The 55,891-nt window shown below is 70.6% G+C and carries 53 protein-coding genes and 2 pseudogenes; 31 read left to right on the top strand and 24 right to left on the bottom strand.

The features are described 5' to 3' along the window. Positions 1-205: 205 nt before the first annotated feature. From ACIPC1_RS27710 to serC, 6 genes are all read left to right on the top strand, one after another. Entirely contained in the window at positions 206-1,936 is a 1,731-nt protein-coding gene (locus ACIPC1_RS27710; protein ID WP_402521566.1) for an ATP-binding protein, read from the top strand. Further along, positions 1,933-2,340 carry a roadblock/LC7 domain-containing protein gene (locus ACIPC1_RS27705; RefSeq protein WP_402521563.1) on the top strand — a complete coding sequence of 136 codons (408 nt, stop codon included), beginning with the start codon at positions 1,933-1,935 and terminating at the stop codon, positions 2,338-2,340. Before ACIPC1_RS27710 ends, ACIPC1_RS27705 begins: the two co-directional genes overlap by 4 nt. After that, positions 2,337-2,684, top strand: a complete 348-nt coding sequence (locus ACIPC1_RS27700) for a DUF742 domain-containing protein (protein ID WP_402521560.1) — start codon at positions 2,337-2,339, stop codon at positions 2,682-2,684. Before ACIPC1_RS27705 ends, ACIPC1_RS27700 begins: the two co-directional genes overlap by 4 nt. Continuing rightward, positions 2,665-2,913 carry a hypothetical protein gene (locus ACIPC1_RS27695; RefSeq protein ID WP_402521558.1) on the top strand — a complete coding sequence of 83 codons (249 nt, stop codon included), beginning with the start codon at positions 2,665-2,667 and terminating at the stop codon, positions 2,911-2,913. The genes ACIPC1_RS27700 and ACIPC1_RS27695 overlap by 20 nt, the downstream gene beginning before the upstream one ends. Further along, positions 2,910-4,178, top strand: a complete 1,269-nt coding sequence (locus ACIPC1_RS27690) for a cytochrome P450 (protein ID WP_402521556.1) — start codon at positions 2,910-2,912, stop codon at positions 4,176-4,178. The genes ACIPC1_RS27695 and ACIPC1_RS27690 overlap by 4 nt, the downstream gene beginning before the upstream one ends. A gap of 143 nt (positions 4,179-4,321) precedes the next feature. Beyond that, the gene (gene serC, locus ACIPC1_RS27685; RefSeq protein WP_402521554.1) at positions 4,322-5,440 is read left to right on the top strand and encodes a phosphoserine transaminase; all 1,119 of its coding nucleotides are present in this window, start codon (positions 4,322-4,324) and stop codon (positions 5,438-5,440) included. 69 nt (positions 5,441-5,509) lie between these two features. Here serC and ACIPC1_RS27680 read toward each other — a convergent pair whose 3' ends face one another. Both ACIPC1_RS27680 and ACIPC1_RS27675 read right to left on the bottom strand, forming a co-directional pair. Next, on the bottom strand, positions 5,510-6,331 hold the full coding sequence (locus ACIPC1_RS27680; protein WP_384390425.1) for an ABC transporter permease: 822 nt from the start codon (positions 6,329-6,331) through the stop codon (positions 5,510-5,512). Next, positions 6,328-7,302: an ATP-binding cassette domain-containing protein gene (locus tag ACIPC1_RS27675; RefSeq protein ID WP_402521550.1), complete on the bottom strand. Its 975-nt coding sequence runs from the start codon at positions 7,300-7,302 to the stop codon at positions 6,328-6,330. Before ACIPC1_RS27675 ends, ACIPC1_RS27680 begins: the two co-directional genes overlap by 4 nt. 97 nt (positions 7,303-7,399) lie before the next feature. On the opposite strand from ACIPC1_RS27675, the gene ACIPC1_RS27670 reads away from it, so the two are divergent. Further along, positions 7,400-8,158 carry a TetR/AcrR family transcriptional regulator gene (locus tag ACIPC1_RS27670; RefSeq protein WP_402521547.1) on the top strand — a complete coding sequence of 253 codons (759 nt, stop codon included), beginning with the start codon at positions 7,400-7,402 and terminating at the stop codon, positions 8,156-8,158. 3 nt (positions 8,159-8,161) lie between these two features. Here the strand turns inward: ACIPC1_RS27670 and ACIPC1_RS27665 are convergent, their stop codons facing one another. Beyond that, positions 8,162-9,136: a WD40 repeat domain-containing protein gene (locus ACIPC1_RS27665; protein ID WP_402521545.1), complete on the bottom strand. Its 975-nt coding sequence runs from the start codon at positions 9,134-9,136 to the stop codon at positions 8,162-8,164. A 175-nt stretch (positions 9,137-9,311) separates the two neighbouring features. Between ACIPC1_RS27665 and ACIPC1_RS27660 the strand changes: the two genes are divergently transcribed. The 3 genes and pseudogenes from ACIPC1_RS27660 to ACIPC1_RS27650 all read left to right on the top strand — a co-directional run bounded on the left by ACIPC1_RS27660 (position 9,312) and on the right by ACIPC1_RS27650 (position 11,454). Next, complete coding sequence (locus tag ACIPC1_RS27660) at positions 9,312-9,986, top strand: SGNH/GDSL hydrolase family protein (protein WP_402521543.1); 675 nt, start codon at positions 9,312-9,314, stop codon at positions 9,984-9,986. A 90-nt stretch (positions 9,987-10,076) separates the two neighbouring features. After that, positions 10,077-10,403, top strand: a pseudogene (locus ACIPC1_RS27655) (Uma2 family endonuclease); the annotation flags it as partial. A gap of 58 nt (positions 10,404-10,461) precedes the next feature. After that, positions 10,462-11,454, top strand: a complete 993-nt coding sequence (locus ACIPC1_RS27650; RefSeq protein ID WP_402521540.1) for an aldo/keto reductase — start codon at positions 10,462-10,464, stop codon at positions 11,452-11,454. Between the two features lie 182 nt (positions 11,455-11,636). Here the strand turns inward: ACIPC1_RS27650 and thpR are convergent, their stop codons facing one another. The 3 genes from thpR to ACIPC1_RS27635 all read right to left on the bottom strand — a co-directional run bounded on the left by thpR (position 11,637) and on the right by ACIPC1_RS27635 (position 14,189). After that, a complete protein-coding gene (thpR, locus tag ACIPC1_RS27645; protein WP_402521538.1) occupies positions 11,637-12,206 on the bottom strand; it encodes an RNA 2',3'-cyclic phosphodiesterase in 570 nt (189 codons plus the stop codon). A 75-nt stretch (positions 12,207-12,281) separates the two neighbouring features. Then, positions 12,282-13,559: an MFS transporter gene (locus ACIPC1_RS27640; RefSeq protein ID WP_402521536.1), complete on the bottom strand. Its 1,278-nt coding sequence runs from the start codon at positions 13,557-13,559 to the stop codon at positions 12,282-12,284. 192 nt (positions 13,560-13,751) lie between these two features. Continuing rightward, on the bottom strand, positions 13,752-14,189 hold the full coding sequence (locus ACIPC1_RS27635) for a MarR family transcriptional regulator (RefSeq protein WP_365432505.1): 438 nt from the start codon (positions 14,187-14,189) through the stop codon (positions 13,752-13,754). A gap of 144 nt (positions 14,190-14,333) precedes the next feature. Between ACIPC1_RS27635 and ACIPC1_RS27630 the strand changes: the two genes are divergently transcribed. Then, positions 14,334-14,516, top strand: coding sequence for a ribbon-helix-helix protein, CopG family (locus ACIPC1_RS27630; RefSeq protein WP_365432508.1), 183 nt, complete (start codon positions 14,334-14,336; stop codon positions 14,514-14,516). A gap of 19 nt (positions 14,517-14,535) precedes the next feature. Here ACIPC1_RS27630 and ACIPC1_RS27625 read toward each other — a convergent pair whose 3' ends face one another. Next, positions 14,536-15,987: an NCS2 family permease gene (locus ACIPC1_RS27625; RefSeq protein ID WP_402521533.1), complete on the bottom strand. Its 1,452-nt coding sequence runs from the start codon at positions 15,985-15,987 to the stop codon at positions 14,536-14,538. 289 nt (positions 15,988-16,276) lie between these two features. Between ACIPC1_RS27625 and ACIPC1_RS27620 the strand changes: the two genes are divergently transcribed. Both ACIPC1_RS27620 and ACIPC1_RS27615 read left to right on the top strand, forming a co-directional pair. Next, a complete protein-coding gene (locus ACIPC1_RS27620; RefSeq protein ID WP_402521531.1) occupies positions 16,277-16,579 on the top strand; it encodes a DUF2530 domain-containing protein in 303 nt (100 codons plus the stop codon). Positions 16,580-16,692: 113 nt separating this feature from the next. Then, positions 16,693-19,098: an HAD-IC family P-type ATPase gene (locus ACIPC1_RS27615; RefSeq protein ID WP_402521529.1), complete on the top strand. Its 2,406-nt coding sequence runs from the start codon at positions 16,693-16,695 to the stop codon at positions 19,096-19,098. 12 nt (positions 19,099-19,110) lie between these two features. On the opposite strand, the gene ACIPC1_RS27610 is transcribed toward ACIPC1_RS27615, so the two are convergent. From ACIPC1_RS27610 to ACIPC1_RS27585, 6 genes are all read right to left on the bottom strand, one after another. Then, positions 19,111-20,046: a hypothetical protein gene (locus tag ACIPC1_RS27610; RefSeq protein WP_402521527.1), complete on the bottom strand. Its 936-nt coding sequence runs from the start codon at positions 20,044-20,046 to the stop codon at positions 19,111-19,113. Between the two features lie 219 nt (positions 20,047-20,265). Further along, positions 20,266-21,144, bottom strand: a complete 879-nt coding sequence (locus ACIPC1_RS27605; protein ID WP_402521525.1) for a calcium-binding protein — start codon at positions 21,142-21,144, stop codon at positions 20,266-20,268. A 185-nt stretch (positions 21,145-21,329) separates the two neighbouring features. Then, positions 21,330-24,503, bottom strand: a complete 3,174-nt coding sequence (locus tag ACIPC1_RS27600; protein WP_402521523.1) for a sacsin N-terminal ATP-binding-like domain-containing protein — start codon at positions 24,501-24,503, stop codon at positions 21,330-21,332. A gap of 94 nt (positions 24,504-24,597) precedes the next feature. Next, positions 24,598-25,308, bottom strand: coding sequence for a PH domain-containing protein (locus tag ACIPC1_RS27595; protein WP_402521521.1), 711 nt, complete (start codon positions 25,306-25,308; stop codon positions 24,598-24,600). Positions 25,309-25,408: 100 nt separating this feature from the next. Beyond that, positions 25,409-25,693: a DUF397 domain-containing protein gene (locus tag ACIPC1_RS27590; protein ID WP_402521519.1), complete on the bottom strand. Its 285-nt coding sequence runs from the start codon at positions 25,691-25,693 to the stop codon at positions 25,409-25,411. Beyond that, positions 25,690-26,565 carry a helix-turn-helix domain-containing protein gene (locus ACIPC1_RS27585; RefSeq protein WP_402521516.1) on the bottom strand — a complete coding sequence of 292 codons (876 nt, stop codon included), beginning with the start codon at positions 26,563-26,565 and terminating at the stop codon, positions 25,690-25,692. The genes ACIPC1_RS27590 and ACIPC1_RS27585 overlap by 4 nt, the downstream gene beginning before the upstream one ends. A gap of 154 nt (positions 26,566-26,719) precedes the next feature. On the opposite strand from ACIPC1_RS27585, the gene ACIPC1_RS27580 reads away from it, so the two are divergent. The 4 genes from ACIPC1_RS27580 to ACIPC1_RS27565 all read left to right on the top strand — a co-directional run bounded on the left by ACIPC1_RS27580 (position 26,720) and on the right by ACIPC1_RS27565 (position 28,946). Next, complete coding sequence (locus ACIPC1_RS27580) at positions 26,720-27,256, top strand: ATP-binding protein (protein WP_402521514.1); 537 nt, start codon at positions 26,720-26,722, stop codon at positions 27,254-27,256. Positions 27,257-27,404: 148 nt separating this feature from the next. After that, on the top strand, positions 27,405-28,253 hold the full coding sequence (locus ACIPC1_RS27575; RefSeq protein WP_402521511.1) for a helix-turn-helix domain-containing protein: 849 nt from the start codon (positions 27,405-27,407) through the stop codon (positions 28,251-28,253). 91 nt (positions 28,254-28,344) lie between these two features. Next, positions 28,345-28,692 carry a hypothetical protein gene (locus ACIPC1_RS27570; protein WP_402521508.1) on the top strand — a complete coding sequence of 116 codons (348 nt, stop codon included), beginning with the start codon at positions 28,345-28,347 and terminating at the stop codon, positions 28,690-28,692. Then, the gene (locus ACIPC1_RS27565) at positions 28,689-28,946 is read left to right on the top strand and encodes a hypothetical protein (protein WP_384391400.1); all 258 of its coding nucleotides are present in this window, start codon (positions 28,689-28,691) and stop codon (positions 28,944-28,946) included. The genes ACIPC1_RS27570 and ACIPC1_RS27565 overlap by 4 nt, the downstream gene beginning before the upstream one ends. 21 nt (positions 28,947-28,967) lie before the next feature. On the opposite strand, the gene ACIPC1_RS27560 is transcribed toward ACIPC1_RS27565, so the two are convergent. Then, positions 28,968-29,894 carry a DUF3027 domain-containing protein gene (locus ACIPC1_RS27560; RefSeq protein ID WP_402521505.1) on the bottom strand — a complete coding sequence of 309 codons (927 nt, stop codon included), beginning with the start codon at positions 29,892-29,894 and terminating at the stop codon, positions 28,968-28,970. A gap of 456 nt (positions 29,895-30,350) precedes the next feature. On the opposite strand from ACIPC1_RS27560, the gene ACIPC1_RS27555 reads away from it, so the two are divergent. The 4 genes from ACIPC1_RS27555 to ACIPC1_RS27540 all read left to right on the top strand — a co-directional run bounded on the left by ACIPC1_RS27555 (position 30,351) and on the right by ACIPC1_RS27540 (position 33,927). After that, positions 30,351-31,775: an MFS transporter gene (locus ACIPC1_RS27555; protein ID WP_402521502.1), complete on the top strand. Its 1,425-nt coding sequence runs from the start codon at positions 30,351-30,353 to the stop codon at positions 31,773-31,775. 100 nt (positions 31,776-31,875) lie between these two features. Beyond that, complete coding sequence (locus ACIPC1_RS27550; RefSeq protein WP_384391409.1) at positions 31,876-32,349, top strand: DUF2771 domain-containing protein; 474 nt, start codon at positions 31,876-31,878, stop codon at positions 32,347-32,349. Then, a complete protein-coding gene (locus tag ACIPC1_RS27545; protein WP_402521500.1) occupies positions 32,319-33,077 on the top strand; it encodes a futalosine hydrolase in 759 nt (252 codons plus the stop codon). Before ACIPC1_RS27550 ends, ACIPC1_RS27545 begins: the two co-directional genes overlap by 31 nt. Continuing rightward, on the top strand, positions 33,067-33,927 hold the full coding sequence (locus ACIPC1_RS27540; protein ID WP_402521498.1) for a 1,4-dihydroxy-6-naphthoate synthase: 861 nt from the start codon (positions 33,067-33,069) through the stop codon (positions 33,925-33,927). Before ACIPC1_RS27545 ends, ACIPC1_RS27540 begins: the two co-directional genes overlap by 11 nt. A gap of 66 nt (positions 33,928-33,993) precedes the next feature. Here ACIPC1_RS27540 and ACIPC1_RS27535 read toward each other — a convergent pair whose 3' ends face one another. The 3 genes and pseudogenes from ACIPC1_RS27535 to ACIPC1_RS27525 form a co-directional block, all read right to left on the bottom strand. Continuing rightward, entirely contained in the window at positions 33,994-34,377 is a 384-nt protein-coding gene (locus ACIPC1_RS27535; RefSeq protein WP_384391417.1) for a cold-shock protein, read from the bottom strand. A gap of 212 nt (positions 34,378-34,589) precedes the next feature. Next, positions 34,590-34,823, bottom strand: a pseudogene (locus ACIPC1_RS27530) (recombinase family protein); the annotation flags it as partial. Continuing rightward, positions 34,795-35,382 carry a TetR/AcrR family transcriptional regulator gene (locus ACIPC1_RS27525; protein ID WP_402521495.1) on the bottom strand — a complete coding sequence of 196 codons (588 nt, stop codon included), beginning with the start codon at positions 35,380-35,382 and terminating at the stop codon, positions 34,795-34,797. The pseudogene ACIPC1_RS27530 and the gene ACIPC1_RS27525, both read right to left, overlap by 29 nt. Before the next feature lie 91 nt (positions 35,383-35,473). Between ACIPC1_RS27525 and ACIPC1_RS27520 the strand changes: the two genes are divergently transcribed. Both ACIPC1_RS27520 and ACIPC1_RS27515 read left to right on the top strand, forming a co-directional pair. Next, on the top strand, positions 35,474-35,896 hold the full coding sequence (locus ACIPC1_RS27520) for a nuclear transport factor 2 family protein (RefSeq protein ID WP_402521493.1): 423 nt from the start codon (positions 35,474-35,476) through the stop codon (positions 35,894-35,896). A gap of 90 nt (positions 35,897-35,986) precedes the next feature. Beyond that, the gene (locus tag ACIPC1_RS27515) at positions 35,987-36,235 is read left to right on the top strand and encodes a hypothetical protein (RefSeq protein ID WP_402521490.1); all 249 of its coding nucleotides are present in this window, start codon (positions 35,987-35,989) and stop codon (positions 36,233-36,235) included. A 72-nt stretch (positions 36,236-36,307) separates the two neighbouring features. On the opposite strand, the gene ACIPC1_RS27510 is transcribed toward ACIPC1_RS27515, so the two are convergent. Then, a complete protein-coding gene (locus tag ACIPC1_RS27510) occupies positions 36,308-36,955 on the bottom strand; it encodes an HAD family hydrolase (protein WP_402521487.1) in 648 nt (215 codons plus the stop codon). 157 nt (positions 36,956-37,112) lie between these two features. Beyond that, positions 37,113-38,117 carry a hypothetical protein gene (locus ACIPC1_RS27505; protein WP_402521485.1) on the bottom strand — a complete coding sequence of 335 codons (1,005 nt, stop codon included), beginning with the start codon at positions 38,115-38,117 and terminating at the stop codon, positions 37,113-37,115. A gap of 271 nt (positions 38,118-38,388) precedes the next feature. Between ACIPC1_RS27505 and ACIPC1_RS27500 the strand changes: the two genes are divergently transcribed. Continuing rightward, on the top strand, positions 38,389-41,049 hold the full coding sequence (locus ACIPC1_RS27500) for a helicase-associated domain-containing protein (protein ID WP_402521483.1): 2,661 nt from the start codon (positions 38,389-38,391) through the stop codon (positions 41,047-41,049). A gap of 145 nt (positions 41,050-41,194) precedes the next feature. Here the strand turns inward: ACIPC1_RS27500 and ACIPC1_RS27495 are convergent, their stop codons facing one another. Beyond that, positions 41,195-41,824 carry a TetR/AcrR family transcriptional regulator gene (locus ACIPC1_RS27495; RefSeq protein ID WP_402521481.1) on the bottom strand — a complete coding sequence of 210 codons (630 nt, stop codon included), beginning with the start codon at positions 41,822-41,824 and terminating at the stop codon, positions 41,195-41,197. A 247-nt stretch (positions 41,825-42,071) separates the two neighbouring features. Between ACIPC1_RS27495 and ACIPC1_RS27490 the strand changes: the two genes are divergently transcribed. From ACIPC1_RS27490 to ACIPC1_RS27470, 5 genes are all read left to right on the top strand, one after another. Continuing rightward, entirely contained in the window at positions 42,072-43,385 is a 1,314-nt protein-coding gene (locus tag ACIPC1_RS27490) for a UDP-glucose dehydrogenase family protein (RefSeq protein WP_402521478.1), read from the top strand. A gap of 54 nt (positions 43,386-43,439) precedes the next feature. Next, positions 43,440-44,657 carry a glycosyltransferase gene (locus ACIPC1_RS27485; protein WP_402521475.1) on the top strand — a complete coding sequence of 406 codons (1,218 nt, stop codon included), beginning with the start codon at positions 43,440-43,442 and terminating at the stop codon, positions 44,655-44,657. Positions 44,658-44,830: 173 nt separating this feature from the next. Further along, positions 44,831-46,462: an MDR family MFS transporter gene (locus ACIPC1_RS27480; RefSeq protein WP_402521472.1), complete on the top strand. Its 1,632-nt coding sequence runs from the start codon at positions 44,831-44,833 to the stop codon at positions 46,460-46,462. A 207-nt stretch (positions 46,463-46,669) separates the two neighbouring features. Continuing rightward, a complete protein-coding gene (locus ACIPC1_RS27475) occupies positions 46,670-48,322 on the top strand; it encodes a DNA repair helicase XPB (RefSeq protein ID WP_402521469.1) in 1,653 nt (550 codons plus the stop codon). A gap of 172 nt (positions 48,323-48,494) precedes the next feature. Further along, a complete protein-coding gene (locus tag ACIPC1_RS27470) occupies positions 48,495-49,460 on the top strand; it encodes an alpha/beta fold hydrolase (RefSeq protein ID WP_402521466.1) in 966 nt (321 codons plus the stop codon). Here the strand turns inward: ACIPC1_RS27470 and ACIPC1_RS27465 are convergent. After that, positions 49,378-50,592, bottom strand: coding sequence for a glycosyltransferase 87 family protein (locus ACIPC1_RS27465; RefSeq protein WP_402521464.1), 1,215 nt, complete (start codon positions 50,590-50,592; stop codon positions 49,378-49,380). The genes ACIPC1_RS27470 and ACIPC1_RS27465 overlap by 83 nt on opposite strands. A 68-nt stretch (positions 50,593-50,660) precedes the next feature. Further along, the gene (locus ACIPC1_RS27460) at positions 50,661-50,846 is read right to left on the bottom strand and encodes a hypothetical protein (RefSeq protein WP_402521462.1); all 186 of its coding nucleotides are present in this window, start codon (positions 50,844-50,846) and stop codon (positions 50,661-50,663) included. 316 nt (positions 50,847-51,162) lie between these two features. On the opposite strand from ACIPC1_RS27460, the gene ACIPC1_RS27455 reads away from it, so the two are divergent. Then, positions 51,163-53,223 carry a HelD family protein gene (locus ACIPC1_RS27455; protein WP_402521460.1) on the top strand — a complete coding sequence of 687 codons (2,061 nt, stop codon included), beginning with the start codon at positions 51,163-51,165 and terminating at the stop codon, positions 53,221-53,223. Here the strand turns inward: ACIPC1_RS27455 and ACIPC1_RS27450 are convergent. Further along, on the bottom strand, positions 53,216-53,575 hold the full coding sequence (locus ACIPC1_RS27450) for an ArsR/SmtB family transcription factor (RefSeq protein ID WP_402521458.1): 360 nt from the start codon (positions 53,573-53,575) through the stop codon (positions 53,216-53,218). The two genes, ACIPC1_RS27455 and ACIPC1_RS27450, sit on opposite strands and share 8 nt — an antisense overlap. Before the next feature lie 71 nt (positions 53,576-53,646). Between ACIPC1_RS27450 and ACIPC1_RS27445 the strand changes: the two genes are divergently transcribed. Continuing rightward, positions 53,647-54,843: an MFS transporter gene (locus tag ACIPC1_RS27445; RefSeq protein WP_402521455.1), complete on the top strand. Its 1,197-nt coding sequence runs from the start codon at positions 53,647-53,649 to the stop codon at positions 54,841-54,843. Between the two features lie 26 nt (positions 54,844-54,869). Here ACIPC1_RS27445 and ACIPC1_RS27440 read toward each other — a convergent pair whose 3' ends face one another. After that, on the bottom strand, positions 54,870-55,565 hold the full coding sequence (locus ACIPC1_RS27440; protein WP_402521453.1) for a copper homeostasis protein CutC: 696 nt from the start codon (positions 55,563-55,565) through the stop codon (positions 54,870-54,872). Positions 55,566-55,891: the final 326 nt, after the last annotated feature.

Raw genomic sequence — 55,891 nt, 5'->3', positions numbered from 1 at the left:
TGACAGTGACCGCCGAGCCACCACGCGAAGATCGCGACCTAAGGGTCGAATGTGGTCGGGATTACTCAGACCGGGAAACCGGAAGCTTCCCAAGACGATCACTAACTCCCCTATAGTGACGGCCAGTTGAGCATCAAGTGTCGCTTCTCGCCCAGGAACCTCGCCCCCAGGAACCTCGCCCAGGACACGACCGAGGACACGATTCATGACCGCGCCGACAGCGCCCACCCCCTCCGGCGAACGACCCACCCTCCGCGCCACTGCGCCCGTCCCTCTGATCACCGCCGTCCTGGCCGCGGTCGCGGTCGCCGGCGCCGTCCACCTGGCGCCCGACTCGGTGCGCGTCCCCCTCGCCTGGGCCGCGGGCGCCGCCGCCCTGCTGCTGTGCGTGGCCGTCGCCGTGGCCACCCGCGCCGTACAGAAGTCGAGGCTGCTGCGCCGTCGGCTCGACACCGTGACCCAGGACGCCGGGCGGCTCCTTCAGGAACGGGCCCGGCTGGCCCAGGAGTTCAGCCAGGAACAGGTCCGGCTGACCGGTGACGTGGCCCGCGAGCGGGCCCGCCTGGCCGAGGCGGTGGCACAGGAACGCGTCCAGCTGACCGAGACCGCAGCGCGGGAACGCGCCCGTCTCACCGCCGGGTTCACGGCCGAACGGCAGCAGCTCACCGACGAACGGGACCGCCTCACCGCGGAGAACGCCCGCCTTGCCGAGCGCGCCCGGCACGCCACCGCTGACCGCGCCGCCGCGCTCGCCTCGACCGCCAACGCGGCCGGCCGGCTACAGGCCCTGTCCACGGGCATGCTCGCCGACCTGCGCGCCATGGAGGAGCGGCACTCCGACGAGGCGGTCCTCGCCGACCTGCTGCACCTCGACCACCGCACCGCGCAGGCGGGCCGTCTCGCCGACTCCGTCGCCGTCCTCTCGGGTGCGCGCTCCGGCCGCCGCTGGGCGCGGCCCATCGTCATGGAGTCGATCCTGCGCGGCGCGATGGGCCGCATCGGCGGCTACCAGCGTGTCCGCATCCACTCCACCAGCGGGGCCGCCGTCGCCGGGCACGCCGCCGAGGGCGTGATGCACGCGCTCGCCGAACTCCTCGACAACGCGGCGAACTTCTCCCCGCCGACCGCCGAAGTGCATGTGTACGTCGAGGAGGTCCCGGCCGGCGTCATCGTCTCCGTCGAGGACAGCGGCCTGGTGATGGGCGACGTCCAGCTGCGCCGCGCCGAGCGTGCCGTGTCCGGCGACACCGTCGGACCGGGCAGGCTCACCGGCACCCGGCTCGGCCTCGCAGTGGTCGGCCGGCTCGCCCGCAAGCACGGCCTGAAGGTGTCCTTCCGGCCCTCCGCACGGGGCGGCACGGGCGTCCTGGTCCTCATCCCCCAGGACCTTCTCGCCTTCCTGCCCCTCACGCTGCCCCTCGACGACGAACCCGCCGAGACCAAGGCCGAGACCGAGCCCAAGGCCGAGACCGCGTCAGCGCCGGGAGCCGTCCAGCCGCCGCTCCCCGAGCCGTCGTACGCCGCCGCCCACGCCCCCGCCGACCTGGACCCGGATCCCGTCCCCGCCCACGACTCGCCCCGGCACGAGGAGGACACCGAGTCGAGCGGCGAGCTCCCCAGGCGCCGCCGCGGCCGCACCCTCGCGCACGCCGAGCGCAGCCGCGCCCGCGCCACGCCTCCGGCCGACCCGGACCCCCGTACCGCCGACAGGGCCAGGTCCCGTGGCGACCGCTTCAGCAGCTTCCGGCAGGCGGTACGCGGTGCGGCGCCGGGCGCCGAGGACGCCGTACACGTCCAGGAAGAACTCGAAGAAGACCTCGGACAGGAACAGGAGGGGGTACGGGACACGGACGCGGTGTCCGCCGTGCCCTCCCAGGCGCCCGCCCCCTCACCGTCACCCGACCACTCACACCCGAAAGGCCACACGACTCCATGACCGGCTCCACCACCGCCGACGAGAAGCTCTCCTGGCTCATCGAGGGGCTGCTTGAGCGCACGCCAGGCACCCGGCACGCGCTCGTGCTCTCGCGTGACGGCCTGAGGCTGTGCCGCACCCCGGGGCTCTCGGTCGACCAGGCCGACCAGCTCGCGGCGATCGCCGCCGGCATCCAGTCGCTGTCCCACGGGGCGTCGGTGGAGTTCGGCGACGGCAGCGGGGGCGTACGGTCCGCGATGGCCGAGTTCCACGGCGGAGTCCTGTTCATCGTCGAGGCGGGCGACGGCGCGCACCTGGCGGTCGTCACCGCCGAGGAGGCGGACGCCGGTCTGGTCGGGCACAACATGAGCGAACTCGTCGAACAACTCGGCGAATACCTGAGCGCGCCGCCGCGTACCTCATGAGCCGCCCGGGTCGGGACGACGCCCCCGACCGGCTGTACACCCTCACGGGAGGGCGCAGCGGGTCCGGCCCCGACACCCCCTTCGACCTGGTGACGCTGGTGGTCGCCGAGTGCGAGCCGGCGGCGGGCATGCAGTCGGAGCACGCCGCGATCCTGCGCCTGGCCAAGCGGCCCACGGCGGTCGTCGAGATCGCGGCCGAACTGCGGCTGCCGGTGAGCATCACGAAGGTGCTGCTCACCGATCTCCTCGCCACCGGCCGCGTCAGCGCCCGGCACCCGCACGTCGCCACTCTTCCCGATCACGACATCCTGGAGCAGGTGCTCGTTGGACTCCGCAACATCTGACGCCGGTACGTCTGCCTGTGTCGCCGCGGCCTCCGACGCCCGTGCCCCTCTCGCGAATGACGCCCGTACGCCGCTGTCCGCGTCGGCCGACAACGGCCCGAAGATCGTGGCCGTCGGTGGTTTCGGCGTCGGCAAGCCGGTCGAGTACCTCCAGAGCCTGTACGCCGCCACGAGCGCACCCGGAGCTCTTGGCGAACCCCTCCTCACATCACCGGAGTTGGCACTGTGACCTCCGCCTCCGTGCCCCTCAGTGGGCCCCGGTTCCAGACCGAACCCGCCGAGCTGTACCGGGAGTTGCGGCGCGACCACGGTGCCGTGGTGCCGGTCTCGCTGGACGGGGACATACCGGCCTGGCTGGTGCTCGGCTATCGCGAACTGCACCAGGTCACCGGCGATCCCGTGCTGTTCAGCCGGGACTCCGACCTGTGGAACCAGTGGCCGGGCATCCCCGACGACTGGCCGATGCTGCCGATGATCGGCCGCGGGCAGCCCTCCATCCTCTACACGGTCGGCGAGCGTCACCGGGTGCGCGCCGCGATGATCAGCGACGCCCTCGAAGCCGTCGACCCCTTTGAACTGCGCAGCCACGCCGAGAAGTTCGCCGACGAGCTCATCGACGCGGTGAGCGCCAAGGGCGAGACGGACCTCATCGGGGACTACGCGGCACTGCTGCCCGTCCGTGTCCTCGCCACGCTCTACGGCTTCACCGACGAGCAGGGACCCGGCCTGGTCACCGCCCTCAACGACATCACCAACGGTACGGCGTCCGCACTGGCGGGGCAGCAGCATCTGGCGGCGTCCATGGGGCAGCTGCTCGCCGACCGGAAGGTGGCTCCCGCGGACGACGTGGTCAGCCGCATGCTGGCGACGGCACTCACCCAGGAGGCCGCGGCCGAGGGCTCGGGGTCAGCCTCGACCTCGGGCTTCACGGACGAGGAGATCGTCCAGGACCTGATGGTCGTGCTGGCCGCGGGCCACCAGCCGACCGCCGACTGGATCGGCAACTCGCTGCGCCTGATGCTCACGGACGACCGCTTCGCGGCCTCGCTGTTCGGCGGCCGGAACAGCGTCGCCGAGGCCATGAACGAGGTCCTCTGGGAGGACACCCCCTCCCAGAACGTCGCCGGCCGCTGGGCCTCCCGCGACACCCAGCTCGGCGGCCGCCACATCCACTCCGGCGACCTGCTCATCCTCGGGCTCCAGGGCGCCAACTCCGACCCCCGGGTCCGTACCGACGTCTCCGCGCTCACCGGCGGCAACAGCGCCCACTTCTCCTTCGGCCACGGCGCCCACCGCTGTCCGTTCCCGGCGCAGGAGATCGCGGAGATCATCGCGCGGACCGGGATCGAGGTCGTACTGGACCGGCTGCCGGACATCGACCTGGCCGTGCCCGCCGAGTCGCTGGCCCGGCGGCCCTCCCCATGGCTGCGGGGGCTGACCGAACTGCCCGTGCGCTTCTCCCCCACCCGGGCCCTCGGCGGGACCTCCGCATGAGCGCCGCCGACGCCGAAGAGACCCGTGGCGTCCTGGACCCTTCGTCAGCGACCTCGGCCCACTCCGGCCTCCTCGCCCTCGCGCCCGTCTCACCCGACGGACGAGGTTTCACCCAGGTTTCCGGAAGCCGCTAGGCTCGCGGGGTGGCTGATATCGAGATCCCCGCTGACATCAAGCCCGCCGACGGTCGTTTCGGCGCGGGCCCCTCCAAGGTACGTACGGAGGCGCTGGACGCCCTGGCGGCGACCGGCAGTTCTCTGCTCGGTACGTCCCACCGCCAGGCCCCGGTCAAGAACCTGGTCGGCAAGGTGCGCGAGGGCGTGAGCGCACTGTTCTCACTCCCCGAGGGCTACGAGGTCGTCCTCGGCAACGGCGGCTCCACCGCGTTCTGGGACGTCGCGACCCACGGGCTCATCGAGAGCAGGTCGCAGCACCTCACCTTCGGTGAGTTCAGCTCCAAGTTCGCGAAGGCGGCCAAGCTCGCCCCGTGGCTGGCCGAGCCGACCGTGATCTCCTCCGACCCGGGCACGCACCCCGAGCCGACGGCCGAGGCGGGCGTGGACGTCTACGCCTTCACCCACAACGAGACCTCCACCGGTGTCGCGGCCCCCATCAAGCGCGTGGCCGGCGCCGACGACGGCTCCCTCGTCCTGGTGGACGCCACCTCCGGCGCCGGCGGCCTCCCCGTCGACATCGCCGAGACCGACGTCTACTACTTCGCCCCACAGAAGTCCTTCGCCTCCGACGGCGGCCTGTGGATCGGCGTCTTCTCCCCGGCGGCGATCGAGCGCGCCGAGCGGATCCACGCGGGCGGGCGCCACGTACCGGAGTTCTTCTCGCTCCCCACCGCGATCGACAACTCGCGCAAGAACCAGACGTACAACACCCCGGCCCTCGCCACCCTCTTCCTGCTCAACGAGCAGCTGGAGTGGATCAACGGCCAGGGCGGCCTGGCGTGGTCCGCGGCCCGTACCAAGGACTCCTCGACCCGCCTCTACACCTGGGCCGAGAACAGCAAGTACGCCACCCCGTTCGTCACCGACCCCGCCAAGCGCTCCCAGGTCATCGGCACGATCGACTTCGCGGACGAGATCGACGCCGCCGCCGTCGCCAAGGTGCTGCGCGCCAACGGCATCGTCGACACCGAGCCCTACCGCAAGCTCGGCCGCAACCAGCTCCGCGTCGCGATGTTCCCGGCCATCGACCCGGCGGACGTCGAGGCGCTGACGAAGTGCGTCGACTACGTGATCGAGAAGCTGTAACCGTCTCTACGTGAAGAGGGGCGCCCGGCACGTGAATCGTGCCGGGCGCCCCTCTCTCGTCTCACCTCGTCAGTGGCTCAGCTTCCTGAACCGCCGCACCGCGAGCGGCAGGAAGATCAGCGTCAGGATCGCCGGCCACACCCCCGCCATCAGCAGCGCGTGCTGCTCGACCCACGAGTCCCCGCTGCCCACCGGCGTTCCGAACAGCTCACGCGCGGCGGCCGCCGTGGACGAGATCGGGTTCCAGGCCGCGACGAAGCCGAGCCAGTCCGGCATGAGCTGCGGCGCGACGAAGATGCTGGAGATCATCGTCAGCGGGAAGGCCACCGCGAACAACCCGCCCGCCGCCTCCGGGTTGGGCACCATCAGACCGAGCCACACGCCGAGCCAGATCAGCGCGAAGCGCAGCCAGAGCAGCAACGCGAACGCCGCCAGGAAGGCGAGTCCGCCGTCGGGACGCCAGCCCATCGCGAACGCGGTGAGCATCAGGATCGTCAACTCCGCGCAGGCGCCGAGCAGATCCGTCACCCCGCGACCGGAGACCACGGCGGACGGCGCCATCGGCATCGAGCGGAACCGGTCGATGACACCCCGGGTCGCGTCGTAGACCACGACGGTCGCGGTGTTGATGAAGCCGAAGGCCATCGTCATCACGAACATGCCCGGCATCAGGAAGTCCTTGTAGTCCCCGCCCCCGGGCACCTTCATCGCACTGCCGAAGACATACCCGTACAGCAGCACGGAGAGGATCGGGAAGCCCAACTGCCAGACGATGTTGATGGGTTGGCGCTGGTAGTGGGTCAGTCCGCGCCGGACGACGTTCCAGCAGTCGACAACTGCCCAGTACGTACGACCATGACCGCTCGGCCCGGCCGGCTCCAGCGCGCTCATGCCGCCTCCTTCGTGCTCGTGTCCGTCTCCGTACGGTGTCCGGTCAGGCGCAGGAACACGTCGTCGAGACTCGGCCTGCGCAGCCCGATGTCCTCGACCGAGACACCCTCGTCCTGGAGGGTGCGCGCCACGTCGGTGAGCGCGGCCACCCGGTCGGTCACCGGCGCGTGGACGCGGAGTTCGGTCTCGTCCGACTCCGGTTCGCCGTCCGCGACCCGGGCCACGGCCTTCACCACCCGCGGGATGTCGGCGCGTTCGCTCACCACGACCTCGATACGGTCACCGCCGACCGTGTCCTTCAGCCCGTCGGGCGTGTCGTCCGCGATGGCCCGGCCCTGGTCGATCACCGTGATGTGCGAGGCGAGCTTGTCGGCCTCCTCCAGGTACTGCGTGGTCAGCAGCACGGTCGTACCGCCGGTCACCAATGCCCGTACGGAGTCCCAGACTTCGCCCCGGCCGCGCGGGTCGAGTCCGGTCGTCGGCTCGTCCAGGAACAGCACGCTCGGGGTGAGGATCATCGACGCGGCGAGGTCGAGTCGGCGCCGCATGCCGCCGCTGTACTTCCCGACTCCCTTGTCTGCGGCCTCGACGAGGTCGAACTGCTCAAGGAGCTCCCCGGCCCGCAGCCGCGCCCTGCGTCCGCCCAGATGGAACAGCCGGCCGAACATCTCCAGGTTCTGCCGCCCGCTGAGTACCTCGTCCACCGCCGCGTACTGACCGGTGAGCCCGATCCGCGCCCGCACCTCCCGCGGCTGCCGTGCCACGTCCAGACCGGCCACCGTCGCGCTCCCGCCGTCCAGCCGCAGGAGCGTGGCGAGGATACGGACGGCGGTGGTCTTGCCCGCGCCGTTCGGCCCGAGCAGGCCGTGCACCGTCCCCTCCCGCACCGCCAGATCGAAGCCGTCGAGCGCGCGCTTGTCTCCGTACCGCTTCTCCAGGCCCTCGGCCCGTACCGCGTAACCGCCGCTCATGGGTCCCCTTTCCCTTGATCGAGCACTAACTGAGTACACCGTACCCGATTACGCGTACAACGTACTCAGTTTTTCTTCGCGGAACTAAGCTGCACCCATGAAGAGCAGCACGGAGACCAGCGGCAGCGGTGACATCAGGCGCACCCTCGAACTGCTGTGGGACACCGGCAAGCGCCCCAGCCGCGGCCCCAAGCCGGGCCTGACGCTGGAGGGGATCGTGGAGGCGGCGATCCGGGTCGCGAACGCCGAGGGTCTGGAGGCGGTCTCGATGCGCCGGATCGCCACCGAACTCGGCACCGGCGCGATGTCCCTGTACCGCTATGTCCCCGGCAAGGGAGAGCTGCTCGACCTGATGCTGGACCGGGTCCAGCGGCCGTCCGAGAACCCCGCCGACCTCGGCGACGGCAGCTGGCGCTCGGCTCTGGAGGCCCTGGGCCGCGCGACCCTCGCCCTCTACCGGCGCCACCCCTGGCTGCTCCAGGTCAACCAGTCACGCCCGATCCTCGGCCCGAGCGCCCTCGACGGCATGGAGAAGATGCTCTCGCGCATCAAACCGATGGGCCTGACCGATCCCGAGCTGGTCTCGACGATCATCATGATCGACGGATATGTCGTCGGGGCCGCCCGCACACAGGTGCACCACGAGGAGGCGGAACGCAGAACCGGCCTGACGGACGCCGAGTTCTGGCAGGCCCACGTCCCCGTCTTCGAGAAGGTCATGACCGACGGCAACCACCCCTACCTCGCCGCGCTCAGCGAGGACGCCTTCAGCCCCGACTTCGACCACTTCGAGTTCGGCCTTCAGCGCATCCTGGACGGCCTCGAAACGTTCGTCGCCCGGCGCGGCGAAGGGTGACGGCTACGACCGTCGCAGCAACCGCTTGAATCCGATGACGACGACAAGCCCGACGACCACGGCAAGGGCACCGACCTTGAAGCCATCACCGTCATCGCCCCCCTGTGCCGCTGAACTCCCGCTCCCGGACGGCGACTTGGATGATGCTTCGCCGGCGCCTCCGGGGGCGTCCTCCGCGACGACCGAACTCCCGGCGCCTTCGCTGCCGAGCATGATTTTGGTCCCGTCGGTGGTGTAACTGACGGACTCCCCCTGCCCGAGGGGCACGCTGATCCGCTCCAGCTTCTTGATCTTCCCGTCGTTCCAGTCGTACGCGATCCCGCCGAAGTATCCGCGTACGGCGAGCCGCGTGCCGTCCGGGGAGAAGGCGGCGTCGGTGGCCCACAGGTCGACGGCGACGACGGGCTTGAAGACGTTGGTCCCGGAGGCGGAGAGCTTGGCGGGCCCCTCGTACAGGTGGCCGCCGTCCTCCTGCTTGTCGATGATGTAGACCCGCCCGGTCGTGGGGTGCACGACGAGCGACTCGGCGTCGCGGGGTCCGTCGGAGTACTTGACCACGTACTGCGTGGCGCGGATCGTCTGGTCCTTGAGCTGCTTGGGCTCGGGCAGCTGATAGACCCACACGTAGTCCCAGACGACGCCGTCGTTGTCGCCGATGTCCCCGACGTAGATCTGGTTGTCCGGCCCTATCGAGATGGCCTCGACGTCGCGCGGCATGCCCACGCCGGTCATGGTGATCGTCGCGACGGTCTCGCCGGTGCGGCTGTCGACGGCGTAGAGGTAGGCGCCGGTGTCCTGGTCGTTGTGGGTCCAGTAGATCCCGGGATGCTGCCGGGAGGCGGCAAGCCCGCTGGACTCGGTGATGCGGGGGTCCTTGATCGTGAACCCCTCGTCACCGTCACCGTCGGCGGCGAAGACGGGCGCGGCGAACGCACCCATGAGAAGGACCCCGGCAAGAAACACGAGCGGTCGGCGCATGCCCCAAGCCTGCCACCCCGGACCGACGTTCACATCGCCCGCGCCCGACCGACGGCCCGGCCAACCACGAGGCATGTCCCCCCTCACGCACCCGCACCCCCACCGCCCGTGAGGCGTGTTCAGCTTCACACCCCCACCCTCGATGGCACCCGCACCGATCGTCCATGATGAGCGAATGCTCAGGTTCATGCCCGTCGGCGACTCCATGACGATCGGAAGCGCCGGCGAACACACATGGCGTTACCGGATGTGGCAGCACCTGCGCGAGACGTACGCGGGCCCGTTCCGGATCGTCGGCCCACGCGAGACGCTCTACGACAAGGCGACGGAGTCCCCCGACTCGTACGAGTACGCGGACCCAGACTTCCCCCGCGCCCACCTCGCGGGCTGGGGCGAGGGCTGGCTCCACATGACCCCGCTGATCCGCGAGGCGGTCCGCTCGCAGCGCGCCGACATCCTGCTGGTCTCCCTGGGCCTGATCGACCTGGGCTTCTACACGAACGCGACGCAGACGGCGGACAACGCCCGCGCCTTCGTCGCGGAGGCCCGCGCCGCGAACCCACGCATCCGCATGGTCGTACTCCCGGTGACACCGAACGTCCGCGCCGAGTCCGACGCCACCTTCGCCACCGAGGTCGCCGCCTTCAACGAACTCCTCGCCAAGACCGTCGCCGACCTCGACGAACCCCGCTCCCCCCTCCTCCTGACCTCGCCCCCGTCCCCGTACGACGTCAACCTCGACACCTACGACGGCACGCACCCCAACGAGAGCGGCGAACACCGCATCGCGGAGGCCTTCGCAGAGGCGATGTACCAGTCCTGGGACCTGGGCGAGCCCTACACCACCTGACCGGTCCCACCCCGCACCCGCCGGGACCGCAAGCACTCTTCCCCCGACCCGCCCCCCAACTCCCCACCCTCGACCGAAAAGCGCTGTAGCCAGCGCCCGGACGTCGCCAAGCTGCGCGACAACTCGGCCAAGGACTCCGAAGGTCACTGGCGCCACGAGGACGTCGAGTTCGTCGCCGAGGTCATCTCCAAGAAGACGGCCGCCAACGACTACGGCCCCAAGAAGACCGCGTACGCCCTCGCCGAGGTTCCCGTCTACCTCGTCGCCGACCCGTACCAGGGTAGGTGCCACGTCTACACCCACCCCAAGGACGGCGACTACGCGACCGAGACGAAGGTCTCCTTCGGAGACGATGTCGATCTCAGCGACACCACGGTCGGCCTCACCCTCAAAACCAAAGACTTCCCCCGCGACTGACCCCACCCCGCCGCCTGCCCTTGCTTAGAGCGCACTCCACATCGTTGGCTTGGTAGTCATGAAGTACACGCAGCTCGGACGCACAGGACTCAAGGTCAGCCGACTCGTCCTCGGCACCATGAACTTCGGTCCGCAGACCGGCGAGGCCGACAGCCACGCCATCATGGACGCGGCACTGGACGCGGGAATCAACTACTTCGACACCGCGAACGTGTACGGCTGGGGCGAGAACAAGGGCCGTACCGAAGAGATCATCGGAAACTGGTTCGCCAAGGGCGGCGAGCGGCGCGACAAGACCGTGCTCGCCACCAAGGTGTACGGGAACATGGGCGCCGACGGCGACTCCTGGCCCAACCACGACAAGCTCTCCGCGCTCAACATCCGGCGGGCGGTGGACGCCAGCCTGAAGCGGCTCCAGACCGACCACATCGACATCTACCAGTTCCATCACGTCGACCGCGACACTCCCTTCGAGGAGATCTGGCAGGCGATCGACACTCTCATCCAGCAGGGCAAGATCCTCTACGTCGGGTCCAGCAACTTCCCCGGCTACAAGATCGCCCAGGCCAACGAGATCGCGGCGCGGCGCGGCGGCACCATCGGCCTCGTCAGCGAGCAGTGCCTCTACAACCTCGCCGAGCGACGCGCCGAGATGGAGGTCATCCCGGCCGCGCAGGAGTACGGGCTCGGGGTCATCCCCTGGTCGCCGCTCCAGGGCGGACTGCTCGGCGGGGTCATCAAGAAGGAGATCCAGGGCGGACGCCGGGCGAGCGGACGCGCCGCCGACACCCTCGCCAACCCCGCCGGACGCGCGCAGATCCAGTCGTACGAGGATCTGCTGGAGAAGCACGGCCTGGAGCCCGGCGAGGCCGCCCTGGCCTGGCTGCTGACCCGTCCGGGCGTCACGGGCCCCATCGTCGGCCCGCGCACCGCCGAGCAGCTCGAGTCCGCGCTGCGCGCCGTCGAGCTGGAGTTGAGCGAGGAGCTGCTGACCTCGCTCGACGAGATCTTCCCGGGTCCGGGGCCGTCTCCGGAGGCCTTCGCCTGGTAGCCCGCGAGGGCACCGCGCACAGCCCGAGGGCGGCGCGCAGAGGGCGGCGGCGGGTCGGCTACTGGCCGACTGCCGCCGCCAGCGCCACCACGACGAACATCAGCACGAGCACGCAGGCCATGATCCGGTTACGAGTCTTGGGGTCCACGGGGTCGAGGCTATCGGGCCCGAGCGGGGCAGCCTCAGGCGCCTGCCCCGAGCGGCCACCGTGCCACCGTCTCGTAGCGGGGCTGCTCCCCCGGCACCCCCGACGTCGGCAGCTCGCTGCGTACGAGACTCAGCTCGCCCACCGTCCACTCCCGCCCGGCGAAGTCGTCCAGGACGGTGACGTACGCCTCGAAGTCGGTGTCGGAGCGGCTGCGGGCCACCGTGAGGTGGGGCCGGTAGCGGCGGTGGTCCTCCATCGAGATGCCCGCCTTCCTGGCCGCCGCCTCCGCACGGTCGGCGAGGAGGCGCAGCGTGCGGACGTCACCGGACGCCCCCGCCCACAGCACCCGGCCGCCGAAGTGGCCGCCGCCGCGCAGGGAGAGGGCGAAGGGGGCGGTGCGGTGGGCCGCGCGCGCCAGCCGTTCCGAGAGGTCCGGCACCACGTCCTCGGCCACCTCACCGTAGAACGCGAGCGTGAAGTGCCAGCCCGGGCGGCCCGTCCACCGCAGCCCCTCCGCACCCGGCAGCCGCCGCAACTCGTCCACCACTGAGCCGAGTTCACTCGCCACGCCCTCAGGCGGCAGCACGGCCGCGAAGAGTCTCATGCCGTCACCCTTCCAGGGAGTGCCCCTTCCAGGGAATGGATCATCCGGCGGGCCTCCCGGACGGGACGAGGCCCGTTACACCGCCGCGGTCAGCGGCTCCCGCTGCTGCTCCTTCGCTACGAAGCGCACGTGGGGATGACCGCGGTTCCAGCCGAGGGAGAGGCGAAGGCCGCCGAGGCGGGCCAGGACCAGGCCGATGGTGATCGCGGAGAGCGTCGAGATCAGTCCGCCGAGGGCGAAGCCGATGCGCGGGCCGTAGGCGTCGGTGACCCAGCCGACGAGGGGCGCCCCCAGCGGCGTACCGCCCATGAAGACCATCATGAACAGGGCCATGACGCGGCCGCGCATGGCGGGGTCGGTGCCCATCTGGACCGAGGTGTTGGCGGTGACGTTGACCGTCATGCCGAAGACGCCGATCGGAACCATGAGGAGGGCGAAGAGCCAGAGCGAGGGGGCCACGGACGCCACCACCTCCAGGACGCCGAAGGCCACCGCCGCGGCGATCAGGACGCGCAGGCGGGCCGTGCCGCGGCGGGCGGCGAGCAGCGCGCCGGCCAGGGAGCCGACCGCCATCAGGATGTTGAACAGGCTGTACGCGCCGGCGCCCGCGTGGAAGATGTCGTCCGCGTAGGCCGAGAGCCAGACCGGGAAGTTGAAGCCGAAGGTGCCGATGAAGCCGACGAGGACGATCGGCCAGAGCAACTCGGGGCGGCCTGCGACGTAGTGGAGTCCCTCGCGGAGCTGGCCCTTGGCGCGTGGGGCGCGCTTGACCATGTGCAGGTCGCGGGTGCGCATCAGCAGCAGGCCCGCGACGGGGGCCACGAACGACAGGCCGTTGAAGAGGAACGCCCAGCCGGTACCGACGCCGGTGATCAGCACACCCGCGACGGCGGGGCCGACCAGGCGGGCGGACTGGAAGTTGGCGGAGTTCAGGCTGACCGCGTTCTGTAGCTGCTCCGGGCCGACCATCTCGGAGACGAACGACTGGCGGGCCGGGTTGTCGAGGACCGTGACGAGGCCGGCGACGAAGGCGGCCAGGTAGACGTGCCAGACCTGGACGTGGCCGGAGAGGGTGAGGAAGGCGAGCGCGAGGCCGGTGACGCCCATGGCCGCCTGGGTGGCCAGCAGGGTCGGGCGCTTGCGCAGGCGGTCGACGAGAACGCCTCCGTACAGCCCGAACAGCAGCATCGGCAGGAACTGCAGCGCGGTGGTGATGCCGACCGCGGCGGACGAGCCGGTCAGGCTCAGCACCAGCCAGTCCTGAGCGATGCGCTGCATCCAGGTGCCGGTGTTGGAGACGACCTGGCCCATGAAGAACAGGCGGTAGTTGCGGACCTTCAGCGAGCTGAACATCGACGAGGGGGTGTGTGGGGTGGGCAGGGTGTCGTGGGTGGCTGGTGCGGGGGCGGAGTCTGCTCCGGGTCCCGAACTCAAAAGGGCTCGCCTCCTAGGCGTAGGGATATACGGACGGCTGGCGTCGTCCTGAGACGGTGGACGGCGTTGCACAGCGTCGTGTGCCACCACCGCCACCGCCGCGGCTGCGATTCAAATCTGTGCGAGCTTCTCCAGAACGGGAGCGGCCGCGCGGAGCTTGGCCCACTCGTCCTCGTCGAGGCCCTCGGCCAGGCCGGCCAGCCACGCGTTCCGCTTGCGGCGGGCCTCTTCGAGCATGGCCTCGGCCTTGTCGGTCTGCGTGACGACCTTCTGTCGCCGGTCGTCGGGGTGCGGCTCCAGCCTGACCAGTCCCTTGGCTTCGAGCAGCGCGACGATGCGGGTCATCGACGGCGGCTGCACATGCTCTTTGCGAGCGAGTTCACCCGGCGTGGCGTTGCCACAGCGGGCGAGGGTGCCGAGCACCGAGATCTCGGTGGGGCTCAGCGACTCGTCGACCCGTTGGTGCTTGAGTCGGCGCGACAACCGCATGACTGCGGAGCGGAGGGAGTTCACGGCGGCAGCGTCGTCGCCATGGGCAAGGTCAGGCATGTTCCTTAGCATAACTCATTACTCTCCCTAAAGACCACCATAGTGCCCGCGAAACCGGAAACTGAATCTCTACGTCACTCATATGAGTGATCCAGATCCGGAAAGTGACCCCTCACCCCACCGGGGAACGCGACCCTCGACTCCATGGGGACCAGCGTGCTCAGCCTGCGGATAGACGGGGAGCTGCTCAACCGGCTCCGACACCACGCCGCCAAACGCGGAATGAGCGTCCAGGACTATGTGGTCCGGACGCTCGTTCGCGACGACTTCGACGAGCGGTTCCAGACCGCGGTCGAGGAGACGGAGAAGTTCTACGGGGTCACGTGAGCGGCCCTCGTACGGCTGCTCACGTCAGCCCCAGCGCCGGCATCAGGTAGTAGAACCCGAACACCGCCGCCACCACGTACATCGCGACCGGGATGTCACGGCCGCGTCCCGCCACCAGGCGCAGCACCACGAAGGTGATGAAGCCCATACCGATGCCGTTCGTGATCGAGTAGGTGAACGGCATCATCACCATCGTGATGAAGGCCGGGATGGCGATCGTGTGGTCCGCCCAGTCGATCTCCTTGATCGACCCCGCCAGGATCATGAAGCCGACCGCGAGCAGCGCGGGGGTGGCCGCCTGGGACGGGACCATGGTGGCGACGGGGGTCAGGAAGAGCGCGACGGCGAAGAGCCCGCCGGTGACGACGTTGGCGAAGCCGGTGCGGGCGCCCTCGCCGACGCCTGCCGTGGACTCCACGAAGCAGGTGGTGGCCGAGGAGGAGGTGGCGCCGCCCGCGGCGACCGCGATGCCGTCGACGAAGAGGACCTTGCTGATGCCGGGCATGTTGCCCTGGGCGTCGGTCAGCTTCGCCTCGTCACTGACGCCCATGATCGTGCCCATCGCGTCGAAGAAGCACGACAGCAGCACGGTGAAGACGAAGAGGACGCCGGTCAGCACACCGACCTTGCCGAAGCCGCCGAAGAGGCTGACCTTGCCGACGAGCCCGAAGTCGGGGGTCGCGACCGGGTTGCCGGGCCACTCCGGGGTGGTCAGACCCCAGGACGGGACGGCGGCGACGGCGTTGATGATCACCGCGAGGACGGTCATCGTGACGATCGAGATGAGGATCGCGCCGGACACCTTGCGGACCATCAGCGCGAGCGTGAGCAGCACACCGAGGACGAAGACCAGGACGGGCCAGCCGTTGAGGTGACCGTCGGCGCCGAGCTGGAGCGGGACGGTGGTCTGCGCGATGTCCGGGATGCGCGAGACGAAGCCGGAGTCGACCAGGCCGATCAGCATGATGAACAGGCCGATACCGATCGCGATGGCCTTGCGCAGGCCCAGCGGCACGGCGTTCATCACGCGCTCACGCAGCCCGGTGGCGACCAGGAGCATGACGACGATGCCTGCGAGGACCACCATGCCCATGGCGTCCGGCCAGGACATCCGCGGGGCGAGCTGGAGCGCGACGACCGTGTTCACGCCCAGACCGGCGGCCAGCGCGATCGGCACGTTACCGATGACACCCATGAGGAGCGTGGTGAACGCCGCGGTCAGCGCGGTCGCGGTGACCAGCTGGCCGTTGTCCAGCTGGTGCCCGTACATGTCCTTCGCGCTGCCGAGGATGATCGGGTTGAGCACGATGATGTAGGCCATCGCGAAGAAGGTGGCGAACCCGCCACGGATCTCGCGCGGCAGCGTGCTGCCCCGCTCGGAGATCTTGAAGTAGCGGTCCAGTGCGCCCTGTCCGGGCCGGGGCTCCGGCTGCTCCGGGGTGGGGGCCTTGGTGAGGGCCGAGGTGGACATGCGTGACCTCATACGTGCGGGGGCCCTACGGGGCCGGTGGGCGCCGGGCGGGACGGCGCCGGGCTGGGAACTTGATCGAGTCTGGCCGCTGCATGATCACCGGCGGGTTTCCTGGGTGTTTCTGTTGGTGTTTCGTACGAACAGAAAGAGCCAGACTCGGGCGGTTTCAGTATGAACATATGAGTCCTTAATCGCCATCTCCGCGCGTAGACCATGCAGGGACCCTTGGTATACAAGGTCGGCACCGACCTGCGCGGAGACCCGCGCGGGGTGCTCGTAAGCTGTCCCCATGGCGAAGTGGACCCCCAAGCACGAGGCGCCGGAGCCCCTGGAGGGGCCCGTCGTCGCCACCATCACCGGCCTCACGATTCTCTGGTTCGTCCTCTTCCTCGTACAGCTGCCGTTCTACGGCTGGTTCGACGACCACGGGCACACCTGGTGGGTATGGACGTGCCTGGTCGGCGCCGGTCTCGGACTGATCGGCATCTGGTACGTCCGCGGACGCGAGGCGGCCCTCAAGCGGGACACGGCACTCAAGGCTGCCGCCGACTCCCCCACGGAGCAAGCCGGCACCGACTCCCCTACGGAGTAACCGCCCCCGCCTACACCCACGGCATCATTCACCGCCACCGCCCGTCCTCCCCTGGTCGGATCTTTGGGGCACTCGGCGGGTGAAGCCGTATATCCGCACGTACCGTCGAACGCATGACGCACATCGACGCGGGCGCCGAACTCGATCCCGTTCACCCCGTGCCCCTACCTGCCTCCCCCTCCGGGCGGGCGCAGGGGCTGTCCGCCGCCGAGGTGGCCCGGCGGGTGGCGCGCGGTGAGGTGAACGACGTACCCGTACGCAGCAGTCGCTCCGTGCGGGAGATCGTCCGGGCGAACGTCTTCACCCGGTTCAACGCGATCATCGGTGTGCTCTGGCTGATCATGCTGTTCGTGGCGCCGTTCCAGGACAGCCTGTTCGGGTACGTCATCCTCGCCAACACCGGGATCGGCATCATCCAGGAGTGGCGGGCCAAGAAGACCCTGGACTCGCTCGCGGTGATCGGCGAGGCGAAGCCGACCGTACGCAGGGACGGGGTCGGCGCCGAGGTCAGTACGTCACAGATCGTGCTCGGGGACCTGATCGAGATCGGGCCGGGGGACAAGATCGTCGTCGACGGCGCGTGCGTCGAGGCCGACGGCCTGGAGATCGACGAGTCACTGCTCACCGGCGAGGCCGACCCGGTGGTCAAGCAGCCCGGCGACGAGGTGATGTCGGGCAGCTTCGTGGTCGCGGGCGGCGGCGCGTTCACGGCGACGAAGGTGGGCCGGGAGGCGTACGCGGCGCAGCTCGCCGAGGAGGCGTCGCGGTTCACGCTCGTCCAGTCCGAGCTGCGGACGGGTATCTCCACGATCCTCAAGTACGTGACGTGGATGATGATCCCGAGCGCGATCGGCCTGGTCATCACCCAACTGGTGGTCAAGCAGAACGACTTCAAGGGCTCCGTCGCCCGGACGGTCGGCGGGATCGTCCCGATGGTCCCGGAGGGGCTGGTCCTCCTCACCTCCGTCGCCTTCGCGATCGGCGTCATCCGGCTCGGCCGGCAGCAGTGCCTGGTGCAGGAGTTGCCCGCCATCGAGGGGCTCGCCCGCGTCGACACCGTCTGCCTCGACAAGACGGGCACGCTCACCGAGGGCGGCATGGACGTCACCGAGGTCCGCCCGCTGGGCGGCAGCGACGAGAGTTACGTACGGAAGGTCCTCGGCTCGCTCGGTGAGTCGGACCCGCGGCCGAACGCCTCACTCAAGGCGATCATCGACGCCTACCCGGACAGCGAGGACTGGCGCTGCACGGAGTCGCTGCCCTTCTCCTCGGCACGCAAGTACAGCGGGGCGACGTTCAGCGAAGGGAACGGCGAGGCGAGTACCTGGCTGCTCGGCGCCCCGGACGTGCTGCTGTCCGACGGGGATCCGGCGCTCGCCGAGACCGAGCGGCTGAACGAGGCGGGGATGCGGGTGCTGCTGCTCACCCGGGCCACGAAGGAGCTCGACGATCCCGCCGTCACGGAGGGCGCGAAGCCCACCGCCCTGATCGTCCTGGAACAGCGGCTGCGCCCGGACGCGGCGGACACCCTGCGGTACTTCGCCGAGCAGGACGTCCAGGCCAAGGTCATCTCCGGCGACAACGCGGTGTCGGTGGGCGCGGTGGCCGGGAAGCTCGGGCTCAGCGGCGCGGTCGTGGACGCGCGCCAACTGCCCACCGAGCAGGCGGAGATGGCGAGGTCGCTGGACGAGGGCACGGTGTTCGGGCGGGTCACCCCGCAGCAGAAGCGGGACATGGTGGGCGCCCTGCAATCGAACGGGCACACCGTGGCGATGACCGGCGACGGCGTGAACGACGTACTGGCCCTGAAGGACGCCGACATCGGGGTCAGCATGGGCTCGGGCTCCGAGGCGACCCGCGCCGTGGCGCAGATCGTGCTGCTCAACAACAGCTTCGCGACGCTGCCTTCGGTGGTCGCGGAGGGCCGACGGGTCATCGGGAACATCACCCGGGTCGCGACGCTCTTCCTGGTGAAGACGGTCTACTCGGTGCTGCTGGCCATCCTGGTGGTGTGCTGGCAGGTCGAATACCCCTTCCTGCCACGCCACTTGACCCTGCTGTCCACCCTGACGATCGGTGTCCCGGCGTTCTTCCTCGCTCTCGCCCCCAACAAGGAGCGAGCGAGGCCCAACTTCGTCCGGCGGGTGATGCGGTACTCGATCCCCGGGGGCGTGATCGCGGCGGTGGCCACCTTCGTCAGCTATCTGATCGCCCGTCACCACTACACCGGGACCGGCGCGTTGGCCGCGGAGACGAGCGCCGCGACGCTGACGCTCTTCCTGATCTCGATGTGGGTGCTGGCGATCGTCGCCCGGCCCTACACCTGGTGGCGGATCACCCTGGTCGCGACCATGGGCGGGGCGTTCCTGCTGGTGCTCGTCGTGCCGTGGCTGCAGAACTTCTTCGCGCTGAAGCTGGTCGGGGTGACGATGCCGTGGATCGCGGTGGGTATCGCGGCGGTGGCGGCGGTCGCCCTGGAGCTCACCTGGAGGTGGGTCGACCGCCGCTTTCCCGCGTAACCGCGGTGCTGCCTACTTCACGTCGATGTAGTCACCCGCGGCGGTGGAGGTCCCGACGGTCGAGACGCCCGCGTAGGTGTAGCGGTAGTAGCCGTCGACCGAGGCCTTCACCGTGGTCTTCAGCGCGCCGCCCGAGGTCGACTTGATGGTCTTGACGTTCTTGTACGTCGTGGTACCGGCCTTGCGGAACTGAAGAACGACCGACTGACCGCTGAGGCCCGTGTACTTGTTCGTCTCCCAGTCGGCACGCGTCAGCTTGCCGGTGACCGTGATGGTCTTGCCCTTCTTGACCGGCTCCGGCGCGGCGTTGACGGTCAGCTTCGACTGCCGCTGCACGTTGGGAGAGGTGAAGCCGCCCTGGTCGGCGACGCCGACCTTGGTGATGTCGAAGCTGGTGCTCGACGGGTCCTGACCGTTGTACGCGTAGGCCAGGCCGGCGGCCTTCCAGGCGCCGGCGTCCGAGTTGACCAGGTAGCCCTCGTTGGCGTAGATGTCGATGTCGGCCACGCAGGAGGCGACGGTCGACGAGGTGGGGGTGCAGGTGCCCGGGTCGTCGCCGAACTGGAAGTTGTCCGGCGTGTCGAACGAACCCCTGTAGATGTACGGGCCGTTGAGGAAGTCGGCGGCGGTGATGTCGACGTCGGCGGCGTGGGTCAGGGTGTACGTGACCGGGATGGTGACGTGGGTCGTGGCGCCGACGACGATCGGCTTGCCCTTGTTCACCTTGATGTTGGAGAAGGTGACGTCGAGGGCGTACGGCTCGTCCACGGCGGCGGCGGAGGCGCGGAACGCGCTCGTGCCGGAGGTGGCGGCGTGGGCGGCTTCCCGCACCTTGGTGGCGTCCGCGCGGTAGGTGGAGCCGGAGTCGGCGGCGTGCGCGCCGGGTACAGCGAAGGCGGAGAGGGCCAGGGCGCCGGAGACGGCGGCCACGGTGGCTCTGATGCGCATGCGATCCCCAAGTGGAGAAAGGGGCCCGCCGGTGGTCGTCCTTACGGCTCGTTTCACACCTGGGGCCCACGTGATGTCGGAGTCTGTTGACTCGCATGATGAGATGCCTGGCGGGGTGCAATTGGTTGTACGGATGAGACGGATTTTGCCCACGAATGACCAACGGCCCCCGGGGGAAACCCGGGAGCCGCTCGAAGGACGCTGTTACTTCACGTACGACTACTTGACGTCGACGTAGTCACCGGCGGTGGTGACCGCGGCGGTGGTCGCTATGCCCGTGTAGACGAAGCGGTGGTAGCCGTCGACGGACGCCTTGACGGTGGTCTTCAGGGCGCCGGTCGAGGTGGACTTGATGCCCTTCACGCTCGCGTAGGTGCTGCTGCTCGCCTTGCGGAACTGCAGGCTCACCGACTGGGCGTTGACGCCGGCGTACTTGCGGGTCTCCCAGTTGGCGCGCGTCAGCTTGCCGGTGACCGTGATGGTCTTGCCCTTCTTGACCGGCTCCGGCGCCGCGTTGACCGTCAGCTTCGACAGCCGCTGGACCTTGTGGGTCTTGTAGAAGTCGTTCCAGTAGACCTCGCCGTCCGTGGACAGGGCGCCCACGGTGACGTGCCAGTTGCCGGCCAGGGCGTTGGCGTACAGGTCGCCGATGCCGTCCTCCGTGTTGAAACCGGGTGTGGCCGTGATGGTGAGCTTGCAGTTCGACGTCGTGGCGTTGACGGCCGCGCACTTGGCCGCCTCCTCGTTCGGCGGGAGGAAGCCGTCGAAGTCGGTGTCGACGTCCGTTCCGTGCCACAGGTCGATGTAGGCGTCCGCGATGCCGCTGGCGTGGCTGGCCGTCACGGACACCGTGAAGGTCTTGGCAGCGGTGGTGCCGACGACGACGTTCTTGTTGGCGTTCACCGAGAGGTTGGAGATGGTGAAGTCCTCGGCGGCCGCGCTGAACGTCGACTTGGCGGGCGAGGTGCCGAAACGCTCCGCGGCACTCGGCCGGTCCAGGCTCACGCCACTCTGCGCGTCGGCCTGCGCAGCCGGGATGACGAGGGCGGAGAGGGCCAGGGCGCCGGTGACGGCGGCCACGGTGGCTCGTATACGCATGTGTTCCCCACGTTGTAGGGACCCCGCGCTGGTCGTTCGCTACGGCTCGTCGTCGGCGCGGGACCCAAATGATCATGTGAGCCTGTTGGCTCACATGATCAGATGCGCGACGGAGGTGAATAGTTGTACGACTGGTGAGGAATTTGTGCGGGAGATGGCAAAACGGCCGCTCTCGCCGATCGCGGTCAGTCGAACCAGCGGTCCCGCTCCAGCTCCTCCGTCCGGGACGGGTCCTCCAGGAGGGCCGCGACCTCGAAGCGGCGCGGCCACTGGCCGGCCGCCCAGGCGAGGGCGGCGGCGACACCCTCCAGGGTGGCGGCGTGCAGCACCCCGTCCCGGGTCCGGAGCCAGTCCAGCTCCACCCCGTCGACGACCAGTTCCTCGTGCTCGATGTACGACGCCGGGGTGGCGGGCCCGAGCAGCACCCGCACCGACGCCGGTACGTCGTGCTCGGCGCCCTCGGAGTCGACCTCGCCCGTCACCGACTCGCTCAGCCGCCGCACCTGGAACAACTCGGCCAGTTCGGCGGCCCGCGCAGGCCGTACCGGCAGCAGCGGCACACCGCCGGTGAAGGGCAGCAGGTCGGGTGAGTCCACGACCATGGCGTCGGCCGCGTCCACGACGGTCACCTGCCCGTCGACCACGGCCCGCAGCTCGTCCGGCAGAGTGACCTGCTCGGGGTCGAGCTCGGCCAAGGCGCCGTAGAGAGCGTGCAGTTGGGCGCCGGAGACCTCGCGGTCCGGGTCGGCGAGACGCTCCAGGAGCTCGGCCGCGCCGCCGGGTTCGTCGAGGAGGGCGGCCACCGAGGTCCGTACGCCCAGCGCCCGCAAGACCTGCTCGTCCTCGAAACCGCTCGCGTCGGCGGCGTCGTAGAGACCGTGCAGCAGCGGGTCGCCGCCCGCGGACCGCAGCCCGGCCGGACGACGCCCGTCCAGGACGGGGTTACCGCGCAACCACCAAGCCGTGTACGACCGTACGATCTCGTGCGTCCCGTCCGGCAGCAGCAGCCGCACCGGCTGGGTGAGCGCGTCCCGCAGCGGCGGCTGCGACAGCAGGGCGAGGGCCTGCGGCCAGCGGTCGTCGTCGACGAGATCCAGATCCCGTACGGCGACGATCTCGGTGGCGACGGGCGGCACAGGTGTGTCGGGCAGCCGGTCCAGGACGTCCTCGCACCACACGTCGACGGCGTCGAGCAGACCCGCGTCGTCGGGCTCCGCGAAGTCGGAGTCGCGCGGCTCCAGTTCGTCCGGGTCCAGGACCACATCGGTGGCGCGTACGAGGGTGAAGTTGGCGAGGACGCCACAGGCGGCCAGCGGCTGCTCACCCCAGCGGTCGGCCAACTCGGCGTCGACGAAGGCGAGTTCGTCCTCGCGCATGACCTGGGCGAACGGGCTGCCGGGCAGCACCAGTTCGCCTGCGGGCACCAGCTCGCCCTCGTCGTCGGGGAGCGCGAGGGCGCCGAGCCAGGGCTCGTCACCGGGTTCGAGACCGGCGGCGCGGACCAGCGCGAGGACGGTGTCGGCCAGCTCCTCGGCGTCCGGGGCGTCCTCGTCCCAACTGCCACCATCGTCATCCAGCGAGGCCGCTACGGCGGCGCGCACCTGCGGGGTGGTGAGGACCGCACGGGGGGTGGCCGGGAGAGCGCCCAGCTTCTCCAGGAGCGGATGGGCGGCGTCCGGGTGGGCGACCTTGAGACCGAGCCGGGCAAGGGTGTCCGGGGCGGCGGCCTGGGCGTCGTCGGCCAGGGGCAGCAGGACCTGGCGGGGGCCGATGGTCGTACGCCCGTCGGCGAGCGGCACGGGCAGCCCGGAGAGCCGGTCGGGGTCGACGCCGGAGAGGCTGTCGTACAGCCGCCGCCACCAGCCCGGGTCCTTCTCCAGGCCCGCCAGCCGGTCCACGGCCTCGGTGAGCGGGACCCTGGCAATGCCCAACGTCCGCAGTTCCGCCCGGCGTTCGAGCCCGGCGGGCAGCAGGCTGGGCAGCACCTCGGCGAGTACCCGGACGGTGTCGGCGCCGGCGCCCTCGACGACCTCGGCGTCACGGGGACGCAGAGCGACGGGGTTCTCGGCGAGGCCGGTGCCGGTACCGGCGTCGGGCCAGTCGAGGGGGGTCTCCGGGACGGCGGTGTCCGGCGGGGCCGCGGGCGGCAGGAACGCGGTGCGCGGCAGCCGCTCCAGGATCGCCTGCCGCAGGGAGCCGTCCAGTTCGCCCTTGCCGAGCGGGCCCGGCACGAGGTCGATGATCCCCGTGGCCACCGGGCTCCAGGCGGCGAGCAGTTCGGCGTACGCGTCCGCCGCGCGCTCCACGATGAAGGCGGTGAGGGGGCCGGGGGCCGCGTGACGGCGGGTGGTGTCGAGCGGCAGGGAGGCGATCAACAGCGCGGGGACGCCCAGGGGTTCGTCGCTCGGCGTGGGCGCGTGCACGACGGGGCTGGTGCGGGGCTTGGCCGGAGCGCCGTCGGCGTCCACGGGGACGGCCCAGGTCACCGACCAGTGCGGGCGCAGCCGTTCCTCCACCGGACGGTCGGCGAGCAGCGCGGGTTCGAGGGCGCCGTGGCGGGAGACGGTACGCCAGCGGGTGGTGCCGTCGCGGGAGTCCTCGATGACGACGCCGTGCTCGTCGGCGCGGCGGCGCAGGGTGCGCACGTCCTCGTCGCCGGTCTCGACGACGACCTCTTCGAGGCCGGGCAGCGCGAGAAGCAGCGCGTCGTCGACGTTCTGGAGAAGCCGCTCGGCGAGATCCTGCGCGGCGGGGTCCCGCAGCGGGAGGATCACCGCGGTGTCGTACGGGTCCGGGGCCGTGCCCTCGGCGGCGAACGGCAGCCGGAGCAGGGGCACATGACCGTCCCGGCGACGGACTTCGTCACCCAGTCCCGGGCTGTGGCGGGCGGTCTCCGAGGCCAGGTCGCGGGCCTCGGCGAGGGACCAGCGGACGCCGCCGTGCCGGCCCACCACCGCGGGCTCGTCGGTCACCGCGAGGACCGCGGCGAAACCGACGCCGAAGCGGCCGACCGCCGTGTCGTCGGCGTCCCGCTTCGCGGAGGCACGGAGCGTGGAGAGCGACTCGACGCCCGTCGCGTCGAGAGGGGCGCCGGTGTTGGCCGCGACGAGTACGCCGTCGCGCAGGGTGAGCCGGAGGCGGCCGGGTACCTGGGCCCGCGCCGCGGCGTCGGCCGCGTTCTGGGCGAGCTCCACGACCAGACGGTCGCGGTACCCGCCGAGTACGAGGTCCTCCTCGGCGTTGGCGTCCTCGCGGAACCGTGCGGGGCTGGTCGCCCAGGCGTCCAGCACACCCCTTCTGAGACGGGCGGTCCCGAACGGGTCGGCACCCTGGGCTGCGGGCCGCACGAACTTGCTCACTGTGGCTCTCCTCATCGGCGTGACGATGAAGGTACCGCGAGGCGGCGCCGGGCACCCCGCCAGCCCATGCCGAGGTCGAGCCGCCCGGCGAAGACTAGGCGTGACCTGGGGAACGCCGGGCGGCGAGGGCCTCGCCGAGGCGGTCCAGGAGGAGGAAGAAGACGGGGACGCAGAGGAGGGGGATGCCCACGAAGAGCAGGATCGAGAGCGTGGGCCGGTCAGTGAAGATCATCCAGAAGTCGCGGACGAACAGGGCGACCACGACGACCAGGCTGGCGCCCAACGCCCGCTGCCACGCCGTGCGCCGTCGCGCCTCTCGCCCGATGCGCTCCTCCACCTCGGGCCGCGTCTCAAGGGACGTGAGCCCGAGCCCTACGGCGGTGGCGCCCAGGCCGGCGACCTCGGCGATCGGGTCGCCCAGCTGAAGCTCGTCGAGGTGGGGGAGGCGAACCCGGCGCCCGTCGGTGCGGTAGAGATACGCAGGCCAGTGGGGGCTGCCCCACCCTCTGTTCTCGACCCGGATGCCGTAGATCTCGGTCCAGGCCCAGGTGCGGGTGCGCAACGGCCCTCGTACGGTGATCCCGTCCGCCGTGACGAACGTCCGCGCCCGCCACTGCTCCAGGACCACCCGGACACCGACGGACAGCCAGAGCGCCGGGACCATCACGCCCGAGGCCTTCTGTCCGGACAGCGTCGTCGCGTTCAGCACTCCGATGGCGACTATCACCGCCACGGCCACCAGGCTGACGTACGCCGCCGGCACAACCCGCCGCCCGCGGTACTCCCGCTCGATCCCGTCGTTCATCGCAACTCCCCCGCTTTCAAGGCCCTGCATGGCAGACGTATGAGGGCGGGGGGATGTTATATCCGGTCGCTGTGAATGCGTACGGGCCGGAGTGCGCAGGTCAGATCCGGGAACCCCGGGACGCGTACGGCACGAAGTCGGCCCAGGCCTGGGGGGTGAGGGCGAGTTGGGGGCCGGTGGTGAGGCACTTGGAGTCGCGGACGTGGATGGTGCGGGGGGCTACGGCGATCTCGACGCAGGAGTCGCCCTCGCTGCTGCTGCTGTGGCTGCTCTTGAACCAGTCCAGCGCGATCTCGACGCAGGAGTCGCCCTGGGTACCGCCGCTGTAGCTGCTCTTGAACCACGCCAGTTCGGAGCCGTCCCCGGTGGAGGCCTTGCGGATCATGTTTCTCCCAGCAATTGCTCGATGAAGACCAGGGACTCCCGTGGGGTGAGTGCCTGCGCCCGGATGATGCCATACCACAGTTCAAGGATGCGGAGTTGTTTCGGTTCTGAAGTCGGGCGACCGCTGTACGCACCGTCAGCTCGCCCCACTGCTGTCCCGTCCGGGAACTTCAACAACTCGATCCTGCCGTCCAACCCGGGATGGGCTTCGGTGTTCGTCGGCATGACCTGAAGTGTGACATTGCGCAACCGCCCTACCTCCAACAGACGTTCGAGCTGCTGCCGCCACACCATTGTGCCCCCGACCCGTCGACGCAGCGGCGCCTCCTCCAGGACGAAGTGGATAGAAGGAGCCGGGTCTCGTTCGAAGACGGATTGTCGGGCCAGACGGGCGGCCACCATGCGTTCCACGTCGTCCGGCGAGTACGGCGGCTGTGCTGCCTCGATCACGGTCCGCGCGTGATCCGGCGTCTGCAACAGTCCAGCGATGATGTTGCACTCATACACGCCGATCTCGACCGCCATGGCCTCCAACTTGCCCAGCTCCCGAACCCTCTTCGGATACCGGACCCTCTTAACGTCCTCCCACGTCGCCGAAATCAGCCCACCCGCCCCCAACACCTCGTCCGCCCTGTCCAGATACTCCTGCCGAGGGATCCGCTTCCCTCCCTCGATCTTGTAGACCAAGTCCTCGCCGTACCCGACCGCCTCCCCGAACTCGGCAGCCCGCATGCCGGACGCCTCTCGCCGCAGCTTGAGCTGCCGCCCCACCGTGGCGATGACCGCGACTCCCCACTCGTCGTCGGGATCCACCTCCCAACCCGGCTCGTCCGCCTCGGTCCTGAGCCGACCCGCGCCCGCGTCCACCGACATCCCGCACCCCTCCGTCGTACGACCGTGCCGCAACGCCCCTACCCCTACGCCCGCCCCCGACAGCCCGGACACCACCGGACAAGCTCCGGACAGTCACCGTACGCATCGGCGTCGTCACTGTTCACGGTAGGCGCGCACGGCCACGCTGAGTGACGTGAACCAGGAAACCTCCACCCTCATCCGCAACTTCAGCGTGCCGCTGTCCCCCACACCACGCGGAGCCCGTCTCGCCCGCCTGCTCGCCACGGAGCAACTCCGCGACTGGGGCCTCCCGTTGGAATCGGCGGCGCACATCGTGGCGGAGCTGGCGGCGAACGCGGTCACGCACGGTCGGGTCCCGGGCCGGGACTTCCGGCTCACGCTCTACGTCGTCGGCGACACCCTCCGTATCGAGGTCACGGACACCAGAGGTGACCGCGCCGCGCACGCTCAACACCCCGTTGCCGACGCGGAGTCGGGCCGGGGGCTGCTTGTCGTGGACGCCCTCGCCACCCGCTGGGGCACGAACACCGGTCCGCACCCTCGCAAGACCGTATGGGCCGAAGTCACCCTCCCGTCCCCGTCACCACCGAAGCCCAGTCCTCTGAGCTCCGGTGACATGGGCGGTCTTTCCCAAGAACCACTGGGGAGAAAGAACCCTCACCAAGCCCCACCCCTCCCGCCCGCAGCGCAAACTCACTCGCGAGAGTGAACATCACCAACTCGGCTGGATTCGCCCCCGGTTGCCTGCCCTACGCTCAGCGCGACAACCGCAGACCACTGCGGACATACAACGGCCCTCGCCGGGACTGGCATCCCAATGCGAGGGCCTGACCACCAAGGAAGTCAGACCCTTCCCGATGGACACGCAAAACCCTAGCGCCCCCGCGCGCCCCCAGTCCCGTACTCGGGCCAGGAATCGCCCCCACTCCGGGGTGATTCACGACAACGGCCGCCACACCGAGCGCTTCACGGTGGTCGGCAACCACCTCGCCCAGCACCCGGAGTTGTCGGGCCTCGCCATCGGACTGGCCGTCCACATCCAGTCCCTCCCCACCGGCGCCGCCGCCGACATCAAGACCCTCGCGGCCCGTTTCCCGGAGAGCCCGGCCCGTATCGCCGCCGCCCTGCGCGAGTTGGAAGCCCACGGCTACCTGCGCCGCACCCGCGAACGCGTTCCCGGCGGGCGCATCGTCACCCGGACCGTGTCCTGCAACCGACCCGGACACCGCGACCAGGCCGCCGACACCCCCAAGCCACCGCGTCGACGCCCGGACGCCACCCCACCCCGTAAGAAACTCCCGCCCGTCCCCCAGCCCGCCTACCCCGCCCCCACCCTCCTCCAGCAGGCGACCGACCTCCTCGCCGGCCTCCGCCGCCAGGACCCCCGTCTCCTCCTCTCCGCCACCGACGCCGAACACCTCACCCCCGGCGTCGCCGCCTGGCTGGAGCGCGACCTCACCCCCACCGCCGTACGCCACGCCCTGACAGCGGACCTGCCACCCGAGGACCTACGCCGCCCGGCCGCCTTCCTCGCCCACCGCCTGACCGCCCAACTGCCACCGCCACCGCCGCCGTTCCGGGCCCCGGCCCCACCCCCGGACGTACGGCACCCGCTCCAGAACTGCGACGGCTGCGACCACGCGTTCCGCTCCCCCACTCCCGGCCGCTGCCACCACTGCCGATCCGATCTCCCGGAGGCCGCCTAGCATGGTGATCCTTGCCGTTCCCGCCACCGAGGAGCCCTCTTCGCCGCCGCCCCGGCCGGATAGCCTGGGCAGGGCACTCCTGGAGGACACCATGAGCACACTGGCCGACCACGGACGCGAGCTGATTCCCCGCCCCGCGCAGACCCCTGACGCCCTGCGCGCGGCCTTGGCCGTCGTTGCCCCGGGCCGCTTGGAGGAGATGCAGGCCACGAAGGACGAAGCCTTTGCACAGGCTGTCGAGTGGCAGTCCCTGAGCCCGGTGCAGAGCTGGGTCCTGATGTGGGCCAGGGATATCGAGATCGCCCGCCGCCCCGGTCTTTCCTCTCGTCTCGCCCGCGCGCAGAGCACGCTGGAACACCAGGACCCTGCCATCGCTGGGGAAGCCCTGCGGGAGCTGAGCGCTGTGCTGGACGAAGCCATGAAGGCAGTGCGCGGTTGAGTTGGAAATGGGAGTACGCCTTCGGCGCGGAAGAAGCCGCCCGCACCGCTCCGGCCGACTTCCTCGCCAGAGTGGAGAGAAAGGCGGATGAGCTGGTCAGAGCCTTCGAAGCCGTCCATATCCACGGCCGGTCCCACCAAGGCGTCGATCCGAAGGGCGGCAACATCATCGTGCCGGGCGGCATGTTCACATACCAGGTCGTCGTGCGCAGCGAACGCGTCTACGTCGTTCAGATCGCCTGCCTGGGATTCTGAACCTCTGCCGCGCCCCCTGACCTAAGAGTGGCCCAACTCCGCCGCGGCCTCGTCCGAGATCTCCGGCACCGACCCCGAGTCCGCCGCCGGGCGCAGCGGGAAGGGGTCCACCCGGGTCTCGTCGATCACGTGGGGCGCCGGGCGCGGTGGTGCGGGCATGACCGCGGCCTCGGAGTGGCCGCCGCACCCGTAGGCGAGGGAGACGACATGTCCGTCAGCCGGTGAGAACTCGTTCGCGCAGACCCCGAACGCCTGACCGAGCGAGCCCCCGATCCGGTTGAGGAAGCCACAGCTGACGCACGCCGCAGGCGCCGCCTGCGCCATGGGCGTCTTCGGCCCGTACGACTCTTCCCAGCGGTCCGCCGCGACATGCAGCCCGTACCGCGACAGGACGCGCGCACGGCGCAGCCCCAGCTCCTCGGCGACCGACGCGATCGAACCGCGCATCGGCGCGAGAAGCAGGCCCGCGGGCGTCACACCCGAGACCTCGGCGTCCTCCGCCTCCACCAGCTCGGCCATCTCCTCGGAGAGGGGCGAGTTCGGCGGGGGCTCGTCCTCACCGGTGTAACCCGGCTCCAGGCGCAGATCCTCGGCGTCCGTGGGCAGCAGGTCACCGGGACCGAGGTCACCGGGGCGCAGCCGCTCGCTCCACGGCACCCACTCGGGGGCGAGGAGGGAGTCGGGGCCGGGCAGCAGGACCGTCTCGTCGAGGGTGACGAGCTTCGCGCGGGAGGCGCGGGCGACGGTCACGGCCCAGCGCCAGCCGCGGTAGCCCATCTCCTTGCATTCGAAGAAGTGCGTGACGACTCGGTCGCCTTCGGAGACGAGTTCCACATGCTCGCCGACGACGCCGGGTGCGGCTGCCTCCTCGGCGGCGGCGCGGGCAAGGTCGACCGCCTCGGCGCACAGGCGGTCGGGGGTGCGGCTTCGCGTGGTCGCTGCGCTCACAGGTATCGCTTCTCTCCTACGCCGTCTCACGGGTGCGCCATTCCACGGCGGGGGTGCGGACGGAGCGGACCGGAGGACCGCGTCGACGTCCGCGCCCGATCGCACTCGGGCGCACCTACGCCATCCATTGTGCGGGATGACCGAGAGGCGCGCGGCCGAGAACAATCGCCACTGGCGCGCTACGCACGCTACCTTCTCCTGGCGCCTGGGCCCACACCGGCGGGCCTCTTCGGCGCTCCGCGCCGGGTTTTTCGCCGCTCCGCGGCCCCAGCCCCCACCGCCGCGCGGCCAAATCTCCGGCTCTCCGCGCCGGTGTTTCCCACCCACTCGCCCGTCTCGGTCGGCTGGAAAGCACCGAGAAACAAGCCCGCTCCGGCCGCCCCCACCCCACCCCACTCGGCCCCCATACGCGCGGTAACCGCACTACGCACCGCCATCTCGGGGCACTATGACGGGGTGGCAGCCGCAAGGTCGCCCCATGGAGCCACCGGGATCGGTGACTCCAAGGGGAGCAGCCGAGGTGGCGGATCGACCCGGGTGAGCGGGTCCGTCCGTGCGCTCGGTCGTGCCCTGCACTTCCCGGTGACGGGAACGGCACGCGGCATCCGCAAGGCGACGCACGCGCACGGCGCGGGCGAGTCGGGCCTGGGGAAACTGATCGAGCTGCACGGGGTGAACGGCGCGGGCGACGTCATGATCACCGTCGCGCTCGCCTCCACCGTCTTCTTCTCGGTGCCCACGGACGAGGCCCGCGGCCGCGTCGCGCTCTACCTCGCCATCACCATGGCGCCCTTCACCCTCCTCGCCCCGGTGATCGGCCCGCTCCTGGACCGCCTGCCGCACGGCCGGCGCGCCGCGATGGCGGGCGCGATGCTCGCCCGGGCCTTCCTCGCGCTGCTGCTGTCCGGCGCGGTGGTGACCGGTGGCATCGAGCTGTACCCCGCCGCGCTGGGCGTGCTGGTGTCGTCGAAGGCGTACGGGGTGGTGCGCAGCGCCGTCGTGCCACGACTGCTGCCACCGGGGTTCTCCCTGGTGAAGGCGAACTCCCGGGTCACCCTCGGCGGGCTGCTCGCCACCGGTGTGGCCGCACCGATCGGGGCGGGGCTACAGGCGCTCGGCCCGCGCTATCCGCTCTACGGCGCCTTCGTGATCTTCATCGCGGGGATGTTCCTGTCGTTCTCGCTGCCGCCGAAGGTCGACTCGGCCAAGGGCGAGGACAAGGCGCTGCTGGCGGCGGACCCGGAGCATCTGCACGGGCCGCACCTGAAGAAGGCCCCGCGCCCGGGGCTGCGTACGGTCGGCACCGCCGTCACGCACGCCCTCGCGGCGAACGCCGCCCTGCGCTGCCTCTCCGGCTTCCTGATCTTCTTCCTCGCCTTCCTGATGCGCGAGCACCCGCTGACCGGGGCGAGCGCGGCGGCCTCGCTGGCGATAGTGGGTGTCTCGGCGGGCGCGGGCAACGCGCTCGGCACGGCGGTCGGAGCTTGGCTGAAATCGCGCGCTCCGGAGATCATCATCGTGACGGTCGTCGCGTTCGTGCTGGCGGCCGCGATCATCGCCGCGGTGTTCTTCGGCGCGATCCTGGTGGCCTGTCTGGCCGCGGTCGCAGGTTTCGCGCAGGCACTCGCCAAGCTGTCCCTGGACGCGCTGATCCAGCGGGACGTACCCGAACTCGTCCGTACGTCGGCCTTCGCGCGCTCCGAGACGATCTTGCAGATGGCCTGGGTCATCGGCGGCGGTATCGGCATGGCGCTGCCTCTGAACGGCACGCTCGGCCTCTCCGTGGCGGCCGCGATCGTCGCCACCGGCTGGCTCACCACCGTGCGGGGGCTGATCGGGGTGGCCCGGCGCGGGGGTTCTTCCCGGCCGCGCGTGGCATAGCCGCGACAGGCGCACTGGTCGCGGCACGCCGTACACGCTGGTCGCGGCACGCCGTACCCCAGGTGGGGGACGTGGTGGACGTGCCCGATAACCTTCGCCCATGACCTCTGGATTCAGCGCCGCGCGCCGCCGTCGCGCCGTCGCCGCCGTCGGAGCCGTATCCGCCGGACTTCTCGCCCTGTCCGCCTGTGACAAGCCGACGCCGCTGGCCACCATCACGGTCGGCGACAACTCGGTGAGTTCCGAGACCGACTGCTACAACGACGGCAAGGAGGTGAAGGCCGATGAGCTGGCCAAGTGCCTCAAGGCAAAGGACATCAAGTCCATCACGGTCGACCCCGACGAGACCGTGCGGTTCGGTGTGGACCCCGACATCGCCGACAAGGGCTGGACGATCCTGATGAACGGTCAGCCACTGACCGACTCCAGCAAGAAGACGTACCGCACGATCCCCGGCAGCGTGTTCTTCAACGCCCAGTACGGCGCGAGCGGCGACTCCACCCTCGTCTCCATCAAGGAGGGCGACACGACGGTCACCGGTCTGTGGTCCTTCACCCTCAAGAAGGACTCCTGACCACGTCCTCCGTACCCGCGCCACATGTCCTCGTAGCCACCGCCGTCCCGGCCGAACGGGACGCGGTGGCACGGGCGTTCGCGCACCGGGCCCTCCTTGAGGTCCAGCTCCCCGGGGCAGCCCTCCACCGGGTCGGTGCCCACGACCTGCTCGCCGCCGGCGTCGGTCCCGCCCTCGCCGCCGCGTCAACGGCGACCGCCCTCACCGCGGCCGCCCTGGCGGGCACCCCGTACGACCTCGTCATCTCCACGGGTATCGCCGGCGGTTTCCAGCCCGACGCGCCCGTCGGCTCCCTCGTCGTCGCCGACGAGATCACGGTGGCGGACCTGGGCGCCGAGACCGCCGACGGCTTCGTGTCCGTCACCGGACTCGGCTTCGGGGTCGTCAGCCACCGTCCGCCACCGTCACTCGTACGAGACCTCGTGGCCGCCACGGGGGGCCGCGCCGGAACGGTCCTGACCGTTTCCACGGTCACCGGCAGCGCCGCCCGCGCCGCCGAACTGCGCGCCCGCCACCCCCGCGCCCTCGCCGAGGCGATGGAGGGCTTCGGGGTCGCCGAGGCCGCCGTCGCACACGGCGTGCCCGTGCTGGAGCTGCGCGCGGTCTCCAACCCCGTCGGCCCGCGCGACCGCGCCGCCTGGCGCATCGGCGAGGCGCTCACGGCCCTCACCGAGGCCTTCGGGAAGCTCGCGCCCGTACTGGAGAGTGGGAACCCACATGAGCCCTGAGAAGCTGCCTGAGACCCTGAAGATCGCGTACTCGCCCTGCCCGAACGACACCTTCGTCTTCGACGCCTGGGCCCACGGCCGGGTGCCGGGCGCGCCCGCGCTCGACGTCACCTTCGCGGACATCGACATCACCAACGGCATGGCCGAGCGCGGCGAGTTCGACGTGCTGAAGGTGTCGTACGCCGTGCTGCCGTACGTCCTCGACGCGTACGCGCTGCTGCCCTGCGGGGGCGCGCTCGGCCGGGGCTGCGGGCCCCTGGTGCTCACCCGGGAGGCCGACACGGACCTCACGGGCCGTACGGTCGCCGTGCCGAGCGAGCGGTCGACGGCGTATCTGCTGTTCCGCCTGTGGGCCGCGGACACGCTGCCCGGCGGGGTCGGCGAGGTCGTGGTCATGCCGTTCCACGAGATCATGCCTGCCGTGCGGGACGGGAAGGTCGACGCGGGACTCGTCATCCACGAGGCGCGTTTCACGTACCAGAACTACGGGCTGCACAAGCTCGCCGACATGGGCGAGCACTGGGAGCGGACGACCGGCCTGCCCATCCCGCTGGGCGCGATCATCGCCAAGCGCTCGCTGGGCGAGGAACGGCTGACTTCGCTCGTCGCGGCGGCCCGTAAGTCGGTCCGGATGGCCTGGGACGACCCGGAGATCTCCCGCCCCTACGTCCTGGAACACGCCCAGGAAATGGACCCCGCCGTCGCCGACCAGCACATCGGCCTGTACGTGAACGAGTTCACGGCCGATCTCGGCGACGACGGATACGCGGCGATCAGGGGGCTGCTGACACGCGCGGCGGCCGAGGGGCTGGTACCGCCCCTCGGCCCGGACGCGCTGAACTTCCCGTAGATCCCGCCGAACTTCGCTTGTTCGCGTGGATGCGGATACGGGTACGGGTCGGCGACGCGATTCGGGTTATACGTCGAGTTGGTCGGCGACCGCTCGCAGCAGGCCCGCGATCTGGCTGCCGGAGGCCTTGTCGGGGTAACGGCCCCGCTCCAGCATGGGCGTGATGTTTTCGAGAAGAGTCGTCAGATCCTGGACGATGGACGCCAGTTCGTCGGGCTTGCGGCGCTGCGCGACCGCCACGGAAGGGGTCGGGTCCAGAAGGACCACGGAAAGCGCCTGGTCGCCGCGCTGGCCGGCGACGACACCGAACTCCACGCGCTGGCCGGGCTTGAGGACTTCGACTCCGGCGGGCAGGACCGAGGAATGGACGAAGACGTCGCCGCCGTCGTCGCGGGAGAGAAAGCCGAAGCCCTTCTCGCTGTTGAACCACTTGACCTTGCCAGTCGGCAAAGCACACGCTCCCTCGATCGATCCCGGACGCTCCTGGACACTCCTGGATGCCGGTTGAACTGCCGTCGAACAACACTACCGGGGGTCTCTCCAACCCAACACGCCTTAAAACGAGACTGAGCCCCTGCCCGCGTCGGCAGAGGCTCAAAGTGGTGGGAGCAGCGTGAGGGGCTACCTGATGTGCCGGAGGAGACTCCCTCCCCCTTCGGGGAAGACTTACCGGCGAGAGTGCCGGTGAGGATTCGCAGGGCGATTCCACGGGAGTGCAGATCCTCAACAATCGTCAGGACGTCCTCAGTCGAACGACCCAACCGGTCAGGCTTCCAGACACAGCCGAGGGGAAAGGTGTGCGCGGGACCAGGGCAGCCGGTAGACCTGGCTGGTGCTCCAGCTGTGGATCGTGATCTTCGGGTGGCGCTATTCGTGGTCAGCCAGTGGTGTGTCAAGTTTCATGAGTGAGCGCACACAGGGGCGCAGGATGTCGACGATTTCTTGCGGGTCGGCATCAGCGAGATAGTCGAGCTTGATCAGGTGTCGGCCGATGACGATGCCGATGAGCGCGGCGCTGACGACGTCGGCGCGCAGGTTGGCTTCTTCGTCGGGGATGGCTGCGCTGATCCGGTCCTTGTAGCCGCGGGAGGTGTCCCGGAACTCGTGCGCCGCTTCCGGATGGGTGAGCATCGATCGCAGGACGGCCAGTGATCCGATCGGCTCCTCGGTCAGTGACTGGCGGAGGTGATCGAGGAGTTGCTCGGCGACCTGTTCGGGGGTTCCACCGGGCAGTGACGGCGCCTCACCCTGGGTGGCCCGGGCGAAAAGGCGTTCCTTGTTGCCGTAGTAGTGCATGACCAGGCCCGGGTCCACCTGTGCTGCCGCGGCCACCGCCCGGATGGTGGTTCGGTCATAGCCGGACTCGGCGAACAGTCTGCGGGCTTCGGTCAGGATCCGGGCCTGGGTGTTGCGCCGCTGTTGGGCCCGGGAGGGATGCGACAAGGAATCACTCACACCATTCATTCTACGGACGTTGAACAAAGCATCGATTCGTTCTACGCTTGTTGAACCAAGTTGATGGATCTTGTGGAACTGGAGGCACGCCATGAACCAGCAGAGTTCGGCCGACGGCCCGCTGGAGGTCCTGGAGCGGCGGAAGCGCTTGGTGGTCGCACGAGACATGGAGGCGTTCGCGGATCTGTTCGCAGCAGAGGGCGTCATCGAGATGCCGTTTGCGGCCAACGGACTGCCGGAACGGCTGGAGGGACGAGAAGCGATCCGGGAGTTCTCGGCCGCCTATGACCGGCTTCCGCTGGAGATAACCGACCTGCGGACGGTCCAGGTCCACCAGACCCTGGACCCCGAGGTGGTGATCGTCGAATTGGTGACGGTGGGACGGGTCACCGCGACGGGACAGAGGTTCGAAGTGCCCTGTATTCAGGTCTTCCGGATCCGCAACGGCCAGATCATGCTGTTCCGCGACTACGTCGGAGCCCACGCGATGCCCGACCTGACGGCCGCCGCCTGATACTCCAGCCTGGGTCACGGCCTTGCCGGCGGCGGCTGCTGACAAGACGTCGCCGGATGGTTCCTTCGCGCTGGGAACTACCCTGGCCGGGTGCGTGACAAAACCCAAGCGAATTCCGCGGAACCCGGTGACCGGCTGATCCGTGCCGGTGCCATCGTGTTCTTCCTCGGTGCCGTGGCCACTCTGGTCACCGTGGCCCCGCTGTTGCTCGATACGGCGCCTTTCCCTACATACATGTTCGGATTGAGCATGCTCATGGGCGTCGGCTTCCTGATGGCCGGAGCGGGGGTGTTCCAGTCGCTCGCCGCGGGACGCCGTCAGGCCCGCGGCGGCTCGTAGCGGTAGTCCGTCGGCCTGCGGCCGCGCCTCGCCGTAGTCCGTCAGGCCTGCGGCGCGCCTCGCCGTAGTCCGTCAGACCTGTGGCCGCGCCTCGCAGTAGCCCGTCAGCCACGCCGGGAACTCCGTCAGGTCGGCGAGGACCACGTCCGCGCCCGCCGCGCGCAGTTCCGCGGCGTCGCACGGGCCGGTGGGGACCGCGACGGAGTACGCGTCCGCGGTGCGCGCGCCGCGGACGTCGCCGGTGTGGTCGCCGACGTACACGCTCGCGCCGTATTCGCGCAGCGCCTGCGCCTTCTGCTCCGCCCACAGGTTGCCGATCACCGCGTCCGCGTCGATCCGCAGGTGCTTCAGGTGCAGTTTCGCGTTGGGCTCCCACTTCGCGGTGACGACGATCGCGCGGCCCCCCGCCGCCTGTACCGCTGTGACGGCCTCGCGGGCGCCGGGCATCGCGGGTGTGGCCGTGATCGCGTACGTGGGGTACATCTCGCGGTAGACGTCCGCCACGGCGGCGACCTCCTCCGCCGGGAACCAGTTGACGAGCTCCTCCTCCAGGGGAGGCCCCAGCCGCGTCACCACCAGGTCGCAGTCGATGTACGTACCCGTCCGTTCCGAAAGCTCTTGGAAGCAGGCGTGGATCCCGGGCCGGGAATCGATCAGCGTCATGTCGAGGTCGAAACCGACGGTGAGGGGGGTGCGGGGGCGCGATGTCATATGGGTCATTGTGCCCAGGGGGGTGGGGTGGAGGGTCTTCGCCCCCTCCGCCCCTGCCCGTCCCGTACCTGGAGGCTCCGCCCCCAGACCCCCGTATCGCGCTGAACGCGCTCGTCCTCAAACGCCGGACGGGCTGAAACGGGGCGGCGGGGGTGAACACCACCCGTCACCGCCTCCGCTGCGACCGCCAGACCACATACAACGCCGACCCCACCGCCGCCCCCCGCACGACCCACGGCCAGGTCTGTGCGATCGCGTCGCTCAGGTGCCCCTCGGGGATCGGCTCGCCCCAGCGGCCGTTCGTGCGCCCCCACAACCAGACGACACCGGCCGTGACCGCCAGCCCGGGCAGGACGAGGACGGCGCCCTTCCCCTCGGCAGGCGTCAGCCGCCGGGAGGCGTAGGCGATGACCCAGCCGAGGACGAGGGCGAACCAGTTGCCGAGGACGGCACCGGCGACGAGGAGCGCGGCGGCGAGGAGCAGGAGCGGGTTGCTCCACCCGCCGAGGCGGGGGAGGCGGAGGAGACGCCGCCGGGGGGCCTCGACGGCCTCGACCAGGGGGGCATCCACGACGGCCGCAACATCGGCCTTGCCCTCCGTCTCAGGTGCCGCTCCCCCGGCTTTCTCGTCCTTCTCGACCGGCGGCGGCTTCAGTATCTCGGGAATCTCCACCCCGCCCACGAACCCCGGCACGCTCTCCCCGGGCCCGAACAAGCTGCTGTCCACCCGCCACCAGTCCGGCTGCGTGGCGCTGTTGCCCAACTCCTCCGCACTCGCGAGGTGCGGCGGGGACGGCACGTCCTGCACGGGGTCCGGTTCCGCGGGGCGGGGCTTCGGGACGGCGCGGCGCAGGCCTTTGGGGCGGGGCTGCGGGGCATCGGCCTGACGCTGGGTGGGGACGGCGGCCCAGGTCCCCGTACCGCCGGCCGCCTCTCCCGGGGTGCCCGCGCCCGCGGCGTCGACGATCTCGTCGGGGGTGCCGAGGCGGTCGAGGATCCGGCGGACGGCGGCGGGGCTGTCGGCGGTGGTCCTCGCTCGGCGCCGGTCGATCTCGTTGCGCAGTTCCGACACGAGCCGCATGCGCGTCGCGGACGGCACCTGGCGCTGCTGGGCCAGGTCTCCGACCCGGCTCAGGTAGTCGTAGACCAGCTGGTCGCTCTCAATCCCCACGAAGTCCCCTCCGGGGCGCACGCGTTGCAAACTCCGTGGTCACGACGGTACCGGGTTTTCCGCATCAGCCGCTCCCGAGGGTCCGCCGTGTCCTGCGTGCCCGAAGCAAGGCCCGGAGGAGGCCCGGAGGAGGTCCGGTGTGAGGCCGGGCAAGGCCCCGCACGGAACCCGCCCCGGACCCCGGCACGGGCCCCGCCCCCTCTACCCAGGACCGGCCCCGAGGTCAGGCAGGTCAGGGGCACAGGAGCCGAAACCCGCTACCGTTGGCCGGATGAGCACCGAGGAGCACCCCACCACGGCCCCCGCCCCCGCGGGGAACGCTCCGCGTTCGCTGGCGGAAGCCCTCCGCACACGCGACGACGCCTCGCTGGCCGCGCTCCTCCGTGCCCGCCCGGACCTGATCACCCCCGTCCCCACGGACCTCACCCAGCTGGCCACCAGGGCGGGCACACGCGCGTCGGTCGTGCGCGCGCTGGAGCGCCTGGACCGGTTCGCCCTACAGACGGCGGAGGCCCTGGCCGTGGCGTCGGAACCGGCGGCGTACGACGAGCTCCTTGCCCTGCTGGCGGGCGACGACCGCGACCCGGTGGTCATCGGGGCCTTCCCGCGGGCCCTGGGCACGCTCCGCGAGCAGGCGCTCGTCTGGGGGCCCGACGACCGGCTGCGTCTCGTCCGCACGGCCCGTGAGCTGCTCGCGCCGGTTCCGCAGCACCCGTCCCCGACGGGCCTCGGCCCGACGGTCGCGGAGGCCACGGCGGGCATGTCGCCGGGGCGTATCCAGGAGATCGTGACCGCGGCGGGGCTGCCGAGCACCCATGACTCCGTGTCGGCCAGGGCGGCGCTGACCGGCCTGTTCACGGACCGCAGCAGGATGTCGGCGCTCCTCGACAGCGCCCCGGCCGAGTCCGTGGACGTCCTGTCCCGGCTGGTGTGGGGGCCGCCGTACGGACAGGTGACCGCCGATCCGGCGCGCCATCTGCGCTGGCTGATCGACCGGGGGCTGCTGCTGCCGACGGCGCCCGGCACGGTCGTCCTGCCCCGGGAGGTGGCCCTGCACCTGCGGGCGGGCCGCGCGCACCGGGTGACGGAGCCGGTGGCGCCGACCGTGGAGGCCGCGGCGACGCACCGTCCACAGGTTGTGGACAGCACCGCGGCGGGCCAGGCGTACACGGCGCTCGCGACCGTCGAGGAGTTGCTCAAGGACTGGCACGAGGGCGGTCCGGCCGTGCTGCGCGCGGGCGGGCTGAGTGTGCGGGATCTGAAGCGGACGGCGGTGGCGCTGGACGTGTCGGAGCCGGTGGCCGCGTTCTGGGTCGAACTCGCCTACGCGGCGGGCCTGTTGGCGTCGGACGGTGCGGCGGAGGAGCGGTACGCGGCGACGCCCGCGTACGACGAGTGGCTGGAGCTGCCGTCCGCCGAGCGTTGGGGGCGGCTCGCCTCGGCGTGGCTGACGGCGACCCGGGCGCCGGGTCTGGTCGGCGGGCGGGACGCGAAGGACCGTACGTTGTCGGCGCTCGGCCCCGGTCTGGACCGCTCCGCGGCCTCCGAGGTCCGCCACCGCGTCCTCGCACTCCTGGCCGCCCTCCCCGAGGGCGCCTCCCCCGTCGCGGCCTCCGTCCTCGCGCGCCTCCAGTGGGAACGCCCGCCGCGAAGCCCGCAGTCGACGGACGACCTGCGTACCCGGCTCGCCCGCTGGACCCTGTCGGAGGCGGAGTCGCTGGGTATGACGGGCCGGGGGGCGCTGTCGGCACAGGGGCGGGCGCTGCTCGGTCTGCCGCCGGCGGCCGCCCACGACGCCGATTCGGCAGCCGGCCACGACGCAGGTTCCACGACCGGGCACCACGCGGGTTCCGCGACCGGGCACCACGCAGGTTCCACCGCCCACGACGCCGGTCCCGCGGCAGGACCCGGCGACAAACTCCCCGTCCACAAGCGCCCGCATCCCGCCCCCGTGTCCCCCCGCTCCCCCGCCGAGCAGGCCGCAGCCGCCGAGCGGGCGGTCCGGCTGCTCGCCCCCCTCCTGCCCGAGCCGCTGGACCACGTCCTCCTCCAGGCGGACCTGACCGCGGTCGCGCCGGGCCCGCTGCAACGCCCGCTCGCCGACACGCTGGGCGTCCTCGCGGACGTCGAGTCGAAGGGCGGGGCGACCGTCTACCGCTTCACGCCCGGGTCGGTGCGGCGGGCGCTGGACGCGGGCCGGTCTGCGTCCGACCTGCATGCTTTCCTCGCCGCGCACTCGCGGACGCCCGTCCCGCAGCCGCTCACGTATCTGATCGACGACGTGGCGCGCAGGCACGGCCATCTGCGGATCGGCTCGGCGTCGGCGTACGTGCGCTGCGACGACGACTCGATGCTGAACGAGATCCTCGCCGACAAGCGGTCCCAGGTGCTGCGCCTGAGACGCCTCGCGCCCACCGTGCTCGCCGCACAGGCCGATCCGGGGGCCCTCCTCGAAGGGCTGCGGGCGATGGGCTTCGCGCCCGCGGCCGAGTCCGCGGAGGGCGACGTCCTGATCACCCGCGCGCACGCCCACCGCACCCCGCCGCGCTCCGCCCCCGCGCCCGTTCCGGACGGCCCGCCGGTCCCCGACGCCACCCTTCTCGGCGCCGCCGTCCGCGCCATCCGCGCCGGCGACCTGGCCTCCACGACGCCCCGCAAGCCCACCTCCGACGGCGGGCCGCCCGGCAGCGGCGACCTCCCCCGCACCAGCCCCGCCGAGACCCTCGCCACCGTGCAGGCCGCCGTGATGACCGGCGAGGCGCTCTGGATCGGGTACGTCAACGCGGAGGGCACCGCCACCCAGCGGGTCATCGCCCCGATCCGTGTCGAGGGCGGTTTCGTGACGGCGTACGACCACACGGCGGACGAGGTACGGACGTATCCGCTGCACCGGGTTACCGGGGTCGCGGAACTGGCTGAGGGACAGGCCTGAGCGACCAGCGAGGGTCCGCCGACCGAGGACGGCGACGGCGGGCACGGAGAACGGCTTGAGTACTCCGGCCAGGTGTCCGCCGAAGGCCCGGTCCGTCCGGGTACGAGCGCCTCCGGCCGCGCCGGCCTCCTGACACCACCGGGTGTCACCGCCCTTCGGTCTCGGCGCGGTCGGCGGGCGGGCTCAGCAGCGGGTCGATCCCCGCCCGGAGGTACGTGAGCAGCGTGCTGTCCGACACGGAGACCAGCGCCGGGGTGCGGATGGCGTTACGCATCAGGGTGGTGCCGAGCAGCCAGGCCGAGAGCAACTCGGCCCGCAGCGCGGCATCAGGGCCGTCGAGGCGCCGGGCAAAGCACTCCGAGAAGATTTCGGTGATCTCGTCGCGGAGCTGCCCGACGGCCTCCTCCCGGCTGGAGGAGCGGAGCACCGACAGCACCGGATGCGGGACCTCGTCCTCGCTGGGCGCGTTGAAGACGAAGTCGCAGATCCATGCCGTCACGTCTTCGAGCGGTAGGCAGCGCAGCGGCTCGAACAGGGCGGTGCTTGTCGTCACCGCTTTGAACAGTGCTTCTTTTGAGCCGAAATAGCGGTAGACCAGGGCCGCGTCCACTCCGGCCTCCTTGGCGATGTCCCGAACGCTGGTGCCGTCGTAGCCGTACTTCCCGAAACGCGAGGTGGCGGCGTTCATCAGAGCCGCGCGCGTGCCCGTCGCGTCGTACTTGCGGGCTTGCCCGGAGCAGATTTCGCCCGGGTCCGATGTGTCTGGCCTGTTCACTGCCGTACCTCCTCCTTGGTCATGCCCCGCATGCTGTCGCCCCAGCTTCACCCATGTCCAAAAGTCATCGAACGTTGTCACCGATCGTTGACGCACGCCTGAGGCAACCATATTTTTTTGATCAACGGGCAGTGATCTTGGGCTCTCCGTTATCACAGCCACTGCCGAGAGCACTCCGCGAAGGGCCGGTGCATCGGTTCACGCGCCAGGTGTCCGCCCCCGAACCGAGCAGAAGTGGTGATCTTCCTTGCCTGATCGACGCATCGCCGTCATTGGAACCGGATACGTCGGACTGACCACCGGCGCCTGCCTGGCCTCCCTCGGCCACCGGGTGGTGTGCGCGGACACCGACTCCCACAAGATTGAACGACTTCGGCGGGCGGAGGTCGACATCCTGGAACCCGGCCTGCCGGAACTCGTCAGGGAGGGACTGGACTCGGGCCGCCTGGAGTTCGTCCAGGAGACCCCGGGCGCCGTCAGCGCCGCCGATGTGGTGTTCCTCTGCCTGCCGACCCCGATGGGAGTCGGCGGCGCCGCGGATCTGGCCGCCGTCGAGGCCGTCGCGGACGAGATCCGCACGGTCCTGCCGTACGAAGCCGTCGTGGCCAACAAGTCCACGGTGCCGGTGGGCACGGCCGAGCGCGTCGCGGCGCTGCTCGGGCGTCCTGACGTGACCGTGGTGAGCAACCCGGAGTTCCTCCGCGAGGGGCACGCGGTGCGGGACTTCCTCAACCCCGACCGCATCGTGGTCGGCGCCGCCGACCGGGCCGCCGCGCAGCGCGTGGCAGACCTGTACGCCGAACTCGACGCCCCGCTGGTGCTCACGGACGCGGCCAGCGCGGAACTCACCAAGTACGCGGCGAACTTCTTCCTGGCCATGAAGCTGTCTTTCGCGAACAACCTGGCCACGCTGTGCGAACGCTTCGACGCGGACGTCGACGACGTCGTCTCCGGCATAGGCCACGACCCGCGCATAGGCGGCGCGTTCCTCAGTCCTGGACCCGGATGGGGCGGCTCCTGCCTCCCGAAGGACACCCACGCGCTGCTGACCGCCTGCGAGGAGTCCGGCGTGGAGTTCCCGCTGTTGCGGGCCACCATCGAGACCAACGTGGAGCACCAGCGCCGGCTCGTCGAGCGCGTGGTCACCGGATGCTCGGCGCCGGACGGCTCGCTGCACGGCGTACGGCTGGCACTGCTCGGCCTGTCTTTCAAGGCCGGCACCTCCGACCTGCGCGACTCGCCCGCCCTGGCCGTCGCCCGCCTGCTCAGGGAACGTGGCGCCGAGCTCTACGCGTACGACCCCGCCCTCAGCGAGAGCCGCCCCGACCTCAGCGATCTGCTCACGATCGTCGACACCCCGGAGAAGGCTGTCGAGCACGCCCGTGCCTGCGTCGTCCTCACCGAGTGGCCCCAGTTCCGTGACCTCGACTGGGAAGCGGTCGCCGGACTGCTGGAGAGTCCGGTCGTCTACGACTTCCGCAACCTCCTCGACCCGGCGCTGCTCCACCGCGCCGGACTGTCCTGGGAGGGCATCGGCCGCTCGTTCGCGATGGCGGTCTGACCGCGCACCGGCATCCCCCTCGCGACAACCCCCCAAAAAAAGAAAGGCCCATTCGTGCGTGTATTGATCACCACCCTCGGCAGCCCCTCGCACGGGCGTGCGCAACTGCCCCTCGCCCGGGCGCTCGCCGCCGCCGGTCATGAGGTTCTGGTGGCCACCACCTCGGACCTCACCGCGGTCTTCGAACACGACGACGTCCGGGTGACGAGCCCCATCAGCGACTCCATTCCGGTCTCCCACGCGACGAACGCCCTGAAGGAACTGGGTGACCACCCGGAACTCGATGCCGAACAGCAGAGCGCGTTGAGGATGCGCGCCATGTCCCAGGCCCTGTCCGGTCCGGCGGCGAGGGAACTCCTGGACAGCCTGCTCCCCCTGGCACGGGACTTCGTCCCCGATCTCATCCTCCGCGACGGCATGGACATGGGCAGTGTCGTGATCGCCGAACTGCTGGGTATCCCGCAGCTGCCCACCCCGTCCGGGACCAGCAACACCATCGACCCGGCCGACATCCTCCCAGGCCTCAACCTTGTGCGGGAGGAGTACGGGCTCCCCGCCCACGAGGACCCTCTGTCCATCGTCCCGCAGGGGCGCGTCGACTACGTGCCGCCGGCCTTCTCCTTCGCCAAGCACCTGCCGGCATCGTGGGCGTACCGGCAGACGGTGACCGTGGACCGCCGTTCCGTCCTGCCGCCGTGGATCGCGGAACTGCCCACCGACCGCCCCCTCCTGTTCGCCGCCATCGGTACCGCGCTCCCCCTGGTGCACAAGAGGGCGAACGTCGCGGACGCCGCGGGCCTGCCCTTCTGGGTGCCGGACCCGGTCGACACCCTGCGGACGATCATCAAGGCGGCGTCCCGGCTGGACGAGTACACCGTCGTCGTGGCGACCTCGGGCCTCCTGGCGGACACCGACGGCCTGCCGCCGCATGTCCACATCACCAAACAGCTGCCGCAGCCGCTACTGCTGGAATCCGTCGACCTCTTTCTGACCCACGGCGGTTTCAACAGCATCCGGGAGTCGCTGCGCACGGCGACGCCGATGGCGGTGCTGCCGCAGTTCGGCGATCAGCACGCCAACGCACGGCGCGTCCAGGAACTCGGCATCGGCCTGGAGATCGCCGACCCCACACCGGACGGCATCGCGACGGTCTGCCGTGACGTGCTGGCCGACTCCGCCATCGGCGCGAACGCCCGCCGGGCACGTCTGGCGATGCTGACGCTGCCGGAGGTCGAGAACGCCGTCGCCGATCTGGAGAAGCTCGCCGGATAGGGCACGCCACGCAGCCGGGTCCCGTGACCCCGCGGCCGGGCGGCAGGCCCGCCCTCCGCGCGGTTACGGGAGGCGGGGTCACGGACCCCGCCTCCCGCCTCTCTCCCCGCCTCTATCCCCGCCCCACTCCTCGCCCGTATCCGAAGCACGCTCGTGCGGCAAAGAAGGTTCCTATGACGTCCTCGCCCCGCACGGCCGACACGGCGGACGGCCCAGGAGGTGAACCGGAAGCAACTGCGCGACTGACACATCGTCAAGTCGTCAGCGTCCTTTCCGGGCTCATGCTCGGGATGTTCCTCGCGGCACTGGACCAGACGGTGGTCTCGACCGCGCTCCGCACCATCGCCGACGACCTCCACGGACTCACCGCCCAGGCCTGGGTGACGACCGCCTACCTCGTCGCCGGCACCATAGCCACCCCGCTGTACGGGAAGCTCTCCGACATCTACGGCCGTCGACCGGTCTACCTGTGCGCCATCGTCCTGTTCGCCGTGGGATCCCTGCTGTGCGGATTCGCCACCTCCATCTACGAACTCGCGGCCTTCCGCGCGGTACAGGGCCTCGGCGGCGGCGGGTTGATGTCCCTCGCCATGACGATCATCGCCGACATCACCTCGCCGCGTGAACGTGGCCGCTACCAGGGTTACATCACGGCGGTCTTCGCCGGTTCCAGCGTCACCGGACCGCTGGTGGGCGGAGTGTTCGCGGAGCGCGCCACCCTGCTCGGTCTCGACGGCTGGCGCTGGATCTTCCTGATCAACGTGCCGTTGGCAGCCCTGGCCGTGGTCGCGATCCTGCGCGTACTGCACATACCGCACCAGCCCGTACGGCACCGGCTGGACTACGGCGGGGCCGTGGCGCTGGCGGTCGGCATCGTCCCGCTGCTCGTCATCGCCGAGCAGGGACGAAGCTGGGGCTGGGCCTCTCCCCGCGCACTGGCCCTGTACGCCGTGGGGCTGACCGGCCTCGTGGTCTTCGCCCTGGTGGAACGCCGGATGGCCGACGCCGCCCTGCTGCCGTTGCGGCTGTTCCGCATCAAGGCGTTCCGCCTGGGCAGCGTCCTGCACTTCGTTGTCGGCATCGGGATGTTCGGCGCCATGACGATGCTTCCGCTGTATCTCCAACTCGCCCGGGGGATGAGCCCCGTCGGGGCCGGCCTCGCCACGCTGCCCACGGTAGTGGCCAACGTGACGGTGACGCTGGTGGTCGGCCGGCTGATGTCACGTACGGGAAAGTTCAAGGTCCACCTAGTGGCGGGCGTCGGCTCCCTCACCGTCGCCATGGTGGTGTTCGCGACGCTGCGGGTGGACAGTCCGCTGTGGCACGTCTCCATCGGCATGCTGTTCATGGGGGCCGGCCTCGGCGCGGCGATGCAGACGATCACCACACTCGCCCAGTCCGAAGTACCGCGCCAGGACATGGGTGCGGCGACCGCGTCGGTGAACTTCTTCCGTTCCAACGGTGGCACGGTGGGCGCCGCCGCCTTCCTCTCCATCTTCTTCTCCCTGGCCGGCACACGGATCGGTGAGCGGCTGACCAGCGCCTTGCAGGAGCCGTCGTTCCGCCGACTGACCGAAGAGCCGGCGAACGCCGACGCGCTGGCGGGCGTCCTCCGGGCCGACGGCAGTGTGAACCTGGAGGACTCGGCCTTCCTGCGCACCCTCGATTCGCGGGTGGCGATGCCCTTCCTGGAGGGCTACGTCAGCGCCCTCCAGGTCGTCTTCCTCACCGGCGCCGCCGTGACCCTGATCGCCTTCGTGATCGCCGCCTGGCGCGTACCGGACACGAAGCTCTCCGCCGACTAGACGAGTCATTCGGAACGACTCGCAAGCCAGGCGACCACCAGGTGTGAGCAACCAGCAGGCACGGGCGACCACCAGGCTTGAACGACGACCAGGTGTGGTGATGGACAAGCCTGGGCGACTGCCACGCATGATCGTCCGCCGGTGATGCACACTGGACGTTTGGCCAAGCACCCGCGTGTGGGTGCCGCCGCGCAGAAAGGTACGGGCGTGAACGGACCTCTCATCGTCCAGAGCGACAAAACACTCCTGCTCGAAGTCGACCACGAGAACGCCGACGCGTGCCGTCGGGCCATCGCGCCGTTCGCCGAGCTGGAGCGGGCGCCCGAGCACATCCACACCTACCGGGTGACGCCGCTCGGGCTGTGGAACGCGCGGGCGGCCGGGCACGACGCCGAGCAGGTCGTGGACGCGCTCGTCGAGTTCAGCCGCTATCCCGTGCCGCACGCACTGCTGGTGGACATCGCGGAGACGATGGACCGCTATGGGCGGCTCACGCTCAGCAAGCACCCCGCCCACGGCCTGGTCCTCACCACCACCGACCGGCCGGTCCTGGAGGAGATCCTGCGGTCCAAGCGGGTCGCGCCGCTGGTCGGCGCCCGGCTCGACCCGGACACGGTCGCCGTGCACCCCTCCGAGCGCGGCCAGATCAAGCAGACACTGCTGAAGCTGGGCTGGCCGGCCGAGGACCTCGCCGGGTACGTCGACGGGGAGGCGCACGCGATCGAGCTGGACGAGACGGGGTGGGCGCTGCGGCCCTACCAGCGGCAGGCCGTGGAGAACTTCTGGCACGGCGGCAGCGGGGTCGTCGTACTCCCCTGTGGTGCCGGCAAGACCCTGGTCGGCGCCGGGGCGATGGCGGAGGCCAAGGCCACCACGCTCATCCTCGTCACGAACACCGTCTCGGCCCGGCAGTGGAAGCACGAGCTGGTGAAGCGGACGTCGCTGACCGAGGAGGAGATCGGCGAGTACAGCGGTACGCGCAAGGAGATCCGGCCCGTCACCATCGCGACGTACCAGGTGCTGACGACGAGGCGGAAGGGCGTCTATCCGCATCTGGAGCTCTTCGACTCGCGCGACTGGGGACTCATCCTCTACGACGAGGTGCATCTGCTGCCCGCGCCCGTCTTCAAGTTCACCGCCGACCTCCAGGCGCGGCGCCGGCTCGGTCTGACGGCGACCCTGGTACGGGAGGACGGCCGTGAGTCGGACGTGTTCTCCCTCATCGGGCCGAAGCGGTTCGACGCGCCGTGGAAGGAGATCGAGGCGCAGGGCTACATCGCGCCCGCCGACTGCGTCGAGGTCCGCGTCAATCTCACCGAGACCGAGCGCCTCGCCTACGCGACCGCCGAGACCGAGGAGAAGTACCGCTTCTGTGCGACGACCGCGACGAAGCGGAAGGTGACGGAGGCGCTGGTACGGCGGTTCGCGGGGCAGCAGATCCTGGTGATCGGCCAGTACATCGACCAACTCGACGAGCTGGGCGAGCACTTGAACGCGCCGGTCATCAAGGGCGAGACGAGCAACGCGCAGCGCGAGAAGCTGTTCGGCGCCTTCCGCGAGGGCGAGATCTCCGTCCTCGTGGTGTCCAAGGTCGCGAACTTCTCCATCGACCTGCCCGAGGCGACCGTCGCCATCCAGGTGTCGGGCACCTTCGGCTCCCGGCAGGAGGAGGCCCAGCGGCTGGGGCGCGTGCTGCGGCCGAAAGCCGACGGGCACAAGGCGCACTTCTACTCCGTCGTCGCCCGCGACACCATCGACCAGGACTTCGCCGCCCATCGGCAGCGGTTCCTGGCGGAGCAGGGGTACGCCTACCGGATCATGGACGCGGACGAGTTGCTTACGGCGGACACGGACAGCTGAGCACGCTGTCGAAATGACTCAAATGCCGTGCCCCCAGGGGACATTGCCCGATCTTCTCTGCGTGCGTTCACAGCCGGTTCATGAGCGTCGGCACTACGGTCGCTGATCCGGAGCGGGGCATCGGTGGTGCCCCGCGGCAGGTACCGACAGCGGTGCGCACTGAGGAGAGTCGATGAGCAGAGAGCGTGCGGTCCCCGGACGCGGTCCGAGCCGACGCGGCCTGATGGGCGGTGGTGCCGTGGCCGTGGCCGCGCTGGCCGTCGCCGGGCTGGGCACCGGACGGGCCGTGGCCGCTGATCAGGATGCGGGCCGGGCCGGGGCCGTGCCCTGGGAGCCGGTGCCCGTGCCCGAACAGGTGCCGGTGACCGAGCGCCAGGTCCCGGTCGTCGGCGACGGAAGCCTGTGGTGCTGGGACACCGGCGGCAGCGGGGAGGCCGTCGTTCTGCTGCACCCGGGTTCCGGGAGCGGCGAGAGCTGGCCCTACCAGCAGCCGGTGTTCGCCCGCGCCGGGTTCCGGACGATCGGCTACTCGCGACGTGGCTCATACCGTTCGGTGGCCGGAAACCAGGCCGAGGCGGACACCGCCTCCGGGGATCTGCACACCCTGGCCGACCACCTCGGTCTGGACCGTTTCCATCTCGCGGCCACGGGCGGCGGCGGCGCGGTGGCGGTGGACTACGCCCTGTCCCACCCGGACCGGCTGCGCAGCCTCACCGTCTCCAGCAGCGTCGTCGGCATCACCGACACCGACTACGCGCAGCTCTCCGCCTCTCTCCGGCCTGCCCCGTTCAGTGAACTGCCGGTCGAGGTGCAGGAGTTGGGGCCCTCCTACCGCGGCGGCAATCCGGCCGGCGTCACGGCCTGGCAGGCGATCAACGCACGGTCCAGGGCGGGCGACGGGTTCACCCAGGCATCGGCCAACAAGGTCACGTGGGCTGCCTTGGAGTCCATCACCCTGCCGGTCCAGCTGATCACCAGCGATGCGGATCTCTACACCCCGCCCTCCGTCCAGCGGCTCATCGCCCAGCATCTCCACAACGTCGAGACGCACGTGATCAGCGAGGCGGGCCACAACCCGCACTGGGAGCAGCCCGTGGCCTGGAACCACGTTCTGACCAGCTTCCTGGACCGTCACTGAGCCTGTTCCTGTGATCCAGCAGAGTTGCTCCCAGCAAGGCAAGGCCCAGCAGGGCGTACGGCGAGGCCAATAGCTGCTGCTGCCACGGGAGTCGCAGGTCCAGCGTGCCCTGGTGCGGGACCAGCCAGAGGGTGCGGGCCGTGAAGACGGCCGTCACCGCCGCGGCCAGGCGGAGGCGGCGTTCGGCGTAGAGCACGGTGATCAGCGGTACGCACCACACCCAGTGGTGCGACCAGCTGATGGGGCAGACGAGGAGGGCCGTGGTGGCGGTGAGCAGGATGCCCCAGCGGTCCTGGGGGGCGCGGCGGGCGAGCCAGAGACCGGTGCAGGCGACGGCCGCCGCGGGCAGTGCCCAGGCGAGGCCCGGCGAGGGCTCCCTCAGGGCGCGGGCGACCAGCCCCTGAAGCGACTGGTTGTCGACGATCCACACCTTGCCGACGCGGCCGGTCTCGTACAGCCGCCGGGTCCAGAAGTCGACGCTGGCGGCGGGGAGTAGGAGCGCGCCGAGCAGTACGGTCCCGGCGAAGGCGGACCCGGCCGTGGCCGCCTCCCGTCGGCGGCCTCTGAGCAGCAGATACGCGATGAAGAGGGCCGGGGTCAGTTTCACTCCGGCGGCGATGCCGAGCGCGATTCCCTTGCCGCGGGCGCCGGTCGGCCGGGTGAGGTCCCAGAGGATCAGCACCGCGACGGCGAGGTTGATCTGGCCGAACAGGACGGTCTGGAAGACGGGTTCGAGCCAGAGGGCGAGGGCGGTGGCGGCGCAGACGGCGGGGGCCTTCGCGGGCAGGTCCGCGAGGCGGCAGGAGAGCCGGACCAGCGCGGCGAGCAGGGCCACGTTCCCGGCGACGAAGGCCGGTTTGAGGGCGACCAGGGGCAGCCAGGTCGTCGGTACGAAGAGGAGCGCCGCGAAGGGCGGGTACGTCGCGGGCAGCCGCCACCGGGTGACGGTGAACCCGTAGAGATCCGTGCCGTTCGCCACGGCCGCGCCTTCGGCCCGGTAGACCAGTACGTCGGCCATGGGGGCGCGCGTGACCACGCACAGCGCGGAGAAGGCGGCGAGGGAGACGATCAGCAGGGCGCGCGCGGAGGCGACGTCGATGGGTGAGCGTTCGATCACGTTCCGTTGAAGCACGGAGTGACCCTAGTGTCCGGGCAGTTCGGCCCGGCGTACGGCTCACCGCCGCGGGTCGGGCATAGGGCTCACCGACGCCGTACGCCCGCCTCCTCTCCGTACTCGCCGAGGAGGACCACGCTGAGGGCGGCGCCCGCGAACACCTTGACGGCGCGCAGGGCGTCACCGACGCGGTGGCGGCGGTGGACTCCGGAGGCGGCGGTCGCACCGCCGGTGTGGACAGGGGGGCCTGGGGTGAAGGTAGCTGCGCTCATGTATCCATGGTGGAACTCGCGGCCCCGGATGGCGTCGGCCTTCCGACCGAACCTCGGCGGTCCCCCCGTACACCTGTGGGCCGCCCCTCGTACGCCTCACGACGGACCCCGTCCCCTAGGTCTCCTACGGGTGCACCCCTGAGACGGAGGAGCAGGCCCACCCCTGAAGGCGCGGAAAAACGATTGGCCCCGAGATCCCCCGCTCGCCTAGAATCTCCGCTCTTGCCCGCCTCCCCGCGCGGAGCGCCGCCGTCCGGACGGAAACCGGACGGCATCCAGGAATCACCCACGCAGCAGGTCTCCCGGAGGCACCCCCTTGTCCAGCCCGTCCGACCGTCCGCTCCACGCCGACGACGACCCCCTCTCCCGCGAGCGCACCCATCTCGGTGACTCCCGTGCCGCGCTGCGCGCGATGCGCGAGGACGTCGAGAACCTCGACATCAAGGACGTCACCGCGAACTGGGTGAACGCGGCCGTCCTCCAGCGCCAGATGGACGACCGCATCAAGGCCCTCGCCGACCTCAGCCACACCCCGCTGTTCTTCGGCCGCCTCGACTACCTGCACGCACCCGGCACCGAAAGGGCCGAGGGCGCGGAAGGCGAGCGTTTCTACATCGGGCGGCGGCACGTCCACGACGCCGGCGGTGACCCGATGGTCATCGACTGGCGCGCACCGGTGTCGCAGCCGTTCTACCAGGCCTCGAAGAAGCACCCGATGGATGTCGCACTGCGCCGCCGGTTCGGTTACACGGGCGGCGACCTCACGGCGTACGAGGACGAGCACCTCTCCGACCCGTCCGAGGCGGCGGCCACCAGCAAGCTGCTCCAGCAGGAGATCGAGCGCCCGCGCGTGGGCCCGATGCGTGACATCGTGGCGACGATCCAGCCGGAGCAGGACGAGATCGTACGAGCGGGGCTCTCCGGCTCCGTCTGTGTGCAGGGCGGTCCCGGCACCGGCAAGACGGCCGTCGGTCTGCACCGTGTCGCGTATCTGCTGTACGCCCATCGCGAGCGGCTCGCCCGCACCGGCACCCTCGTCATCGGGCCGAACAGCTCCTTCCTGCACTACATCGAGCAAGTGCTGCCCGCGCTCGGCGAGTTGGAGGTCAGGCAGGCGACGGTCGACGACCTCGTCGCGCATGTGGAGGTGCGGGGCACGGACGGGGCCACCGCCGCGGTCATCAAGGGCGACGCCCGGATGGCCGAGGTGCTGCGCAGGGCGGTCCGTTCGCACGTGACGCTGCCGACCGAGCCGGTGATGGTCGTACGGGGTTCACGGCGCTGGCGCGTCCCCGCGTACGAACTGGAGAAGATCGTCCGGGAGTTGCTGGACCGCGACATCCGGTACGGCGCCGCCCACGACGCCCTTCCGCAGCGGATCGCGCATGCCGTCCTTGTCCAGATGGAGCGTTCGGGTGAGGCGCCGGACGACCGGGTGCAGGACGCCGTCGCCCGCAACCCCGCCGTGAAGGCCGCGGTCAAGGCGATCTGGCCGGTCGTCGATCCGGCCAAGCTCGTCCTGCGTCTCCTCTCCGACGCGGACTTCCTCGCCGTACACGCGGCGGGAATCCTCGACGAGGGCGAGCAGAAGGAGATCCTCTGGCAGAAGCCGGCACGGTCCGTGAAGGCCGCCAAGTGGGCTTTGGCGGACGCCGTGTTGATCGACGAGGCGACCGACCTCGTACAGCGGACGCACTCGCTCGGGCATGTCGTCCTCGATGAGGCGCAGGACCTGTCGCCGATGCAGTACCGGGCGGTGGGGCGGCGCTGCACCACCGGTTCGGCGACCGTGCTCGGCGACCTCGCGCAGGGTACGACCCCCTGGGCGACGCGGAGTTGGGCCGAGGCTCTCGGTCATCTCGGCAAGGGCGAGGCGGTGGTGGAGGAGCTGACGGCGGGTTTCCGTGTCCCCACGGACGTCATCACGTATGCGTCCCGGCTGCTGCCGCACATCGCGCCGGGGCTGACGCCGGTGGCGTCGGTGCGGGAGAACCCGGGCTTCTTCGAGGTGCGCACGACGTCCGGTGACTCCGAAGTCGTCGCGGCCTGCGAGGAGTTGCTCCGTCAGGAGGGTTCGATCGGCCTGATCGGCGCCGACGCCCGCATCCCCGTACTCGCCGAGGCGCTGACGACCGCCGGGATCACCTACCTCGGCCCCGGCGAGGAGACGACCCCCGACACCCGCCTCACCCTCGTGCCCGCCTCGCTCGCCAAGGGACTTGAGTACGACTACGTGGTCCTTGACGAGCCACAGGCCGTGGTCGACGGCGAACCCGACGAACGCACCGGTCTGCGCCGCCTGTACGTGACCCTGACCCGAGCGGTGTCGGGCCTGATCGTGACGCACGCGGCGCCGCTGCCCGCCCAGCTCACATAGGGGGCCCGAGGAGCGCGTCCAGGAGGCCGGGGAACCTGGCGTCGAGATCGTCGCGCCGCAGCTTGACATAACGGTTGCGGCCGACGACCCGCGTCGAGGTGATCCCGGCCTCACGCATGACGCGCATGTGGTGCGAGACGGTCGACTTGTGCAGATGCCCGATGCCGAGCGCGTCGGGTGAACAGCTGAACGGCACACCGGCCGCGTACACCTTCAGCAGCGACAGCCGCACCGGGTCGCCGAGCGCGTGCAGCACCTTGACCAGCTCGATGTCGTCCGCGTCGGGCTGCGGCAGCCGCTCGCCTTCCTCGCCCATGCCCGGGCTCCCCTCCTCGTACTGTTTGACAATCATCCAACAGTCCCTATTGTTTGACCAATGTCAAACCATCATCGCACTGTTTGCGGACCACTTGGGGGGACCCCGTGCGCCTAAGACTGCTCCTGCTCGCCCTCGGCACTTTCGCCGTCGGAACGGACGGGATGGTGATGGCAGGCATCCTGCCGCTCATCGCCCGCGATCTGGACGTCTCCATCTCGGTCGCCGGACAGACGGTGACCGTCTTCGCCCTGGCGTACGCGGTCCTCGCACCCGTGCTCGCGGCGGCGACCGCCCGCTGGCCGCGCCGTCGCACCCTGCTCATCGCACTCACCGTCTTCACCCTCGCCAACTGCCTCACGGCGCTGGCCCCTTCGTACGGCACCCTGCTCGCCACCCGGGTACTCGCCGCCGCCGGAGCCGCCCTCTACACCCCCACCGCCAACGGCGTCGCGACCGGACTCGTGCCACCGGAGCGGCGCGGCCGGGCCATCGCCGTGGTGATGGGCGGGCTGACCGTCGCCACCGCGCTCGGGGTCCCGCTGGGCACCTGGATCGGCCGCAGCGACTGGCGGCTGACGATGTGGCTGGTGACCGGCCTCGGGGTGGCCGCGTTCGCGGGCCTCGCCCTGCTGCTGCGCGAACTCCCGCAACCGGCCGTAGCGTTGAGCCTGCGGGACCGGGTGGCACCGCTCGCCAACCGTCAGGTACTGGGCGCGGCGCTGACCACCTTCCTGGTCTTCCTCTCCTTCCAGACCTCGTTCATCTACTACACCGTGGGCACGCACGAGGCGACCGGCGGCGACCAGGACCGGCTGACGCTGCTGCTCCTGGTCTCCGGGATCGCCTCGGTCGGCGGCTCCTCGATCGGCGGACGGCTGGTGGACAAGTGGGGGCCACGCATGGTGATCCTGACGAGCAGCACGGCGTACGTCGTCCTCGCCGCCGCCGCGCCCTGGACCCTGCGCACCATGCCGACGGCGCTCGTCGTCTCCGCTCTGACCCCGCTGGTCGGCTGGGGGATCACGATCGCCCTGATCACCCGGGTGGCCTCCCTCGACCCGCCCAACGCGCCCGTCCTGGTGTCCCTGAACAGCAGCGCGCTCTACCTGGGCATGGCGGCGGCGGGCGGCACCGGCAGCCTGGCGATCGCGCTCTTCGGCGACCGCTGGTTCCTGCTGGTGGGAGCGGGCCTGATGGTCCTGGCAACGGCGGTGGCCGCGGTCACGACACGGGAGCGGTCGGGCGACCTCCGGCGCCTGGCACCGAAGGCCGCCACCAGCCCGGCCGGCTCGACCACTTGATCCGAACGACACCCCTCGGACAGGTCCTAAGCGTCCAGGACCTGCCGCCACTCCCGTACCGCCTCCGCCGAGACCGGCCCGGCCCAGCCGCCGGGCCGGGCGGCCCCGCCGATGTGAAAGGCGTCGACGCCCGCGGCACGCAGCCGGGGCACGTGGTCGAGGCGCAGGCCGCCGCCGACCATGATCTGCGGCTCGTAGCCGGGCTCACCACTGCGGGCGGCCTCGGCGAGGAGGGTGGGCATGCCGTCGTCGACCCCGGCCGGGGAACCGGCGGTCAGGTAGGCGTCGAGGCCCGGCAGGTCCGCGAGCGGCTTGCGCAGGGCGTCGCGGTCGGCGGCGCGGTCGATCGCGCGGTGGAAGGTCCAGCGGCAGCCGTGCAGCTCGGCGACGATCCGCTCCACGGCGGCCAGGTCGGGGCCGCCGTGCTCGTCGAGGAACCCGAGCACGAACTCGTCCGCCCCCGCGCCGCGCAGCTCGCCGGCGACGCGTACCAGCGCGTCGACATCGCCCGCCGCGAAACCGTCCGAGAGCCTCAGCATCACGCGCAGCGAGACGTCGACCGCGGCCCGGATCCCGGCGAAGGTCTCCACCGGCGGGGTGAGCCCGTCCGCGGCCATGTCGGTGACCAGCTCAAGGCGGTCCGCGCCTCCGGCCTCAGCGGCGACCGCGTCCTCCACACCGAGAGCGATCACCTCCAGGAGTGCACGCTTACGCTTGCTCATCGGACCTCTTCCCTTGGGGGCGGCTACAGGTCTAGTCCAATCCAAGCGTACGCGAGATCATCCACCCCCGGCCGGAGATCTTCCAGCCCGTCCGGCGTTTGAGGACGAGGCCGTCCAGGCCGAAGCGGGGGTCTGGGGGCGGCAGCCCCCAGAAACGGGACGGGCAGGGGCGGAGGGGGCGAACAAACCCCCCCCCCCCCCCCCCCCCCCCCCCCCCCCCCCCCCCCCCCCCCCCCCCCCCCCCCCCCCCCCCCCCCCCCCCCCCCCCCCCCAAAACAAACCCCCCCCCCCCCCCCCCCCCCCCCCCCCCCCCCCCCCCCCCCCCC

It is taken from the genome of Streptomyces sp. NPDC087263 (assembly GCF_044744645.1).
Classification (GTDB): Bacteria; Actinomycetota; Actinomycetes; order Streptomycetales; family Streptomycetaceae; genus Streptomyces.
This window is presented reverse-complemented; position numbering and strand designations above follow the sequence as displayed.

Bases quoted from the DNA above. Each gene is read 5' to 3' on its own strand.
- ACIPC1_RS27710 (WP_402521566.1), top strand. From the start codon at position 206: ATGACCGCGCCGACAGCGCCCACCCCCTCCGGCGAACGACCCACCCTC.
- ACIPC1_RS27705 (WP_402521563.1), top strand. From the start codon at position 1,933: ATGACCGGCTCCACCACCGCCGACGAGAAGCTCTCCTGGCTCATCGAG.
- ACIPC1_RS27700 (WP_402521560.1), top strand. From the start codon at position 2,337: ATGAGCCGCCCGGGTCGGGACGACGCCCCCGACCGGCTGTACACCCTC.
- ACIPC1_RS27680 (WP_384390425.1), bottom strand. From the start codon at position 6,331: ATGAGCGCGCTGGAGCCGGCCGGGCCGAGCGGTCATGGTCGTACGTAC.
- ACIPC1_RS27675 (WP_402521550.1), bottom strand. From the start codon at position 7,302: ATGAGCGGCGGTTACGCGGTACGGGCCGAGGGCCTGGAGAAGCGGTAC.
- ACIPC1_RS27670 (WP_402521547.1), top strand. From the start codon at position 7,400: ATGAAGAGCAGCACGGAGACCAGCGGCAGCGGTGACATCAGGCGCACC.
- ACIPC1_RS27665 (WP_402521545.1), bottom strand. From the start codon at position 9,136: ATGCGCCGACCGCTCGTGTTTCTTGCCGGGGTCCTTCTCATGGGTGCG.
- ACIPC1_RS27660 (WP_402521543.1), top strand. From the start codon at position 9,312: ATGCTCAGGTTCATGCCCGTCGGCGACTCCATGACGATCGGAAGCGCC.
- ACIPC1_RS27650 (WP_402521540.1), top strand. From the start codon at position 10,462: ATGAAGTACACGCAGCTCGGACGCACAGGACTCAAGGTCAGCCGACTC.
- thpR (WP_402521538.1), bottom strand. From the start codon at position 12,206: ATGAGACTCTTCGCGGCCGTGCTGCCGCCTGAGGGCGTGGCGAGTGAA.
- ACIPC1_RS27640 (WP_402521536.1), bottom strand. From the start codon at position 13,559: ATGTTCAGCTCGCTGAAGGTCCGCAACTACCGCCTGTTCTTCATGGGC.
- ACIPC1_RS27635 (WP_365432505.1), bottom strand. From the start codon at position 14,189: ATGCCTGACCTTGCCCATGGCGACGACGCTGCCGCCGTGAACTCCCTC.
- ACIPC1_RS27630 (WP_365432508.1), top strand. From the start codon at position 14,334: ATGGGGACCAGCGTGCTCAGCCTGCGGATAGACGGGGAGCTGCTCAAC.
- ACIPC1_RS27625 (WP_402521533.1), bottom strand. From the start codon at position 15,987: ATGTCCACCTCGGCCCTCACCAAGGCCCCCACCCCGGAGCAGCCGGAG.
- ACIPC1_RS27620 (WP_402521531.1), top strand. From the start codon at position 16,277: ATGGCGAAGTGGACCCCCAAGCACGAGGCGCCGGAGCCCCTGGAGGGG.
- ACIPC1_RS27615 (WP_402521529.1), top strand. From the start codon at position 16,693: ATGACGCACATCGACGCGGGCGCCGAACTCGATCCCGTTCACCCCGTG.
- ACIPC1_RS27610 (WP_402521527.1), bottom strand. From the start codon at position 20,046: ATGCGCATCAGAGCCACCGTGGCCGCCGTCTCCGGCGCCCTGGCCCTC.
- ACIPC1_RS27605 (WP_402521525.1), bottom strand. From the start codon at position 21,144: ATGCGTATACGAGCCACCGTGGCCGCCGTCACCGGCGCCCTGGCCCTC.
- ACIPC1_RS27595 (WP_402521521.1), bottom strand. From the start codon at position 25,308: ATGAACGACGGGATCGAGCGGGAGTACCGCGGGCGGCGGGTTGTGCCG.
- ACIPC1_RS27590 (WP_402521519.1), bottom strand. From the start codon at position 25,693: ATGATCCGCAAGGCCTCCACCGGGGACGGCTCCGAACTGGCGTGGTTC.
- ACIPC1_RS27585 (WP_402521516.1), bottom strand. From the start codon at position 26,565: ATGTCGGTGGACGCGGGCGCGGGTCGGCTCAGGACCGAGGCGGACGAG.
- ACIPC1_RS27575 (WP_402521511.1), top strand. From the start codon at position 27,405: ATGGACACGCAAAACCCTAGCGCCCCCGCGCGCCCCCAGTCCCGTACT.
- ACIPC1_RS27570 (WP_402521508.1), top strand. From the start codon at position 28,345: ATGAGCACACTGGCCGACCACGGACGCGAGCTGATTCCCCGCCCCGCG.
- ACIPC1_RS27550 (WP_384391409.1), top strand. From the start codon at position 31,876: ATGACCTCTGGATTCAGCGCCGCGCGCCGCCGTCGCGCCGTCGCCGCC.
- ACIPC1_RS27540 (WP_402521498.1), top strand. From the start codon at position 33,067: ATGAGCCCTGAGAAGCTGCCTGAGACCCTGAAGATCGCGTACTCGCCC.
- ACIPC1_RS27520 (WP_402521493.1), top strand. From the start codon at position 35,474: ATGAACCAGCAGAGTTCGGCCGACGGCCCGCTGGAGGTCCTGGAGCGG.
- ACIPC1_RS27510 (WP_402521487.1), bottom strand. From the start codon at position 36,955: ATGACCCATATGACATCGCGCCCCCGCACCCCCCTCACCGTCGGTTTC.
- ACIPC1_RS27500 (WP_402521483.1), top strand. From the start codon at position 38,389: ATGAGCACCGAGGAGCACCCCACCACGGCCCCCGCCCCCGCGGGGAAC.
- ACIPC1_RS27480 (WP_402521472.1), top strand. From the start codon at position 44,831: ATGACGTCCTCGCCCCGCACGGCCGACACGGCGGACGGCCCAGGAGGT.
- ACIPC1_RS27470 (WP_402521466.1), top strand. From the start codon at position 48,495: ATGAGCAGAGAGCGTGCGGTCCCCGGACGCGGTCCGAGCCGACGCGGC.
- ACIPC1_RS27460 (WP_402521462.1), bottom strand. From the start codon at position 50,846: ATGAGCGCAGCTACCTTCACCCCAGGCCCCCCTGTCCACACCGGCGGT.
- ACIPC1_RS27450 (WP_402521458.1), bottom strand. From the start codon at position 53,575: ATGATTGTCAAACAGTACGAGGAGGGGAGCCCGGGCATGGGCGAGGAA.
- ACIPC1_RS27440 (WP_402521453.1), bottom strand. From the start codon at position 55,565: ATGAGCAAGCGTAAGCGTGCACTCCTGGAGGTGATCGCTCTCGGTGTG.